Source organism: Streptomyces sp. cf386 (genome assembly GCF_900103585.1).
Lineage (GTDB): Bacteria > Actinomycetota > Actinomycetes > Streptomycetales > Streptomycetaceae > Streptomyces.
In genome coordinates, this window is the sequence record NZ_FNHV01000001.1 from 594,039 (window position 1) to 651,507 (window position 57,469).

A 57,469-nucleotide genomic window follows, 5' to 3' on the forward strand; every position below is an offset into this window, starting at 1 on the left:
CAGGGCCTTGGCGCTCATGATGGCGCCGTTGAAGGCCCCGGGATCCTCCTCGGTGCCCTTGCCGACCAGGAACTCGTTGATCATGTCGCGTATCGCCTGGGCGCCCGAGCCCTTCAGGCCCTGGAAGATGCCGTTCACTTCGTCCACGAACCGGGGCTGGAGCTTCTCCATCGCCTGGTAGGCCTGTTCATAGGCCTCGGCTCGGCGGAGCAGATCGATCTCACTCACATAGGGCCAGTCCTCACCCGCGATCATCGCGAGCATGTCGGCCAGTTCCCTGGGGGGATTGATGTCCCCTTGCATGATCGATCCGCTCCCTTCGGTTCAGGTCGTTCAGGTCAGTTCAGGTCGGCTCAGGTCGGCTCAGGTCTTGGTGGGCTTGGTGTTGGTGTTGCCGCCCTTGGGCTTCTCGGACGGCGGCGGCATCGGCGGCACGCTCACGGGCGCCACCTCGGGCAGATAACTGTCGAGCTTCACCATGTTTTCCTTGGCGTATTGCTCGGCCTTCTCACCGGAGGTCGCGACGTCGGCCATCGTTTCGGCGAACTTCCGAATGTATTGACCGATGGCCTGGAAGCCTTCGACGACCTTCGGACTCTTGCCATAGAACTCCATCATCGCCTGGTACGTCTCATTGCCCGAATCTCCTTCTACGGGCGTACCGTTGGCGGTCTCGAGCATCGAATGGAGCGATTCGATCTCGCCGCCGACACCTTCCATCCCGGGAATTCTGGACCGGATCTGAGAAGGCACAACGAGGATTTCCTCGTCGTCCTTGGTCTTCAGCAGGCCGGCCATGTCAGTCCTCGTCGTCCAGGGTCCGGGCCGCCGCCTGCCGCGCGGTACTCCGGAGCGCCGCGGTCTCCGGTGCGTCCTCGGCGCCGAAGCCAGTGCGCAGGACCTTGAAGAAGTCGGCGTTCTTCGGGTCCTTGGCGCCCGGCAGCAGGTCCCAGATGGTGTCGCCCTCGAACCGCGACGACTCCTCGGTCGCGGCGAGCACGGGCGCGGCGACGGCCGCGGCCTCGCGCTGCAGGCCAAGCTGGGCGGCGGTCACCGTCTCCAGGATGAGCGCGGCCAGCCCGGCCGGCGGCAGCGAACGGTAGGCCGTACCCCGGAACTTGACGTCGGTGATACGGCCCTGCGCGTTCACCGTGACGCTCATCGACCGGTCCTTCGACTCGGCCGTGTGCGACATCCTCCCGAGCGTCTGCTGCGCTTCCAGAAAGGCGTCCCGGGTCTTTTCGTACCCGGCCATGATTTCCTTCAGCAGGGCTTCGTTCGCTGGATTCACGGTGACCTCCGGGAGAGAAAGGGGGGAAACGGCGGAAAGCACACGGCAAGCGAAAGGCCCGTGCCCCTGGGTTCGTTGCTTCATGCGGGGGCACGGGCCGCCGGACGTCCTGGTTCAATCGCGCCGGGCGCTTACAGGTCGATGCCCGTGACGGACGAGAACGAGCGCGCGGTGAGAATGGTGCCGATCTCGAACCTCGCGAAGGCGATGTCCTCGCCGGCCTGTCGGATCGGGTCGGGCCACTTCTTGATGATCTCCACGAGCTCGCGCAGGAAGTCGCGCAGCCCCTCGATGACCACGCGGAACGCCCGTGCGCCCTCGCCGGTCCAGCCGTTCTCCGGGTCGAGAAGCTTCTGGGACTGGAGCTCCACGTCGTTGGCCATCGTGGCGATCAGGTCCCGCACCTGCCCCATCACATCACTGGCCTGGTAGTAGAGGTTCTCGTCCAGCTGGTTGAGCGCCTCGATGACCTGTGTGAGATAGGCCAGGTCCGCCTCGGTCGCCATGACCGCCATGGGGTCTCACCTCCTGGGTGTCGGTTCGTGCACTGCGTACGGTTGTGGCGGCGTCAGTCATGGCGACGTCAGTCATGGCGGCCCAACTGCCCGGTCTCGCCGGTGCCTTGGGCGCCCCAGACCTCCTCGTCCTCGGTGAGCCAGGTGTTGTTCTGCTGGCCCTCCTTCTGACCGGCGCCACCGGGCGGTGCCGCCCCGCCCATACCGCCGCCCATCGGCGCCATGGGAGCACCGGTACCGGCTCCGGTGGGTACGCCGGGGCCCCCGGCACCAGGGCCGCGGCCGGCGCCGACGGCGTTGCCGATCGGGTCGGCGGTCAGGCCGGTGCTGCCGGGGCCGCCGAGGCCACCGGCCTTGCCGCCGCCGAGCCCGCCACCGCCGATGCCTCCGCCGCCACCGCCGATCCCTCCGCCGGTGAGGCTGGGCAGCTTGCCGATGCCGCCGCCCGCGCCACCGCCGCCGATCCCGGCGCCGAGGCCCTTGCCGTCGAGGCCGGAGAGCTTGGCCCCACCGGGGGTGTCGAAGCCCGGGAGCTTCCCAGAGGGGCCGCCGGGGCCGCCTCGGAGACCGGGCAGCGGCTTGCCGTCGGGGCCGAGCAGGGAACCCCGCCCCCCGCTCCCGATACCACCGACGCCGCCGACACCGCCGGACCCGGGTCCGCCGCCGGTCAGATTCGGCAGCGGCGCACCCCCGCGGCCGAGACCGCCGCCCCCTACGCCCGAGCCGTCGAGGCCGGAGAGCTTGGCGCCGTTTCCGATGGCGCCGATGCCGTTCGGGTCGAGGTTCGGCAGGCCGGCGCCGCCACCGGGGGGTTTGCCCGAACCGGTCGTCAGGTTCGGCAGGCCCGCGCCACCTGCGGTGAGACCGCCGCCGGGAGCACCGGGAGCGTTCAGCCCGCTCAGCGCAGTCTTCGGATCCGGTGCCGTGAGCCCCTTCAAGTCGGCGCCGCCACCGGGCAGTCCACCACCGCCAGGTACTCCGCCACCGCCGCCGGGCGGTGTCAGTGCCGGGCCGCCGCCGGGTGCCGTGAGCGCCTTGCCGCCGGGCGGCGCTCCTCCGCCGCCTGGCGCCCCGGGGCCCCGAGGGGCTCGGCCGTCGCCGTCCTGCGTGCCCTTCCTCGGCTGCCTCAGTCGCGGATCGCCGGCCTGCCCGCCCGGGGCACCGTCACGACCGCGGAAGGTCGGCACGCCGTCACCACCGATGACGCTCTTGTGAAGTTGGTGCTGCTGGGACAGATTGGCGAGGACCCCTTGGACCTCCTGGGATGCGACGGCGGCCTGCGCCTGCGTCAAGAACATGGCCGACCGCCCCTCACTGCGCTCATGACTGCGTCCTCATGGTTCCGGGCGCGGGGTAGCCCTCGCCGTACTCGGCGTTCTCGTCGATCACGGCACGGCTCAGGTCGCCGTCATCGGTTGCGACCGGGTCGCTCTCCGGAAGCACCTCGGGCTGGAACGGCTCTACTTCCTCGCCGTCCACGATGGCGCCCGTGGACGGGGGCCCGTCAGCCGTACCGACGGGGCCGTCCGCGCCGTCCGGACCGGACGTCTGGTCCGGGTCGTATGTCTCCTCCGGTGTGTCCTCCGTGCCGCCAGTGCCGTCGCCCCTGTCGCCGGGGTCTTCACGCTGGGCGTTTTCCCGCTCGGCGTTCACCTCGTCCTCGACGGCGCGGGCATCGGCGTTGGCATCATCGATCTCGCGCTGCGCCTCGTCGCGGGCCGCTTCTTCCTTCCGCTCCGACTCGGCGTAAGCGGTTTCGGGGTCGCCACCGGCCGCGATCTTCTCCTCGGCTTCGGCGTACGCCTCGTCCACCTTGCGGTCCGCTGTCTCATTGGCTTCGTCGATACGCCGGTCGGCCTCGGCACGGGCGTCCGCCACGCGTTCTTCGGGCGTACCGTTCCCGTCCGTACTGGAGAGCTCGGTCTCGTCACCGGCGTCGCGCTCGTGCTCTTCTATCTCGCCGTCGCCATCGAGGTCACGACCTTCCGAACCGGCATCACGCTCGTGCTCCTCGATCTCACCATCGCCATCAAGGTCACGACCCTCCGAACCGGCATCACGCTCGTGCTCCTCGATCTCACCATCGCCATCAAGGTCACGACCCTCGCCGGTCTGAGGCTTCTCCCCCTCGGGGCCTTCGCCCGCCTCGGGTTCCTCGGCGCCGCTGCCCGGGGGTTCCTCGCCCGCACCGCCCGGCGGCTTCTCCTCGGGCTTCTCCTGCTCCGGCTTCTCCTGCTCGGGCTTCTCCTCTTCCTCGGGGCCTCCCCCGCCACCGGAGTCGGGGCCACCCCCACCGCCGGCCTCGGGGCCTCCCCCGCCACCGGCCTCCGGGCCGCCGCCTCCGCCGCCCGACGAGGAGCCTTCTTCCGATTCCTGCTTGTCCTCCTCCTCTTCTTCCGTGTCCTGCTCGTCGTCGTCCCGCTCGTCCTCGTCCTCCTCCTCCGACTCAGGAATGTCGTCCTTGTCGAAGTCCGAGTCGGGCACTTCCTTGTTGTCGATGTCCTGCAGCGACCCGTCGCGGCTGTCGATGAACTCCGCGGTCTCCTCCAGGGTCCGGCCGAGGTCGTCCATCTCGGCCTTGGACATCTCCTCGCCCGAGTCGTACTTCTCGGCCGCGTCGACCAGTTCCTCGCCGAGTTTCGTCAACGCGTCCGACATCAAACGGAGCTCGGACCCCAGACTGCGGCGTACCGAACCGAGCGTCGCCTCCAAGGCGTTGGTGCCGGGGAAGAGCGTCGGGTCGGCGACGGGGAGCGTGAACGAGTCGAGCAGCTCGGCCGTGGCCAGCATGCCTGAACCGCCCAGGCCGTCCCGTCCGTTGCCCGCCAGGACCTGCAGGTAGTTGCCGAACTTCTTCAGGTCGTTCGGCCTGACGCTGATCACGTCTTCATCGGGCATGTTCTCTCACCACCTTCCGGGGTCCGTCGCCGTCAGCCCTGGAAGGTCCGCTGGACCTGCAAGTCCTGCTGCTGATAGATCTCGGCCACGGAGCCGACGGCCTGCGCCGCCGTCGTCAGGAACGTCTGCAGGCGCTTGGCGGCGCCGTCCCAGATCGCCTGGGCGTCCAGGTAGGCCAGCTTCGAGCCGCCCTCCCACTCGCTGAGCGTGGGCTGGATCTCCTCCTCCAGCTTGTCGAGGCTCTGCCGGACCTTGTTGCTGGCGGCGATGATGGCGTCCATCGCGTCGATCATGCTCCGGGTATCACCGCGGAATCCGTCACCCATGGTCTTGTCTCCTCAAATGCGTTGCGGGAAAGGTCAGTTGTCGGGCAGGCCGGGCCGGCCTGTTGTGCGGGGCTGCCGTGAAGGGATCAGTTGCCGTCGAGGACCGAGCGCAGCTGGCCCATCACGAGATTGGTGTCGTCGTCGGCCTTCGTCTGCTCGCCCAGCGCCAGTTCGAGGCTGAGCTCGATCTGCTCCAGGGCCTGGAGCATGGTCTGGTGCTCGATGTCGTACTGGTCCATGATCGAGATGAAGGTGGTCTGTGACTCGGCGGACCAGCTGGTGGCCAGCCCGCCGACGATCGACTGCGCCTCGGTGTGGTGGGTGCGCAGGTCGTTGCCGCACTGGGTGATCTTGTCCCGTCCGGCTGTCATCTGAGCGAAGTTGGTACTCGTCAGGCCCTGGGGCGGAGTGCTCATGGTGTTCTCCTCGGTTGTGTTCCGTGGTGGTCCGCGGGCGTCAGTCGACCGCGGGGTTCTGGGAGGGGACGGGGGCCGCCGGGGCCTTGCCCGGGTCGGCGGCCAGGGGGCTCTTCGCGATCTCCGGGTCCAGCGCGGGACCCGTGGGGACGAGCGAGAGCACCGTGCTCGGTACGGGCACCGCCGAGGCGGGGTCGTAGCCGAGAGACGTGGCGACTTCGGGGTTCGCGAGGGGGAAACGTACGCCCGAGTCGGTGATGAGGAAGAGCGTGGGCGCGGCCCCGGCGCCGGTCGCGGTGGCGAGGGTGCCATGGCCGGGGGCGACCACGATCCGGTCGGCCGTGGGCCCGTCCGTCGCGGGCTGTTCGGGGCGGGGCAGGCCGGGCGGCGCCGCGTCGGCCGTGCCGCCCGCGGCTTCCCGTACCGCGACCGTGACCTTGGGCTTGTCACCCGCCCCGGTGCCGGGGGTGACCCGGACGCAGGGCACCTGGTTGCCGTTGCCGGGCGCCACGAACGGGGCCGGGGGTGTGGTGGGCAGGCCTTCGGTACGCAGTTCGCGGGCGGAGCGCGGCGCCGCGTTGAGGGCGGCGGTGGGCACCTTCACGGGGGTGACCTGGCCGCCAGGATAGGCCTCCGCGGTCGCGGGGTCGCCGAGCAGCAGGGCCGCCTCGGTGGCGGTGATCGGGGAGAGGCCGTCGGCGAGGAGCAGGAAGTTGATGTCGGGGTCCGCGTCGTCCTGGAAGATCTGGCCGACCACGCCGTTCTGTCCGCCGACCGGGGGCCCGGCCGAGCCCCGGCCCGGCACGTCCGGTGCGGTCAGGTCGGGCCCTGAGGCGAGGGAGTTGAGCCAGGCGTCGGGGACCTTGAAGGCCGGGGTGTTGGCGTAGCCGAGCGCGGTGAGGGTGGCTTCGCCGTCCACCTTGAGGCGTACGCCGCTCCAGGCCAGGTAATTGGTGCCGTCGGCGGCCTCGATCTGAAGGGCGCGGTCCGCGCCGAGCTCGGTGAACTTCTCGTTGCCGCCGCCGATGTACGCGGTGACGATCGCCTCGTCGCTGCCGTCGGCCTTGGTGCGGTTGGCGGTGCACACGGACCACTTGTCGCGGTCGAGGCTCTTCGCCTCGGGCAGCGAGTCGGGGGCGCCGGGGATTCCGAGGACGGGGCCCTTCGGCACGCTTCGGACGGCCTTGGCGGCGACGGTCTGCGGCTTCAGATTGCCCTGGCCGGTGATCATGATCGCCGAGGAGGTGTTGAGCACGGGGTGCAGCGCCCCGCTCAGATACAGATACCGTGCGCCGGTCTCCTTCTCGACGACCAGCGTGCCCTCCTTCTGGAAGGCCTTGCTGCTGCCGGGGAAGAGAAAGCCGTAGGCCGCCATGCCGCCCAGTGCCACCACACCGAGCGCGGTCCCGGCGATGGTGCCGAAGGTGAAGCGGCGCATCGGGACCTCGGGGGCGTCCGGCTCCCCTCGGGTGAGGCCGGCCGTGATCCTGCTCAGGGTGAAGGTGTACGCCTGCACCTGATCGCGGCGTGTCTGCATGGGGACTCGCTCCTCAGCTCAAGCAAGTGGTCGGTACGTAGCGGTCGTTGACGATGCGGGCAGCGCTCAGCCGAAGAGGGCCTGCGCCCACCCGTAGGCGTCGAGGATCGCGAGCAGCAGCGGCAGCACGGACAGGCCGACCAGCAGCTCGAGGATCTCGGCCGCCCGCCCCCAGTACGGCAGCAGCCGCCGGCCGGGCAGGATCCGCGCCCCGGCGAGCAGCATCCCGGCGGTGACCACGGTGCCGCTCACCGCGCCGAGCAGCCGCGACTCGAAGGGCAGCAGCCATGCCGCGCCGATGATCAGCACCAGGAGGCCGAGTACGGCGGGGGCCAGCAGGGCGATGCGCTGCCCGGCCCCGATGAGGATCCGGCTGCGCAGCAGCAGCGCGACACAGCACACGGCGAGCAGCGTCACGTACTCCCAACTCCCGCCGAGTGCCACCAGCGGCAGTGTGCCCGCGACGACCAGGCCGACCGCGGCGAACAGCCCGGTCATGAAGCGGTCGGCGACGGCCGCGCGCTCCAACAGCCACGTGGCGCGCATGGGTTCGATCTCCTGTTGCAGCTCCTCGCTGTTGCTGGGAAGCAGCGGCATCCGCAGATCGGCGAGGCGGAAGGAGGTGCCGGGCACCATCACGTTGAACACCAGCGCCACGACCAGGAGCACGGACGCCGACTGCGCCGAGTTCAACGTGGTCGCAGCGGCGAGCAGCCCGCCGAGCGATACGGCGGCGCTCACCGTGAGGAGCGCGGCGAAGCCCTGATGGAGGCCGCCGACGAGGACCATGGCGAGCACGGTCGCGGCCAGTGCCGCGAACCCGGCGGCAAGAACCTGGGCCGCCTCGACGCCGCCGGTCGCGCTGCCCACGACGAGGTATCCGGCGAGACCCGCGAACAGCACGCCGAACAGGGCGATCAGCCCGGCCGGGGCCGTGTCCTTCATGCCGCGGGCCACGACGGCCGCCCCGCCGTGCAGGGCGAGGGCGAGCCCGGCGGCCGTCGCGGCCCGGGTCAGGGGCGGTCCGGACATGAGCAGCATCGTCCAGGCGGAGGCCAGCGCGCCCGCCATCAACAGCAGGAACAGCCGGCGCGTCATCGCGTCGCGCCAGCGGTCGGGCCGGCCGCGTACGCCGTCGGCGACGCCGGTGATCAGGTCGTCGTAGTCGATGACGGGAAGCTCGGCCCTGCGGGGCGACAGATACAGGGACTCGCCGTCGCGTACGGCGAGCGCGGAGAGGGTGCGTTCCTCATCGAGGGCGGGCTCGCCGAGGCGCTGGAGCACCCAGCCGTCGTGCTCGACTCCGACATCCGCCAGGTCCTGGCCCGCATACGTCATGAGGGTCGGCAGCAGGTCGTACAGCGGGACGTCGGACGGCACGGCGACCTCGAGCGACGACGAGGGCGTCACGAGCATCATCCGGCACAGTTCGTTGGTCGCGTTGCTGGTCACGCCGGGGGGCACGCGGGAGTCGACGGCCGGGTTCAACCCGTATTCCCCTCAACTCGGTTTGAGCCGTGGGGGCTTGGCGTGCGTGCAGGTGCGCGAACCCCTTTGCCGAGTTCGGACGAGTTCCGTCGAGTCCGCCGAGCCCGTCGACTTCACCAGTACCGAGTCCCTGGAGGCCGCGTGTCCACCGTCGTCTTCCGCAGGCCCGCGCGGCGCGCGGCGCCCGCGCTGCCCACCGGCGAGATGCCGCTCCAATCGCCGCCGCCCCTGCCGGAGTTGGAGGCGCAGGGCTTCACGGCGGTGGTGGGTTTCCTGCCCATGGCGCTGTCCTCGCTGACCATGGGCATGATGTTCGTGGTACCGGGGATCGGTGCCACGTTCCGGTACGTGATGATGGCGATGATGGCCGTGTCCCTGGTCGTCATGCTGATCCTGAACCTGATGCGCGGCCCCATCGAGCGCAAGCGCAAACTGCGTGGCGAGCGCCGCGGCTATCTGCGTTACCTCGCACAGCAGCGCCGCAAGGTGCGCAGGGCCACCGATCAGCAGCGCCGGCACGGTCAGTGGCAGTTCCCGGAGCCGGACGGCCTGTGGTCGCTGGCCCTGAGCAAGCGACTGTGGGAGCGGCGCGTGTCGCATCCCGACTTCGGCGAGGTGCGCCTGGGCACCGGGCCGCAGCCGCTGTCGATGAAGCTGAGCCCGCCCGAGTCGGCGCCGGTGGAGGATCTGGAGCCGGTGAGCGCGCATGCGCTGCGGCGTTTCATCGAGGCGTACGGGAGTGTGCCGGGCGTCCCGGTCTCGCTCTATCTGCGCGGCTTCGCGCATGTGCTGATGGACGGGGACATGGACGCGGCGCGCGCCATGACCCGCTCGGTGCTGGCCTCGCTCGCCGTACTCCACTCCCCCGTCGACCTGCGGATCGGGGTACTGGCCTCGGGTGCGGCGCTGGAGGAGTGGGAGTGGACGAAGTGGCTGCCGCATGCGATGCACCCGGGCCGTACCGACGCGGCGGGCCCGGTGCGGCAGATCGCCGAGGACTTCGCCGAGTTGGAGGAGCTGCTCGGCCTCAGCGGCGAGGGCGCGCGGGAGCGGGCCCGGTTCGAGCCGGACACGGAGGTGTCGGCCGATGAGCCGTATCTGGTGATCGTGGTGGACGGGGCGCGACTGCCCGCCAATGTGCAGGCGGCGACGAGCGGTTACCGCAATGCCGTGATCATCGACCTCTCGGACTCGCTGCCGCGCCGGGCCAGCCGCTATGTGCTGCGGCTGCAGGTGTCACCGCAGCAGGTGGAGCAGGTCACCAAGGACGTGGCGGGCCAGGACGTGTTCACCGATGTCTGTGCGCCCGACGCACTGTCGGCGGGCCGGGCGGGCAAGCTGGCCCGGCTCGTCTCCCGCTACCGGCTCAGCGGCGGCGCCGACCAGTCGGAGCCGCTGACCACCGACTTCGAACTGACCACGCTGCTCGGGGTGGGCGATGCGATGGCGCTCGACCCGCAGGTGACCTGGCGGCCGCGCTCCACCTGGGACCAGCTGCGCATCCCGATCGGGATCGCGGAGAACGGCGCGCCGGTCGAGCTGGACATCAAGGAGGCGGCGCGCGGCGGCATGGGCCCGCACGGCATCCTCATCGGCGCCACCGGCTCCGGCAAGTCCGAGACCCTGCGCACCCTGGTCCTGGGGCTCGCGGTCACCCACTCCTCCGAGGCGCTGAACTTCGTCCTCGTCGACTTCAAGGGCGGCGCCACCTTCCTGGGCCTGGACCGGCTCCCGCACACCTCGGCGGTCATCACCAACCTGTCCGACGAACTCCCCCTCGTGGACCGTATGCAGGACGCCCTGCAGTCGGAGATGAACCGCCGCCAGGAGCTGCTGCGCGCCGCCGGGAACTACAGCTCGGTGCACGACTACGAGAAGGCCCGCCAGGCCGGGGCCCCGCTCGATCCGCTGCCCTCGCTGTTCATCGTCGTCGACGAGTTCAGTGAACTGCTCTCGCAGAAGCGGGAGTTCATCGACACCTTCGTGATGATCGGGCGGCTCGGCCGGTCGCTGGCGGTGCATCTGCTGCTCGCCTCGCAGCGCTTGGAGGAGGGAAAGATCCACGCGCTGCAGTCGCATCTGTCGTACCGCATCGGCCTGCGGACGTTCTCGGCGATGGAGAGCCGCGCCGTGCTCGGTGTCACCGACGCCCACAATCTGCCCTCCGCGCCCGGCCACGGCTATCTCAAGACCGACACCGATACCCTGCAGCGGTTCAAGGCCGCCTATGTGTCCGGCCCGTACGGCAGCCCAGTGAGCCGCGAGCGCCGCCAGGCGGTGATCGAACAACAGGTGGTGCCGTTCACCACCCGCTACATCGAGCCGCGCATCCTCCAGCCCGCCGAGCCGGTCGCCGACGAGGTGCCGCGCGAGGAGTCGGGCGCATCGCTGCTCGATGTGATCGTGGACCGGCTGGCGGGCCAGGGCCCGCCCGCGCACGAGGTGTGGCTGCCCCCGCTGGGCGATCCGCCCACCCTCGACATGCTGCTCCCTGCCCTCAGCCGGCATCCGGAGCTCGGTCTGTGCACCGCCGACTGGGAGGGGCGCGGGCGGCTGACGGTGCCGCTCGGAATCGTCGACAAGCCTCTGGAGCAGCGCCGTGACCCGCTGATCGCGGACCTGTCGGCGGCCGACGGCCATGTGGGCATCGTCGGTGCCACCCAGAGCGGCAAGTCCACCTTCGTCCGCACCCTCGTGACGGCCCTCGCGCTCACCCACACTCCGGCCGAAGTGCAGTTCTACTGCCTGGACTTCGGCGGCGGCGCGCTGTCCTCGCTCAAGGGCCTGCCGCATGTCGGCAGCGTCGCGGGCCGGCTCGACGTGGACCGCGTCCACCGGACCGTGAACGAGATCGTCGGGCTGATCGACCGGCGTGAGGAGATGTTCCGCGACGAAGGTATCGAGTCGATCGCCGAGTTCCGCCGGCTGCGCGCGGCCGGGCGGCTGCCGCGGGAGAGGTACGGGGACGTGTTCCTCGTCATCGACGGCTGGTTCACGCTGCGCCAGGACTTCGACAAGCTGGAGGCCTCCGTCCAGGAGGTCGCCTCGCGCGGCCTCGGCTACGGGGTGCACCTGATCGTCACGGGTACCCGGTGGATGGAGTTCCGGACCTGGCTGCGCGATGTGATGGGCACCCGCTTCGAGCTGAAGATCGGCGAGCCGATGGAGTCCGACATCAACTCCAAGGCCGCGGCGCTCGTCCCGAAGGTCCCCGGGCGCGGACTGACCCGCGACCAGCTGCAGTTCCTGGGCGCGGTGCCGCGTACCGACGGTGTGGAGAGCGGCGAGAACCTGGCGGAGGCGCACCGCGCCCTGGTGGAACAGGTGGCCAAGGCGTGGCACGGCCCGGCCGCACCCCAGGTGCGCCTGCTCCCGGCGAAGCTTCCGCTCGCCGAACTCCCTGCCGCCGACGGCGACTTGCGGATGCCGTACGGCCTGGAGGAGACGGGCCTGCGCACCGCCTGGCACGACTTCGAGCAGACACCGCACCTGATCGTGCTCGGAGAGACGGAGAGCGGCAAGACGAACCTGCTCAGGCTCGCCGCCAAGTCGATCATGTCCCGGTACACCCCGGCCGAGGCCCGCATCATCCTCGGCGACACCCGCCGCCACCTGTTCGACTCCGTCCCGCAGAACTACCAGCTCGGCTACGCCGTCTCGGGCGTGAACCTGGCGGGCCTCGTCAAGGAGGCCGCCGAGTCCCTCACCAAGCGGGTGCCGGGCCCGGACATCACCCCCGACCGGCTGCCGCTGCGCGACTGGTGGTCCGGGCCGCGTCTGTTCCTGCTGATCGACGACTACGACCTGCTCGCCGCCCCGATGAACCCGCCGCTGGCCCCGGTCGTCGAACTCCTCTCCCAGGGCACGGAGATCGGCCTGCACGTCATCATCGCCCGCTCCACGGCCGGCGCGAGCCGCGGCATGGGCGACGGCGCCCTGCGCCGGATGCAGGAGCTGGGCACCCCGATCCTGCTGCTTTCCTGCGGCCGCGAGGAGGGCACGTTCCTGCCCACGGCACCCCCGAAGAAGCTCCCGCAGGGCCGCGCACAGCTGGTGACGCGGCGGGCGGCGCCGGTGCTGGTCCAGACGGGGCTGGTGGAGGAGCCCGAGGCGTAGTTGGTGAGGGCGGCGCGCCGCAGCACCCGCGGGCTACGGCGCCTGCTGGCGCGCCGCCTCCCGTGCCACCTCGGTCCGTGACCGCACCCCCAACTTGCCCAGGATGTGCGACACATGGGTCTGTACGGTGCGCGGTGACAGAAACAGCTCGGCGGCGATCTGCGGATTGGAGCGTCCCTCGGCCACTCGGCGCGCCACCTTCAGCTCGGTGGGCGTCAGCGCCTCCCAGCCGGTGGCCGCCTTGCGGTGCGTGCCGCGCCGGCCGCGGCGTACGCCGAGGGGGCGCAGACGGGCGTCGGCACGGTCCACGTCCCAGTCGGCGCCGAGCGTGGTGTAGACGTCGACGGCCTGGTTGAGGTGGTCGCGGGCCGCCTCCAGGTCGCCGTGCCAGGCCTCGGCCACGGCCAGGTCCACCAGGGTCCGGCCCAGGTACTCCGGGCGGGCCCCGGTCTCGTAGTAGGCGAGGGCTTCCCGCAGCGTGCCGGGGTCCTGTGCGAACAGGCCGCGGCAGCGCAGGGCGGCCGCCCCGAGGCCGGGGTGTCCGCTGCCCTGCGCGGCCTCGGCGGCGGCGAGATCGACGGTGCGGCGCGCGGTGTCGGTGTCGCCGGTGTCCAGGGCGAGGCGCACGATGTCGGGGAACCAGTGAAATCGCTGGTCGAGGTCCTTGGCGTACTCCGGGGCGAGGGTGGGCAGCAGTTCGGCCAGCGCGGCCGCCGGGTCGCCGCGGCGTTCGGCCCGCAGGGCACGGGCGAGGACCACGTAGGTGGAGTGGTTGCGCAGGATGCCGGCCGCGATGTGCAGGCCGTCGAGGGCGGACAGATGACGTTCGGCGTCGTCGTGCCGGTCGCGGTGGCCGAGGATGAGGGCGGCCAGACCGTGGCGCTGCACAGGTGTGCTGGGGTCGGGCGCGAGGTCGCCGATCAGGTCGAGGACGGCGAGTGCGTCGTCCCATCGCCCGGCCCAGTAGTGCAGGGACGCGGCCGCGCCGGCGGCGACGGCGATACGGCGCGCGTTGCCGGTGGCCCGGGCCAGCTCCAGGGCCTCGGTGATGCTGGCGCGGGCCGGCTCGATGCGGTCCAGCTTGCCCAGGACCACAGCCTTGTTGGCGATGAGCCGGAAGCGCAGGTCCCGTTCCTGCGGCAGGGCCTCCAGGGCGGCGAGGCCTCGGTCGATGTGGTCGAGGGCCTCCTCGTGGCTGTGTCTGCGGATCGCGAGGAGGTGGGCGACATGCCGGGTGTATGCCCTGGTCAGGGGGTCGTCATGGCCTGCGGCGTCCAGGGCGCGTACGACCCCGGCGGCCTGCGCGTGGTCCCCGGCGCACCACAGGGCGAGGGCGTACACCCCGTCGAGTCGGGGCGGCCAGGGCGCGGGCAGACCGGCGTGGGCGCGGGCTCGCTGCGCGGTTTCGACGGCCTCGGTGAACTCGGTCCTGGTGAGCAGCGCCTCGATCAGCATCAGCAGCAGGGACGCCTTGCGTTCCAGGTCGGTGGCCACGTCGCTGAGGCGGCGCACCAGGCCGACCGATTCGGGGCGGCGCAGCAGATACGCGGCCGCGCCGAGCTTCTCCTCGAGGATCTGTCGGCGCCGGTCGTCGGGGCCGGTGCGCTCGACGGCGCGCTGGATCAGTTCGAAGGCCTGGGCGGGTGCGCGTTCCAGGAGCGGTTCGCCGTGGCGGGCCAGCCAGTCGAGCGTCCAGTCGTCCAGTTCGTCGTGCAGGTCGTGGAGTTGGTCCAGGACCCGCTCGGCGGGTGCGCCCGTCCGGTCCAGTGCTTCGGCCGCCTGTCTGTGCAGGGTGCGACGCAGCGAGAGGGGCAGGCTCGCGGTGAGGGCCTCGCGCACGAGGGGGTGGCGCAGGCGCAGGCGTTCGCCGGACTCCTCGATCAGGCGGTACGCCAGGGCCTCGTCCAGCACGGCGAGCAGTTGGCCGGCGGAGTGCCCGGCGAGGGCGGCGAGTTCGGCGGCGGCGAAGTCCTCGCCGAGCAGGGCCGCGAGGCGCAGGGCGTCGAAGGTCTCGGGGCGCAGGAACCGCAGCCGCCGGGTCACGCGCGCCGCGACCTCGGCCTCTCCTCCGAGTAACTCGGTGAGCAGCGCCGGATTCCCGGCGGCGTCCGGAAGGCGGGCGGCGAGCTCGGGCGGCAGCGGCTTGCCGTGCACGTCGGCGAGCAACTGCCGTGCGGTGTCCGGCTCCAGGCCATTCAGGCGTACGACATGGTCCGCGTCCGGCAGTCCCCGCGGATCGCCGGCCGTGGTGATGAGCAGGAGCTGCGACGTGCGGGCGAGCGTCCCGAGCCGCCGCCACACGGCGAGGCTCGCCGCGTCCGCCCGGTGCGCGTCGTCGAGGGCGAGGACCAGCGGGGCGTCCGCGCTGTGGCGTACGCACATCTCCCGAAGGTCCTGCGCGACGGCGGCGACCAGTTCCGCCGCCGGGCCGCCGGTCCTCAACCGGTCGACGATGTCCGCACGTCGGTCGGTGAGGGCCGAGACGCTCACACAGTCGAGCAGGGCCTCCAGCGGCTGTCCGTCCCCCACCCCCGAGCCGGCCCACACCCGGCAGCCCGCTTCGCGTGCCCTGTCGAGGGCCCAGTCGAGCAGCCAGGTCTTGCCGCCGCCGGGCTCACCCTCGATGCGTACGCTGCCCCCGCGCCCGGCGGTAACACCGCGGACCATCTCCCGCAGCCGAGCCCGCTCCGGTCCACGCACAGCGCCATCCGCACCACGGCCCACGCCCCACCGCCCCCACCTCGGCCCACGAGTTCCGCGCCCGCTGCCAGGCGTCGGCTGCCCGATCGGCAATGGCCACCATGGTGCCATCGGCGGGGGTCGAGCGGCAGGTCACGTGATCCTCGGATCTCCCCGGCCGGCGCGACGGATCTCCTCAGACGGACCGCCGTCGTCCGAGCCGCGCCGCAAGCACCCCCGCCCCCGCGAGGACCACGATGCCGCAGCCGCCCAGGACGACCGGCAGCACACCCGCCGGGACCCCCGGGACAGCCGCGGCGGCGTCCGGTCCCGGCGTGGCGGAGGGGACCGCCGGCCTCTCCCCCGCAGAGGCGCTGCCCTCCCGCCCCGATTTCTCGTCCGCGGCGTCCCCGCCCCGCTCCCCGGGCACCACCACTGTCACCGCGTTGAACGGATTGACCACGCCCCAGCCCACCTTGGGGTCGGGCACCCGGCTCGCGGGCCGGTCGGCGGTGGCCTCCAGACGGTGCTTGACCTGGGCCGCGGTGAGTTCGGGATGGCGGGCCCGGACGAGTGCCGCGGTGGCGGCGACGTACGGAGCGGCGAAGCTGGTGCCCGCGTCGAGCCGGTAGCCGGGGCCCTTCACACCGAGGCTGAGGATGTCCACGCCGGGCGCGGCGAGGTCGACGAAGTCGCCGGCGACGGAGAAGATGGCGGCCTGGTCCTCGCGGTCGGTGGCGGCGACGGCCAGGACCTCGTCGTAGACGGCGGGGTAGGTGATCCCGGCGCCGGGCTGCTGCGGGGTGCCCGGGTCGGCGTTGCCCGCGGATGCGACGATCAGCACGTCCTTCGCGGCGGCGTACTCGACGGCGGCGCGCAACGGATCGCTGGGGGCCGGGGCGTTGGCGGACACGTTGATGACGGTGGCGCCGCCGTCGACGGCCGCGCGGATGGCCCTGGCCATGCCGGCCGCGGTGCCGTCGCGTCCGTCGCTGGTCTGCACGATCGGCAGGATCTTCGCCGCGGGCGCGAGCCCGGTGAACTTCAGGCCGGTTGCGGGCCGCGCGGCGATGATCCCGGCGACGAAGGTGCCGTGCCCCACGCAGTCCGTGTCACCGCGCCCGGTTCCGCCGAGCACATCGCTGCCGCGCAGCACGGCGCCTTGGAGCTGCGGTACGGAACCGTCCACTCCGGTGTCGACGACGGCGACGGTCTGTCCGGCGCCCTGGGTCAGGTCCCACACCCGCTGGGCGTCGAGGCGGGCCTGCGACCAGGGCATGTCGGGCACGGTGTCGACGGACTTCTCGCGGCACTGTCCGGTGGGCGGCAGGGTCGAGGCGCCGGCGGGCGGGGCGGACAGCTGGGCCGCGGCGGCCAGGGCGAGCGCGCCGAGGAACGTACGGATGCGCATGCGGTCAGCCACCGTGGGCCTCCATCGCACCGCGGAACTCCCGCTCGGTATCGGTGGGTTCGATACGCAGCAGCTCCGCCCGGCCGGGCAGCACGAGCGCCGTGGCGGAGCCGGGGAGCATCGGCAGCAGCCGCAGCGCGCTGTCGGGGAGTTCGTACGCGGTGGCCAGCTGGCGGGCGGTCGTCGCCGAGACCCGGGGTACCAGGACGGCGTCGTGGCGGCGCAGTTCCTCGGTGGAGCCGGTGGGCGCCGCGGAGTGCAGTGTGATGCCGAGCTGCCAGGGGGCGAGGTCCGAGCGCGGGGTGCCCGGGGTGGTGCCCGTGTGCTCGTCGATGACGGCGACGGGATACTGCGGGCTGCCGCCGGGCGGGGCGAGGCCGCCGGGGAGCCGGATGACCAGATGCCGGTCGTCGGTGCCCGCGGCGCGCATCACGGCGGCCCAGTGCGCGGGGCGCGGTGAGCGGACGTGCACGGTGAACCCGGCCGCGAGGAGCCGCAGCACGAGCAGGTGGCTCTCGGCGGGGCGCAGGAACACGCCGAGCCGTACGGGTTCGGCCCTGACCAGGCGGAGCACGGCCTGGCTTCCGTCGGCGTACCGGCCGAGGGTGACGCCGTCGCGGTGCAGGGCGAGGCCGAACCGGCGGGCGTCCGGGTGGGGTTGGAGGCTCAGTCCGTCGTGCCGGCCGAGCGGGAGCGTGGCGGCGACGGCACGTCCCTGGTCGCCGTCGAGACGGACCAGCCGGATGCCGCGCGCGGCGGCCGCCTCCACCAGAGCGGTGTCGGGGGCGGCGCCGACGGTGCGCAGCAGTGCGAAGAAGCCGGTCTCGTGGACGGTCGGGGCGGTGCACGTGACCGACAGGGCGCAGGACCGGGCGGGCACGGTGGCGAGGAGTTCCTGCAGGGTGCGCAGGCTGGTGTCGGGGGTCTTGAGGTGGCGGATCCAGTACGAGGCGTGCACGGTGCCCGCGCCGTGCCAGGCGGTCCACTCCTCGGCGCCGGTGCCATGCGGCGTGTCGGGGGCGAGTCCGGCGGACGCGGCCAGGACGTCGGTGATCTCGGCCTCGTCGAGGACGCGGGCCGACCAGCCTTCCTGGCCGAGGAGTTCGACGGCTCGGTGGGCGCCGCGGCGCAGGGCGCGCCGGATGCCTGCCTCGCCGCCGCCGCGGGTGGCGACGGCCTCGGGGCAGGTGGCCTCCTCGAAGCGGACGGCGACGACGGCGGTGTGCAGCAGTGGTACGCGGTCCGGGTTGAGCTCCGCGTGCACGCGCGCAGCGAGCGAGCGGGCCGGGTCGGTGCCGTCGGGGGCGGCATGGTGCTGGACGAGCAGTTGCACGGACTCGAACGCGATGTCCTCCACATGCAGCAGCTCGGCCAGCCGGGCCACCGGCAGTTCGGCTCCCCCGGCTCCCCCAACTCCCTCGGTGCCCTCGGGTTCGAGCCCCTCGGTGAGTGAGGGGCCGCGTTCGACGGCGACCAGGGCGATCCAGGCGCGTCCGTCGTGCACGACGCCGAGCCGAGTGCGGCTGCGCCCGCCGGCCCGGGTCACGGCCAGCTCGGGGAGCAGCCCGCGCAGTGCGGCGAGCGGGCCGTCGGTGTCGGCGGCCGCCTTGCCCCTCGTCTGGAAGCGCACCGCGGTCAGCAGCCACTCGTACAGCCAACGCCGCTTCCAGCGCACCGCGGTGGCGACGAGCAGGAGCAGCGCGGCGGGAAGCGCGAAGAGCCTGCCGGGGCTGGTGGTGAAGGCGCCGACCGCCAGCAGGACGAGGACGAGCTGCCAGGCGACCAGCTGCCCGAGGCGCACCCCGAGTACGGGCCGGTTGGCCCGCTGCCGTACCCGGGTGTTCCGCCGCCCCGGTACGGCCGCCGGTTCCCCGGCTTCCCGTGTGGGGCCTTCCTGCGCCACCGCTGTCATGTCGTGTCCCGTCCCTTCCGGCCGGCCCCGCTGCGGGGCGATCAGCTCTGTCCGGAGGCACGGTCGACGGGGGCTCGCGGCTCAACGCATCCCGGTGTCAGGCGGCTTTCGGGGGAATCGGTCGGCGCTCGGCCCTCCGTGCCCGCGCGGGCACGCCGAGCCGGCGCACCGCCCGGGTGGCCCGGGCGTGCAGTTCGGCCAGGGGCATGCCGAGCTCCTCCGCGGCCTGCGCGGGCGGGCGGCGCAGCAGGTACAGCTCCCGCACGACGGCCCGGTCGAGCGGGGCGAGCGCGGTCAACGCCGCGTGCAGTCCGGCGCGTTGGGCGTGCGTGGGCCGGTCGATGAGTGCGGTCGTGTTGTCCATGGCGTCTCCCCCGCTCTGCGGCGACTGGTCTGTCGCGTGGTGACCAGGGGTACGGGCGTGGTTCGCGTACGACTCAAATGCACCGGAACCGGATGCGCCCGGTGCGCCGAACGGCTGCCCCGCCGCGTCGAGCGGTCGCCGCGGCGGGACGAGCGGTTCGGCGCACCGGTCGCCCGGACCGGTCGGTGGCCGCGGGATCCCCGGCCCAGGCTCCTGGCCGGGTCTGCCCCAGGGTCGGGCTGCTCAATCGCTGCGCACCCCCGGCTGATACTTCGGCAGCCGCACCGTGATCTTCATCCCGGCGCCCTCCGCCGTCTCGATCACCAGGCCGTGGTCATCGCCGTACACCTGCCGCAGCCGGTCGTCGACGTTGCTCAGGCCGATGCCGCCCGACGGGCTGCCCTCGCCCGCGAGGATGGCGCGGAGCCGGGACGGGTTCATGCCGGTGCCGTTGTCCTCGATGACGACGACGGCCTCGGCGCCCGCGTCCCGCGCGGTGATGTCGATGCGGCTGCGGTCGACCCGGCCCTCCAGGCCGTGCTTGACGGCGTTCTCCACGAGGGGCTGCAGGCACAGGAACGGCAGGGCGACGGGCAGGACTTCGGGGGCGATCTGCAGGGTGACCGAGAGGCGCTCGCCGAAGCGGGCGCGGACCAGGGCCAGATACTGGTCGATGGCGTGGAGTTCGTCGGCGAGGGTGGTGAAGTCGCCGTGCCTGCGGAACGAGTAGCGGGTGAAGTCGGCGAATTCCAGGAGGAGTTCGCGGGCCCGGTTGGGGTCGGTGCGCACGAACGACGCGATCACGGCAAGGGAGTTGAAGATGAAGTGCGGGGAGATCTGGGCCCGCAGCGCCTTGATCTCCGCCTCGATGAGCCGGGTGCGGGAGCGGTCGAACTCGGCGAGTTCCAGCTGCACCGACACCCAGCGGGCCACCTCGCCCGCGGCCCGGACGAGCACGGCGGACTCGCGCGGCGCACCGGCCACCAGGGAGCCCAGGACCCGCCCGTCGACGGTCAGCGGCGCGATCACCGCCCAGCGCAGCGGACAGTGCACGTCGCCGCAGTCGAGCGGCACGGCCTCGCCACGGCCGGTGCGCACCACCTGTGCGAGCTGCGCCACGAGCTGATCTCGATGGTGCTCACCGGCGCCGTCCCAGGTCAGCACCGTGTCCTGGTCGGTGAGGCACAGCCCGTCCGTGCCGAGCAGCGAGCGCAGCCCGCGGACCGCCTTGCGCGCCGCCTCCTCGGTGAGCCCGGCGCGCAGGGGCGGCGCCGCGAGGGAGGCGGTGTGCAGGGTCTCGAAGGTGGCCCGCTCCACGGGACTGCCCAGTTCGGGCCGGCCGCCGACGCGTGCGGTGCGCCGGCCGAGCCAGAAACCGAGGACGAGCAGCGGAAGGACGGCGGCGCCGGCGCCGGCCAGGAAGGTGGTCAACGCCGCACCTCTTTGCGGGCGGCGGGGGCGGCCGGGGCAGCGGAGGCGGCCGGGTGGACGGCACGGCGGGCGAGTTGCTCGGGCAGATGGAACCGGGCCAGGGTGGCCGCGGTCCCTGCGGGAATCCGCCGTGGCGTGGCCAGCGACACCACGATCATCGACAGGAAGCCGAGCGGCACGGACCACACCGCGGGCCAGGCGAGCAGCGCGTGCAGCACCCCGGACTCGGGCTGCCCCGCCATGGTCACCGCGACGGCGACGAGCGCCGAGCCGCCCCCGAGGAGCATCCCCACGACCGCGCCCGGCGGGGTGAGCCGCCGCCACCAGATCCCGAGGATCAGCAGCGGGCAGAACGACGACGCCGACACCGCGAACGCGAGGCCCACCGCGTCGGCCACCGGCACCCCGGCGACCACCACGCTTGCCGCGAGCGGCACCGCCATCGCGAGCAGCGCGGCAAGCCGGAAGAGAGACACCCCGCCCCGCCGCGAAGGCAGCATGTCCTGCGTGAGCACCCCTGCCACGGCCACGGCGAGCCCCGACGCCGTGGACAGGAACGCGGCGAACGCCCCGCCCGCGAGCAGCGCACCCAGGAGGTCCCCGCCGAGCCCGCCGATGATCCGCTCGGGCAGCAGCAGCACGGCTGCGTCGGCGTCCCCGGTGAGGGTGAGTTCGGGGGCGTAGATCCGCCCGAGCGCACCGTAGACGGGCGGCAGCAGATAGAACGCGCCGATCAGAGCGAGCACGACGACGGTGGTGCGGCGCGCGGCCCGCCCGTTGGGGCTGGTGTAGAAGCGGACGACGACGTGCGGCAGACCCATGGTGCCGAGGAAGGTGGCGAGGATCAGCCCGTACGTCGCGTACAGCGGGTACTCCTCACGGCTGCCGGCCAGCGGCGTGGACATGCCCCGGCCTGCCCCGGGGTCGGTCCACGGCACGCGCTCGCCCTTGGCGAAGTCCAGGCGGGTGCCGCCGCCGATGCGGTGGGTGCCCTTGGCCAGCCGGAGCTCCTCGCCCTGGTGGCGGCGACCGTCGACCAGGCCGTCCGCCTTCACGGTCAGCGGTGCGGTGAGCCGCATGTCGATGGTGTCGTCGATGCGTACGCTGCGCTGCTCACGGAAGCGCGCCGGTTCGTCGAAGGCCACGGCGGGCGCCCCGTCGCCACGCCAGGCCAGGACCAGGAAGAAGGCGGGCACGAGCAGTGCGGTGAGCTTCAGCCAGTACTGGAAGGCCTGTACGAAGGTGATCGAGCGCATGCCGCCGGCGGCGACGACGGCGATGACCACGACGGCCACCAGGACCCCGCCGAGCCAGCCCGGCGCCCCGGTGAGGACCTCCAACGTGAGCCCCGCACCTTGCAGTTGGGGCAGCAGATACAGCCAGCCCACCCCGACCACGAAGGCCGCGGCGAAGCGCCGCACCGACCTCGACTCCAGGCGCGCCTCGGCGAAGTCGGGCAGCGTGTACGCCCCGGAACGGCGCAGTGGCGCGGCCACGAACACCAGCAGCGCGAGATATCCGGCCGTGTATCCCACCGGGTACCAGAGCATCTCTGGCCCCTGCACCAGGACGAGCCCCGCGATGCCGAGGAACGACGCGGCGGAGAGGTACTCGCCGCTGATGGCGGCCGCGTTCAGCCGTGGGCCGACCGTGCGCGAGGCGACGTAGAAGTCGGACGTCGTACGCGAGATGCGCAGGCCGAGCGAGCCGACCAGGACGGTGGCGACGACGACGAGTGCGACGGCGAGGACGGAGTAGTTCTCGTTCACTGAGTTCCCCGAGTCACCTGAGATCCCCGAACTCCCCATGGATGACGGTGCATGTCAGCTGTCCTCCACCAGGCGGGCGAAGTCCTCCTCGTTGCGCTCGGCGCGTCTGACGTACCAGCGCGCGAGCAGCACCAGCGGCGGATAGATCGCGAAGCCGAGCACCGCCCAGACGACCCCGCCGTGTCCGGGCATGGCCGCGAAGATCAGCGGGAGCGGTACGACAAGCACGCACAGGCCGGCGAACGTGACCACTCCGGCCCGCAGTTGGCTGCGCATCAGGGAGCGCACGTAAGCGGCACCGAGGCTGGTCTGCTCCTCGATCTCGGTGGTCGGCCGGTAGGGGGCGGGGCGCCGGGAGTGCCGGGGCGGGCCGGTGACGACCTCGCGGCGCGGCACGGACTCAGCGGTCATGGCCGTCAGCCTCTGGCTCTGCGGGTGAGCAGGTCGCGCAGTTCACGGGCGTGGCGCCGGCTGACCTGCAGCTCGTCGGTGCCGACCAGGACGCTCACGGCGCCCGCGTTCATCCTTAGTTCGCCGATGTGGGCGAGGGAGACGAGATGGCGGCGGTGGATACGGACGAAGCCGCGGTCGCGCCAGCGTTCCTCGAGCGTGGACAGCGGCATCCGCACGAGGTGGCTGCCGCGCCCGGTGTGCAGACGTGCGTAGTCGCCCTGGGCCTCGACATGCGTGATGTCGTCGACGGCGACGAAGCTGGTGACACCGCCGAGTTCAACGGGTATCTGCTCGGGCTCGGTCTGTGGTACGGGGGCGGAGGCCCGCACCTGCGACGGATCGGCCGGATCGGCAAGGCGGTGCGGGTCGGCGACGGAGGCCCGGCCCGTCTCGGCGAGCTCGGCGACTCGGCGTATCGCCTCCGCCAGGCGCTCACGGCGTACCGGCTTGAGTATGTAGTCAACGGCCTTGAGGTCGAATGCCTGCACCGCGAACCCTTCGTGGGCGGTGACGAACACGATGTGCGGAGGCCGGGCGAATCCTGCCAACAGGCGTGCCATGTCGAGGCCGTCGAGACCGGCCATGTGGATGTCGAGGAACACCACGTCGATGGCCTCGTCCCCGTCGGGCCCGCATTCGAGAGCCCGGGTCACCCGCCGCAGTGCCTGGGTGGCATCGCTCGCACCCTCCGCGCTGCGCACCCGGGGGTCGGCGTTCAGGAGGTAGAGCAGTTCCTCAAGGGAGGGTTGCTCGTCGTCGACGGCGAGGACACGCAGCATGAGCATGGAGTGTAAGAGTCCATCGTAGGAAAGCACATACGTCCGCCGGCCGGTGATCCGGCGGCGGGTCAGCCGGTTCGCCCCCCGGGCCCCGGCAGGTCGCCGTCCGGTCCGGGGAGTCCCGTACCGAGGCCTTCGGCGAGGTCGGTCTCGCTGAACAGGGCGAGGAAATCAGGGACGTCGGCGACTCCCAGATAGGCCGCGCCGCACTGGTCGCACTCGGCGAGGTGGGCGGCCACGCGACGGTCCTCCACTGCGGAGAGCGCGCCGAGGACATAGGCCCCGAGCAGCAGCTCGACATGGGCGTCGTCGTCGGGCGGCACAGTCATCGAGGTTCCGTTCCCTGAGTGTCTTGCTGTCTCGCAGGTCGCGGCGCCCATTGTCCGGGCCCACGCCGACCGCCCGCAAGCGCCCCGGGGGGGCCGCCGGCGGGCAGCTTCAGCCATGGTTCGCGCGGCCCCGGCGAGGACTCACTTGACGAGCTTGCCTTCGGGCGAGACGGCGTACCAAGTGCCGCCCACGCCCTGGCCCTTGGTGTCGCCGGGCTGGGTGTCGCCGTAGAAGGTGTAGAGCGGCCAGCAGTCGATGGTCTGCTGCTTGATGCCGTCGGGCCGGCTGAAGGTGACGAAGCCCTTCTTCAGGATGCCCTGGGTGTCGTTCTTGTCGACGGGGGCGACGACGGGCCACTTCTTCAGGCAGTCGCCGGTGCAGGCGGTCTTCATCGGCCAGGCCGAGTCCTTGACGAAGCGGTAGACGGTCATGCCGTTCTGGTCGACGACGATCTCGCCGAGCTTGGGGTCCTTGCGGGTGGACAGGCCCGGCAGGTCCGCGGCTCCCGCGCCCGCGTCCGCGCCCGTCCCGGTGCCGCTCGGCTTGGAGGCGGCGTCGCCCCTGGCGGCCTTCTTGCCGTCGGGGGCGGCGGCGAACCAGACCCCGCCCACGCCCTGGCCCTTGGCCTGGCGGGGCGCGGTGTCCTTGGCGAAGCGGTACATCGGCCAGCCGGCGACGGTGAGCTGCTGGGAGCCGTCGGAGCGATTCACCGAGCCGAGGAGCCCCGCGTCGATGCCGGTGGCGGCACCCGCCCCGTCGGCCGGGACGATGGGCCAGGCCTTGGCGCAGTCACCGTCACAGTTGGACTTCGGCGGCTCGGCGGTGTCCTTGTCGAAGCGATAGAGGGTGAAGCCCGCGCTGTCGGTGAGCACAGGGCCCAGGTCCTTGCTGTTCCACACGGTCAGCTGCCCGGCCGCGCGCGCCTGGCCGGCAACGGCCGGCTGTGCACCGGCCGGTGCGGCCGCGGTCGCAGGCGCCTTGCCCTTGTCGTCCTTGCCACCGTCCTCGGCACCGGCGCAGGCCGCCGTCGCAAGGAGGACCGCCGTCGTCGCCGCGATCGACGCACCACGCCACTTGCCCATGTCCCACTCCTGAGTTCGCTTGCCGCTCACGGCGCTTGATGCGCCCTGTCGCCCGGAGGCACGCAGGGATGGGGAGCATGGTTCGAGACCTGAGCCCAAACGCCGCTCAGAGGCTGCCCGGACGGACCAGGCCGGTCCTTTTGACCCCGGTCAGGATGGGGGGTGACCTCAAGGGTGGAGGTCCTGGACGACGCGGTTCCCGGCGGCGCCGGGCTGCCGCTCTTCGACACCCCGGTGCCGGACGACCCAGCCCTGGCCGGAGCCGTGGCCCGCCCCCACACCGCGGTCGTCGAGGACGCACCCCGATTGGCCGTCGAGGAGCGCCTCACCGCCGCGGTCCTGTACCTGAGCCGCCGTGCCGCCACCCGCCCCGCGCGTCTGCCGGAGGGGTATGGCCTGGCGGAGCCTGCCGCCATGGCACGGGCCCGCGGTCTGCTGCGTCAGCGATACGCCGAGAACATCGCCGCCGACGAGCTGGCCCGGGTGGCCGGCTGCAGTCGCTTCGCGCTGTACCGAGGCTTTCGCGCGGCCTACGGGTTCGCACCCAGCGACTACCAACGCGATCTGCGGTTGCGCCGCGCCCGTGCGCTCCTGGCCGAGGGACTGGCGCCGTCGACGGCGGCCGCCGACGTCGGCTTCGCGGACCAGGCCCATCTCACCCGCTGGTTCACCCGCACCTACGGAGTCACGCCGGCCGCGTACCGCACGGCACCGCGTTGAGGACGGCACCGCGTTGAGGACGGCGCTCGTCCGCCGCGCGTGTGCCACATCCCGGCACGGCGACTGGGCCGATCACAGCTCGGCGTCTTCTCCTGTGCCCATGGAGCGACACGACGGCCTGCCGACCACTGAGGCGCCTCCCACCGGGGGGAAGGAGAGCAATCCGTCCGTGTGGGGACCCACCCTCCACGCGGTACCCGGACCCCCTGAACCCGTCCTCGACAGCTCTTGGACGCTCCGCCCTGCCGCCGACGCCGCCATGCCCGCACGGCGGCCCGCCGGGCGTACATGGACCGTCACCCATTGCGGTGGCGGCCCCCCGTTGCTGTTGCACCTGAGCCGCGTGTCGCATCATCCCGTGCGTGCCTGCTACCCGTTCGGCGCGCACGATCTGGCCGTCGCGCTCGTCCTCCCGGGCTCGGCCCCATCCGGTGAGGACCTGGCCTCCCGGCTGCTGCGTCAGCTCGCCCCGGCCCTGTTCGCCGCCGACGCCCGGTGCCGCCGTATCGTCGCCGCACCGGACGAGCACGATGCCGTCGGCCGACGGGTCCTGGCAGCCGGCGGCTTCGGCGAGATCACCGAGGCTGAGTTGCCCGACGGCGGCGTGGTGCTGTTCGCGACCGAGCGTCCGGAGATCGCGGACCTGTCCACCGCGCTGGACGACATGCCCCACTGACCCTGCGTGCGCCGGACGGCTACGAGCACATTACGTACGCGAAGAACGCCCTGACGGACTGCTGCGCCGCCGAGGCGCCGGCGCGCCTCCTGCGCCAACTCCCCGAATCCGCATCGGCCTTGGGCAGTTCCTGCTCAGCTCGGCCCGGCACCGCGTCCGCAGCTCCCCGCTCTTCCTGAGGCGCCCGCCGGGGTGCGATCCTGGGCAGCAGCGCAGCCCGGACACCCGGACGTCCACGTCTCGTCTGCGACAGGAGGTGTTCATCCCCTGTGTCGGTATGGATGGCGTGCGTGTGGGGTCTTCTCGGGGCCAGTGCCATCGAGGCCCATCACCTGCACAGCGCCATCGGCCGGGTGAAGAACCTCCCGTGGAGAGTGCAGGGCGAGCTGCCGCTCAAGCCCTACCTGGTCGCCCTTGCGCTCAGACTCGCCCTGGGTGTGGGCATGGCCGCGGCGTTCGGGGCCTCCGGGCAGGCAGGTGGTCCGGTGGGCGTCATGGCGGTCGGAATTGCCGCACCAAAGGTCCTGGAGCAGTTGGCCGGCGGGAAGTTGGCGGGGCTCGAGATGTCGCACGCAGGCCGAGGCGTCGAGGGTACGGGGCGACCGGGCCCCGAGTCCGAACCAGGGCAGGGTGTTCCAGCGGACTCTGTGCAGTCTCCGCGGTCCGGCTCCGACTCGGCCCGCGCTCCCGAGCCTGTCCCCGATCAGCGTTCCGGGCCGGGTCCCGCCTCGGCGGAAGGAGTAGCAGGTGATGGCTGAGTCATTCATGCAACAACTCATCGCCTCGCTCGCGCGCCGCACTCCCGTCCTCGACGAGGCCGGGCCGTACGGGCTCGGCGCGTCGGAAACCGAGGAGCGGTCGCGTCGCCCGGCCAAGCCTCATCTGCTCGCCGAGGACCGGGAGGACTTCGAACGCACCCTGGACGAGGTGCTCGCCGCGGAATCCCATGGCAGGCCGGCACGCCTCGATGCCGAGCAGTTGCGCAGGATGGCGCTCGCAGCCTCCGAACTCATCGCGGCGACGGCGGCGACCGAGTATGCGCAGTACGTTGAGGTGCGCGAACGGGTCAGGAACCCGCGCGGGTCCGACGGACTTCTCACGGACGGTCCCTCGGCTGAGCAGCCGGGAGCGTCGCTGACCGCGGTCATCGCCGTCCTCGCCCCTGTGCTCTTCGGTTCCGCCGCAGTGATCTTCCTGCTTGTCGGCTTCGTGCTGGGCATGGCCAACCCGAAACCGTCCATCGCCTCCACGATGCTCACCACTGGTTGGGTCTTCGGCGCGGCCACGGCGGCAAGCCTGCTCCTCGGCATGATCGGTCTCCTGGTGGCAGCCCTGCGCAACCGCCCTTCCTACGAGGAATGGGCAACCAGGAACGAGGAGGTCGCCACCGCGAGAGACATCTGGCGGCAGGCCCTGCGCAGGCGGGGCATCGAGCCCTTCCTGCGTGAAGTGGGCCATGCGGTGAGCAGAAGCCTCGATCACGACCAGGCGCCGTAGCGTCCTCAGCCGGTCAGTCCCGAGTCAGCGACTCGGGGTGAAACTGCTCGACGCGGTCCCGCTTGGCGCACATGTCCCAGTAGTGCTCGGCGAGTTCGTCCGGGTCGGCGATCGGGAACCGCGGGCCGTCGGCCGACTCGGCCTCGATCCGGGCGGCCGCCGCCTCGCCCATCTCGCTGCGGGCGATCGCGGCCCCGATGGTCAGGGTGCCGGCGTAGACCCCGGTGCCGGCCAGCTCGGCGTTGAGGGAGTACAGGTAGTTGCGGGTGGCGGACATCACCGGACCCACGCCGCTGAGGTGGGGCAGCGGCTGGGCCGCCGAGTAGCCCTGCGTCAGCAGGAAGGCGCCGTCACCGCGCTCGGTCCACTCCGGCAGCACGGCCCGGACCACCTCGACCGGGGTGAGCAGCAGCAGCGGGAGCAGGTTCTCCAGGGTGGCCGCGTCCAGCTCCGTGGCCGCGGTGAAGCCCTGCTCGCCGCTGATCGGCCCGTACTCGACCACGTCGATACGGCCGAAGCGGTCACGGATGGCCGCGACGAGGGCGGGCACCTCGGCGGGCGCGGAGAGGTCGGCGGGGAAGGCGGCAGCCTCGATGCCCTCTCCGGCGAGCTGCTCGACGAGGGCCTCCAACCGTTCCCTGCGGCGGGCCACCAGGGCGACCCGGAATCCCTCGCGCCCGAAGCGACGGGCCACGGACACACCGAGACCGGTACCGGCACCGAAGACGGCGATCACCGGGGACATGGACGTACTCACGGACGTACTCATGGGCGTACTCCTTGCAACGGAAGTAATCTTGACCCGATGGTCAAGTTGCCCTCTCGACCGTAACACGTAACTTGACCCTTCGGTCAAGTTATTCCTGCACGGGAGTGCTCGGGAGTGCCACCATGGAGGCCGCAACGCCTGGGCCAGGAGGGACGACCGGATGCGTGCCGACGCACGACGAAACGCGGAGAAACTGCGGGCAGCCGCTGCCGAGCTCTTCCAGGAGCGCGGCCTCCAGGTGTCCCTGAAGGAGATCGCCCGCCACGCCGGCGTGAGCCACGGCACCCTCTACAACCTCTTCGGCACCCGCGAGGCGCTCATCGACGAGGTGGTGACCGACCTGGCCGCGGGGCGCCTCGCCGAGGTCGCCGAGCACGCCCTCGCCTTCGAGGACGCCTGGGAGGGATTCGCGTACTACATCGCGAAGCTCTGCGAACTGCAGGCCGCCGATCCCGCGGTCGCCGACGTGGTCAGCGGACGCTATCCCGGCGCCGAACGCCTGATGTCCCTCTGCGGCCGGGCACAGGAGACCGCCGAACGGATCATCGAGCGCGCCCACCGAGCCGGCACCCTGCGCCCGGACTTCACCGGCCAGGACCTCCTGCTCGTCCTCGGCGCCAACGCCCTGCTCGCCCGCGCCGCCGCGGACGTCGCGCCCGACGCCTGGCGCCGCGGTGTCGCCTTCCTGCTCGACGGACTGCGGACCCAGGCCGCACAGGGATCGCTGGCGGCCCAGCCGCTGACCCAGCAACAGATGCACGACGTGATGGGCAGGCTCGCCGGCACGTCGTAGCAGATGCGAGGGACCGAGCGGTTCGGTCCGGCCCTCCGTCCGGTCTCTTGACCAGGTCGGTTAATGTGCATGGCTAAGTGGCACGAAGGGGGGCAGAGCAGGCGGAGGTCAGGGCTGTGTCGGACGAAGGACGGCTGGTCGCCGGGCGCTACCGGCTCGTCGAGTGCATCGGCAGCGGTGGCATGGGCACGGTATGGCGGGCCGAGGACGAGGTGCTCGCTCGCCAGGTCGCACTCAAGCAGCTCCACGCGCAGCCGCATCTGTCCGACGGCGAGGTCGCCACGCTGTACGAGCGGACCCGCCGCGAGGCACGCAGCGCCGCCCGGGTCGTCCATCCCAACGTCATCGTCGTGCACGACGTCGTCGAGGACGACGGACGGCCCTGCGTCGTCATGGAGTACGTGCCCGCGCCCACCCTGGGCGACGTCCTCAAGAGCGGCCACACCCTGCCGCCCGAGGAGACCGCCCGCATCGGCCTCGGCATGATCGCCGCCGTCCGGGCCGCGCACGCCGCCGGTGTCCTGCACCGCGACATCAAGCCCGGCAACGTCCTGCTCGGCGAGGGAGGCCGGGTCGTCCTCACCGACTTCGGCATCGCGCTGACCGTCGGCTCCTCGACACTCACGCAGACCGGCGAGATGGTCGGCTCGATCGACTTCATGGCCCCCGAGCGGGTCCGCGGCCAGACACCCGGGCCCTCCTCCGACCTGTGGTCGCTGGGCGCGACGCTGTACCAGGCGGTCGAGGGTCGCCCGCCGTACCGCCGCGACACCGCCATGGAGACGGCGTACGCCATCGCCGTGGAGCCGCTGGATCCGATGCGGCAGGCCGGTCCGCTCGAACCGCTCATCGAGACCCTGCTGTCGAAGAACCCCGGGGACCGGCCCACGGCGGAGCAGACGGAGCGCGCTCTGCGAGCCACCTGGTCCGGTGGCCCGTCGGTCACCTCACCGGCCGCCGTTTCCGCCGTCGCCCATGCCGGGCCCGACGGCAACGCGGACGCGTCCCGGACGTCCCGGACGTCCCGGACGCGACATGCCCTGCCCGTGCCGCCGTCGGAAAGGGGCGACGGTGATCGCCGCCAGGGCGGGAAGCGGGGGCGGCGCGTCTTCGTCTCCGTGGTGTCCGTGGTGACCGTCCTGGCCGCGGCCGCCACCGCGATCGCCCTCTACACCTCCTCGCACGACGACCGGGCGACGCCGGACACCCGGGCGACCGGCAACACCGCCACCCCGTCGGCCACTCCCTCCCCCGTCCCCGACGGCTACCACCTGGTCCGCAACCGGCAGCTCGGCGTCTCCTTCCCCGTGCCGGACGGCTGGAAGCCGAAGAAGGGCCAGAGCGACGAGGTCACCTACACCGATCCGACCGGCCTGGCCGGCCTCACCATCGGCATGGTGGACCCGGCCGGCTCGCACCCCGTCGACCACTTCAAGGACATCGAGGCGAACACCAAGGCCAACTACCCGACGTACCGCAGGCTGCGCATGCAGAAGACCACCTTCAAGGAAAAGCCGGCAGCGGTGTGGGAGTTCACCTTCCAGGGCCGCGCCCGCGCCTTCCGCGCCATCGACCTCGGATACGGCACGCCGGGCGGCCGGGAGTACGACATCTACCTGTCGGCGCCGGACGCCCAGTGGGACACGTACCGTCCCGTCTTCGACGTCGTACGCGCCGGGTTCGCCGACTGACACCCTTACCGACGCCGCTCAGTGGGCCGTCAACTGCCCGGAGGGAGGCCCACCCTGCGAGCGCGCGCCCGTCAGCGACTCCCGGCATTGAGGCGGGCGTTGAGCCGCGCGGCCTGCCGGGTCAGGTGGCCGACTTCGGCGAGGTTGGGCGCCTTGCCGGCCGCCTCGGCGTACAGCCGTGCCGCTGTCGCCAAGTCGCCGTCGCGTTCATGGAGATACGCCGCCACCGCGGTGTGGCGGGGCACTGAGTCGTCCACTTCCGCGAGCGCCGCGAGCCCTGCCCGTGGTCCGTCGGCCTCGCCGACCGCGACCGCGCGGTTGAGCCGGACGACCGGGCTGTCGGTGAGGCCCGCGAGTTCGTCGTACCACTCGACGATCTGCACCCAGTCGGTCTCCTCGGCGGTGGGCGCGTCGGCGTGGAGGGCGGCGATGGCGGCCTGGGCCTGGAACTCGCCCAGCCGGTCGCGGGCGAGGGCCGCCTGCAGGATCTCGACGCCCTCGGCGATCGACGTGGTGTCCCACCGGCCCCGGTCCTGCTCGGCGAGCGGCACCAGGCTGCCGTCGGGCGCGGTCCGGGCGGCGCGCCGGGCGTGGTGGAGCAGCATGAGGGCGAGCAGCCCGGACACCTCGGGGTGGTCGATCGCGGCCGCGAGCTGCCGGGTGAGCCGGATGGCCTCGGCGGCGAGGTCGACGTCGCCGGAGTAGCCCTCGTTGAAGACCAGGTAGAGGACGCGCAGCACGGTGGCGACGTCGCCGGGCTGGTCGAACCGCACGCCGGAGACGGTGCGCTTGGCCCGGCTGATGCGCTGCGCCATGGTCGCCTCGGGCACCAGGTAGGCCTGGGCGATCTGACGGGTGGTCAGTCCGCCGACGGCGCGCAGCGTGAGGGCGACGGCGGACGACGGCGTCAACGACGGGTGGGCGCACAGGAAGTAGAGCTGGAGGGTGTCGTCCACCGCGGGGGCGGGCCCGGGTGCCGGCTCGTCGTCCACGAGGTCCTCACGCCGGCGGCGGGCGGTGTCCGCCCTGGTCGCGTCGAGGAACTTGCGCCAGGCCACGGTGACCAGCCAGCCCTTCGCATCCCGCGGAGGGTCGGCCGGCCAGACGCGGACCGCCTCGACGAGCGCGTCCTGCACGGCGTCCTCGGCCGCCGCGAAGTCGGCTCCGCGGCGGACGAGGACGGTGAGCACACCGGGCGTGAGGCTCCTCAGCAGGGCCTCGTCCATCTGAAACTCCTAAGACACCTGGGACACCCGGGACACCCGGACACCTGAGAGGTCACTCCGTGATGGTGGGCGGAGCGGTCAGGAACGGGCGCACCTCCAGCCACTCGTGGATCGGCTTCCCGCCCGCCCCGGGGGCGGCCGACAGTTCCCCGGCCAGCTCGACGGCGCGCTCGTAGCTGTCGACGTCGATCACCATCCAGCCGGCGATGAGGTCCTTGGTCTCGGCGAACGGCCCGTCGGTGACCGGCGGACGCCCCTCACCGTCGTACCGGACCCACTTCCCCTCGGGGGCGAGCGCCTGGCCGTCGACGAATTCGCCGGTCTTCTCCAGGCGGGCCGCGAAGTCGTTCATGTACTGCACGTGTGCCGAGATCTCCTCCGGGCTCCACTGGTCCATCGGCACGTCGTTGACCGCGGCCGGGGCGCCGCGGTAGTGCTTCAGCAGCAGGTACTTGGCCATCGTGATCTCTCCTCGATGCTGGTGCGACCCATTCTGGTCGCCTTCACCACGGGGACGGAGCCGGTCACGGGTTCTCGACATCGCCGTCCGAACTTTTTTTGCCCTGGACGAGGCGAGGGCGCGCGGGCGGACGGGCAAGCGCTCCATGTTCACCCATGCGCACTTCATCGTCACGCGTGTGCCTCAAGCGCCCGCAGGTGCGCTTGCATGGGCCACGTAGTTCCGGGGATGGTCGCGGGAAACGGCCCGCCACGGCACTGCGAGGTCCTCGGCAATGAAGACCGGCACCGCGCCCGCCGCTCCTGGAGCGCTCCCCCTCATCGGCCACGCGGGCCGACTGGCCCGCGACCGGTTGGGCTTCCTCGAAGACCTGCGTGCGCTGGGGCCGGTGGTGCGCATCCGGCTGGGGCGTACCCCGGTGTACGTGGTCAACTCCCCCGAACTCGTCCAGCGGATGCTGGTGGCGGGCAACGGAGGGGAGTTCGACAAGGGCGGCCCCTTCTTCGACCAGGCCGCCCAGCTCGTGGGCAACGGTCTGTCCACCGCTCCGGCCGGGCCGCACCGCCCGATGCGTGCCCTGCTGCGGCCCGTGTTCGCCCGTCACCGACTGCCCCACCACACCGAGCGGTTCCGCGACTGCGCGCTGGAGGTGTCCTCGGCCTGGCGGCCCGGGCAGGTCGTCGACGCGTATACGGAGATGAAGCGTTTCGCGGTCACCGTCCTGGCCCGGACCCTCTTCCTGGCGCCCGAGGACCGGCAGGCCGTCGAGGCCGTCCAGCGCAATGTGCCGCTCCTGCTCTCCGCCCTGGCGACCCACATGATGGTGCCCGGCAGCAACCGGCTGCCGACCCTGGAGAACCTCCGTTACGCACGGGCCGCCCGCGAGACCCGCCAGGCGGTCGGCGCGATGGTGCGGCGCCGGATGAGCGACCGCACCGACCACGGTGACCTGATGTCGGCACTGGTACCCCCCGACCACCCGGCGGCCCACACCGAGCAGGAGGTGTACGACCAGGTCATCACGTTCTTCATCGGCGGCACCGAGACCATGGCGGGCCTGCTGTCCTGGACCCTGCACCTGCTGACCGGCCACCCCCGCGAGTACGAGCGGCTGGAGGCCGAACTGTCCGCCGTGCTCGGCGACGGCCCCGTCACCCACCAGGATCTGCGCCGCCTGGAACACATGAAGCGCGTACTCAACGAGTCGCTGCGGCTGCACCCTCCCGTATGGCTGCTCAGCCGCGTCACCCTCGTCGACACCGAACTGGGCGGTCATCGGCTGCCCGCCGGCGCGGGGGTACTGTTCAGCCCCTACTCCCTCCACCGCGACCCGGCAGTGTTCGCCGAGCCGGAGCGGTTCGATCCCGACCGTTGGCTCGACGCACGAGTCGAGCGCCGCCAGCGGGAGGCGTTCCTGCCCTTCGGCGCGGGCGCTCGCCGCTGCATCGGCGACGCGTTCGGGCTCGCCGAGGCGCAGGTGGCGCTCGCGGTGCTGCTGCGCCGGTGGCGGGTACGGCCGCTGCCGGGCAGCAAGCCCGAGCCGCTGCTGCGGATGACGATGCGGCCGCAGGGCGTACGTCTGGTGCTCGACCGGCGGGCGCACAGAGCCGGGGGTTAGCCCCACCCTCGATCCGGATGGTCACCCCATCGCGTCGACCCGCACTCCGCGGACATCGTGGGTGGTACGTCGAGACAGGTTCTGTCGTCGGTCGGATCGCGGTCGTTCGGATCGCGGCAAGGGGGCACATGTGATCAAGCGCAAGCGTGCGATGGGTGTGGGTGGCTTACTGGCGTTGTCCGTGGCGGTCGGTGCCGATGTCGCGGTGGGCGCGCCGACGGCTGACGCCGCCGTCCGAACCACCCACTCCACCGACCACCCTCGGCTGCACAAGCTCCTGCACCGGCTGACCACGGTCGACGGCGGACCGGGAGCGCTCGCCGAAGTGCGGGACCGGACCGGCAGCACGGTGCTGACCAGCGGTGTCGCCGATGTGAGGAGCGGCGCGCCGGTGCGCCGGGACAGCAGGTTCCGGATCGGCAGCATGACCAAGCCGTTCGTGGCGACGGTCATGCTCCAGTTGGTGGGCGAGCGTCGCGTCGCCCTCGACGCACCGGTGGAGCGCTATCTGCCCGGCGTCGTCCGCGCGAACGGCAACGACGGGCGCGTGATCACCGTCCGTCAGCTGCTCCAGCACACCAGCGGCGTGCCCGACGTCCTCGACCATCTCAGCCCGCAGGAGATCCTCAAGGACCCGCTGGCCCACCGCGACACCCGTGACCTCGTGAACATCGCGCTCGCCCACCCTCCGACCTTCGAGCCGGGCACTGGCTGGCGCTACTCCAACACGGGATACCTGCTGGCCGGCATGATCATCGAGAAGGTGACCGGCCACTCGTACGCCGAGGAGATCCGCCGCCGCATCATCACGCCGCTCGGCCTGCGGGACACCTACCTGCCAGGGGACGACCCTGCGATACCGGGACCGCACCCGCGCGGGTACGCACGGCCTGGCGAGGACGCACCGCTCCTCGACATCACCGCCATCAACCCGTCGGTCGGCGGCGCGAGCGGCGAGATGATCTCCAGCGGCACCGACCTCAACCGGTTCCTGGACGCGCTCGTACGCGGCAAGCTGCTGCGCCCGGCCCAGCTCCGGGAGATGACGAGGACCCGGCCGACGGGCAACGCGGACGGCCGGGCGTACGGCCTCGGCCTGGAGAGCAGGCCGCTGCCCTGCGGCGGCCTCTACTGGGGGCACACCGGGGACTTCCCCGGGTACGAGACGGCGGGCGGTGCCACGATCGACGGCATGCAGGCGACGGTCATGGTGAACCTCGGCCCGGGCGGCTCGGACGCGCAGAGCGACGACATGAAGGCCGCCGTCCAAGCGGCGCTGTGCGAGAGCCACCCCTCGGCCTCCCAGTAGCGCCTGCCCCTACGGCCTGACCGCCGGGACAGGCGCCCGCGCCGCGCGCACGCGATGCTTGATGAGGGGCGACCGACGAGGACGGCCGGGAGGTGATGGCGGTGATCACCAGCCCGATGATCACCACCGGCCCGGCGAGCACCGTCAACCCGGTGATCGCCGTCAACCCGATGGACGGCGCCTCGGTGCTCGCGACCTTCGGTGCCCTCGGTGTCCTCGTGGTGATCTTCGCCGAGTCGGGTCTGCTCGTGTTCGGCTTCTTCCTGCCCGGCGACACCCTGCTCTTCCCGGCCGGTGTGCTGTGCGCGGGGACCGCCGAGCAGGCGCCACGGCTGGTGCTGTGGCAGGTGCTGCTGTGCGCCGCCGTCGGCGCCGTGGCAGGGGGCCAGGTCGGATTCCTGCTCGGGCGGCACGGCGGGCGGGCCCTGCTGGCCCGCACCGACAGACGTCGCATACGGGAGACGGCGGCCCGGTCGGAGAAACTCCTGGCCCGGTACGGCTACGGCAAGGCCCTGGTGATCGGCCGCTTCATCCCGATGGTGCGGACGGTCCTGCACCCGGCCGCCGGTGCGCTCGGCGTGCCCACGCGGACCTTCACGATCTGGCAGATCGTCGGCGGCCTGCTCTGGTCGCAGAGTCTCGTCCTGGCCGGATACGCCCTCGGGGCCTCCGTCCCCGACATCGACGACTACCTGTTGGCCCTGGTCGCCGCCGTCGTCGCGGTTTCGCTGCTGCCCCTGCTTCCTGTGCTGACCGAGTCACGCCGCGCGCGGCGCGATCGCTGACCGGTCACGATCGCTGAACCGTCGCGATCACTGAACCGTCGCGATCACTGACCCCTCAGGAGAACAGCGCCTCGACATCCGGTTCCTTCCCACCGAAGATCCCGTCCTTCTCCCCCAGCGAGGCCAGCTTCTCCAGCGATGCCATGTCGACCTGAGCCGGCCAGCTGGGGAGCGTCAGGTCGTCGATGACGTCGTCGCTGATCTTGGTGTAGGTGGTGAGGATCCGGCGTGCCTCGTCGGGGTGTTCGGAGGCGTACCGCAGCGATTCCGTCATCGCCTCGGTGAACTTCTTCACCAGTGAGGGGTTCTCCTGCGCGAGCTTCGTGGAGGTGAAGTACGTCGCCACGGTGAGCTTCGGGTCGGTCTCGGCGAACGGCGACGCGACCACACGGGCGCCCTGCCCCTCGGCGATCGTCATCGCCGGCTCACCCATCCACGCGGCGTCCACGCGCCCGCCGTCGAGGGCGGCCGGCATCTGGTCGAACGGTATCTCCACGAACTCGACCTCGGACGGGTCGCCCCCGTCCCTGCGCACCGACTCACGGACGACCGTGTCGCCGATGTTCTGCAGGGTGTTCACCGCGACGGTCCGCCCGGCGAGGTCCTTGGCCGACTTGACCGGGCTGTCCTTCCTGACCGCCACGCCCGTCACATCGCCGCCCACCTTGCCGTTGGAGGCAGCCCCGTTGACCACGGACTTCACGGGAACGCCCTTGGTCCGGGCGATCATCAGCGAGGTCGTGTTGCTGAAGCCGAACTGGTACTGCCCGCTCACCACCCCGGGAATGATCGCCGCGCCTCCCTGGGCGGCGACCATCTCCAGATCGAGGCCCCGGCTGCTGAAGAACCCCTGTTTCTCCCCCAGATAGAGCGGCGCCACATCGACGATCGGGACGACGCCGACCGTGACCCGGGTCGCCCCGTTGCCGTTCGCGGGCGAGGCGGCACCGCTCCCGGAGTCCGACGATCCGCAGCCCGCGACGCCGGCGATGGTCACGGCCGCGAGGGCAAGCCCGAGTGTGCGCCGTCGCATGGGCTCCTCCAGAAGCACTTGGAGAACTCGAACAAGACGTTGTGCAGATTGCTGACGCCAGAAACGTACTGGCCCAGCTAAGCGCTGTCAGTCCTCCGGACCGAAGTAACCAATTTCACGTCCGTTCGACCAGTCGGACATTGTTCGAAACCTCTTGACGCTGTGCCACACCCCGATTGACACTCTCGCAACACGACGTCACACAGCCGAAACGGCAGGGTGCCCATGGCCGAGGCCCCGCCATGCCTCAGCAGGGAACTCGACATGCCGTACATCGCACACGTCCGTGTCCGCGCGAGACGTCTGGCGAGCCAACTCGCCGGGCTGACCGCCGCGTCGCTGTTGCTGGGACTCGCCGCACCCGCGCTCCCCGCACAGGCCGCCGATCAGGCCGGAGCAGCCGAGGTCACCGACGGTCTCGCCCTCTGGTACAAGCTCGACGCCGCTTCCGGCAGCACCGTCGCCGACGCCTCGGGCAACGGCCGCGACGCCACGGTGAACGGCACCGCCGACTGGTCCGGCACCGGTCAAGGGCTCGCCTTCAACGGCTCGGACACCTACATCAAGGTGCCGAACGACGTCATGAAGGGCATGGACGCGATCACCGTATCGATGGACGTGCAGATCGACTCCGCGCAGAGCACGCCGTACTTCGTCTACGGCTTCGGCAACACCAGCGGCGGCAACGGGAACGGCTACCTCTTCACGACCGGCAACTCCTTCCGGACGTCCATCGCGACCGGCAACTGGTCGACGGAGCAGACCACCAGGCCCGCCGACTCCCACAACCTCACCCGCTCGGTCTGGAAGCACCTCACCTACACCCAGACCGGCACAACGGGCGTGCTGTACGAGGACGGCGTCGAGGTCGGCCGCAACACCTCGGTCACCACCACCCCCGGCGCCATCGGCTCCGGCACCACCACCGCCAACTACATAGGCAAGTCGGTCTACTCCGGCGACAAGCTCTTCAAGGGCCGCATCCGCGACTTCCGGGTCTACGACCGTGCCCTCGCCGACTCCGAGGTCGAGCAGCTCTCCCTCCCCGTCGCCACGCAGGGCGTCACCGACGACAAGGCAGCGCTGAGCCTCGGTGACACCGGCGCCGTCACGGCCGACCTCGACCTGCCGAAGACCGGCACGGCCGGCGGCTCCTCGATCAGCTGGGCGAGCGACGCCCCGTCGGTCGTCTCGGACACCGGCGAGGTCACGCGCCCCGCCGCCGGTGAGCCCGACGCGCACGCCACGCTCACGGCGACCCTGAGGAAGGGCACCGTGACCGACACCAAGACCTTCGAGGTCACGGTGCTCCCCGACTTCGACGACCGGACCGCCACCGAACAGGCCGCCGAGGCCCTCACGGTCCGCAACCTCGACGACGTACGCGGCAACCTGACCCTCCCGGCGGCCGGTACCTACGGCACGAAGGTCACCTGGTCCTCCGCGAACTCGGACGTCATCTCCTCCGACGGCCTGGTCCACCGCCCCGCACACGGCAGCGGCGCCACCACCGTCGAGCTGACCGCCACCGTCACCAAGGGCGAGGCGAGCCAGACCCGCGCCTTCACCGCGAAGGTGCCCGAACTGCCGAAGCACGAGGCCCTCAAGGGCTATATGTTCAGCTACTTCACCGGCGAGGGCACGGCCGACGGCGAGCAGCTCTACGCCGCCCTCAGCAAGGGCAACGACCCGTTGAAGTGGCGGGAGTTGAACGACGGCAAGCCCGTCCTGACGTCCACGCTCGGTGAGAAGGGCCTGCGCGACCCGTTCATCATCCGCTCCCCGGAGGGCGACAAGTTCTACCAGATCGCCACCGACCTGAGGATCTACGGCAACGGCGACTGGGACGCCTCCCAGCGCACCGGCAGCAAGTCCATCATGGTCTGGGAGTCCACCGACCTCGTCCACTGGACCAACCAGCGGCTGGTCAAGGTCTCCCCGGACAGCGCGGGCAACACCTGGGCGCCGGAGGCGTTCTACGACGCCCAGCGCGGTGAGTACGTCGTCTTCTGGGCGTCGAAGCTGTACGACAACGAGGCGCACTCGGGCGACACCTACAACCGCATGATGTACGCGACGACCCGCGACTTCTACACGTTCAGCGAGCCCAAGGTCTGGATCGACCGCGGCTACTCGGTCATCGACTCCACGGTGATCCAGCACGACGGAACGTACTTCCGCCTCTCCAAGGACGAGCGGAACAACTCCTCCTCCACGCCCAACAGCAAGTTCATCTTCGAGGAGAAGAGCGACTCCCTCCTCGACCTGTCCTGGGACGCGGTGGCCGAGGGCATCGGCAAGGGCGCGATGAACGCGGCCGAGGGTCCGCTGGTGTTCAAGTCGAACACCGAGGACAAGTGGTACGCGTTCCTCGACGAGTTCGGTGGCCGCGGCTACATCCCGTTCGAGACGACCGACCTCGCCTCCGGCACCTGGACCCCGTCCACCGGCTACGACCTCCCGGCCAAGCCCCGCCACGGCACCGTGCTCCCGGTCACCCAGGCCGAGTACGACCGGCTGCTGCGCGCCTACCAGCCGGACCAGCTGGTGGAGGGCGTCGAGGACATCTCCGTGAAGACCGGCATCGGACAGGCCCCCGTCCTGCCGGCCACCGTGATCGCCACCTACGGCGACGGCGTCAAGCGGCCGGTCGCGGTGACCTGGGAGGACATCCCCGAGTCGAAGTACGCGCAGGCCGGCACCTTCACGGTGACGGGCAGCCTGCCGGACGGCGCCGCGCTCCCGGTCCGCGCCGAGGTCACCGTCTCGGAGGACGGCGCCGACGTCCCCGCCGACCTGCTCGTGCACTACGACTTCGACGAGACGGGCGGCAACATCGCCCGTGACTCCAGCGGGCACGGCTACCACGGCACCTACGTCCGTACGCCCGAATTCGGCACCGGGGTCGACGGCGGCTCGTTCAAGATGTCCGGCGGGTCGAGCTCCTCGACCACCTCGCCGTACGTCCGTATCCCGAACGGTATCCTGAAGAACGCCGACAGCGTCACCATCTCGACGTACGCCAAGTGGAAGGGCGGCGACAGCTTCCAGTGGCTGTTCGGGCTCGGCCCCGACAGTGACAAGTACCTCTTCGCCACTCCCTCCAACGGCGGCTCCAGCCTGTACTCGGCGATCACGAAGGCGAGTTGGTCGGCGGAGTCGAAGCTGACGGCCGGCTCGCAGCTCACGCCGGGCGAGTGGCGGCACGTCACCGTCACCCTCGACGGCCCGACGGGCGCGATGGTCCTCTACGTGGACGGCATCGAGGCGGCCCGTACGACGACCACCATCAAGCCGTCCGAGCTGTACGACGCGAACAAGGACTACAGCGGCTACATCGGCCGGTCCCTGTACGCGGCCGACCCGTACTTCGGCGGCGAGGTCGACGACTTCCGCGTCTACGACCGGGCCCTCACGGCCGCCGAGGTCATGGAGCTCAGCGGCAACACCGCGGGCATCGCGAAGGCGACGCATCCCTCGCTGAAGGTGGACGCGCTCATCGACAACGCGGACAGCAGGATCACGCTGCCGATGAAGGAGGGCACCGATCTCACCGCCCTCGCTCCGGAGTTCACGCTCGCCCACGGCGCGGCGATCAGCCCGGCCTCCGGCAGCGTGCAGGACTTCAGAGAGCCGGTGACGTACGAGGTGACCGGCTCCGACGGCACGAAGCGCAACTGGACAGTCTCGGCGCTCGTGATGAGGAGCCCGGTGCTGCCGGGCCTCAACGCCGACCCGAACATCGTCCGCTTCGGCGACACCTACTACCTGTACCCGACGACCGACGGCTTCGAGGGCTGGAGCGGCACGCAGTTCAAGGCTTACTCCTCCACCGACCTGGTCCACTGGAAGGACCACGGCGTCATCCTCGACCTGGGTCCGGACGTCTCCTGGGCGGACAGCAGGGCCTGGGCGCCGACGATCGCCGAGAAGGACGGGAAGTACTACTTCTACTTCTGCGCCGACGCCAACATCGGTGTCGCGGTGTCCGACTCGCCCACGGGCCCGTTCAAGGACGCGCTCGACCAACCACTACTGAGGGCGGGCCAGTTCAGCGGCCAGATGATCGACCCGGCGGTGTTCACGGACGACGACGGCACGTCGTACCTCTACTGGGGCAACGGCCGCGCGTACGTCGCCCCGCTGAACTCCGACATGACGTCCATCGACACCTCGAAGGTCAAGGACATCACCCCGAGCGGCTACAACGAGGGCACCTTCGTCATCAAGCGCAAGGGCACCTACTACTTCATGTGGTCGGAGAACGACACCCGGGACGAGAACTACCGGGTCGCCTACGCCACCGGCCCCTCGCCCACCGGCCCGTGGACCAAGCACGGCGTGATCCTGGAGAAGGACCTCCCCCTCGGTATCAAGGGCCCCGGCCACCACTCGGTGGTCCACGTCCCGAAGACCGACGAGTGGTACATCGCCTACCACCGGTTCGCGATCCCCGGCGGTGACGGCACCCACCGTGAAACGACCCTCGACAAGCTGGAGTTCGACGCGGACGGGCTGCTCAAGAAGGTCGTCCCGACCCTGACGGGCATCGACCCGATCGTCAACCGAACCCCGGCGATCACCTCCGCCACGGGTCCGGAGTCCCCGGTGCCGGCCGGCCACCGCACCACCGTCACGGCCGAGTTCCGGGACGCCGACGTCGGCGACACCCACACCTGCCGAATCGACTGGAAGGACGGCACCGACCCGACGGCGGGCACGGTCGACGGCACCACCTGCCGAGCCGAGCACACCTACACCAGGCCCGGCATCCTCCGCCCGGTCCTCACGGTCACCGACAACGACGACGCCTCGGACCGCACGACACTCCCCGAGCTGATCGTCTACGACCGGGCAGCCGGACCCGCCCTCGGTACGGGCCTGTTCACCTCCCCGGCCGGGGCCTACCCGGCCAGGCCCGCCCTGACCGGCAAGGCCGCCTTCGCCTTCGCCGCCGCCTACGGCAAGGGAGCCACGGCCCCCACGGGCAAGGCCTCCCTGGACTTCGGGCCGGCCAAGCTGAAGTTCCGCTCCACCGGCTCCGACTGGCTCGTGGTCACCGGCACCAAGGCCGTGTACCAGGGCTCCGGCACGGTGAACGGCAGCGGCGGCTTCGGCTTCCGGATCACCGCGACCGACGGACCGGACAGCTTCCGTATCAAGATCTGGAAGAAGTCCACCGGTGATGTCGTCTACGACAACGTCAGTGGCGCGAAGACCACGGGCGTCGTCGAGATCGGCGGCATCCGGCGCTGACCCCCACCGTGCCCCGGCCCGGCCCCGCGACCTGCGGACCGGCCCGGGGCACACGTGCGTGCCCGGCCCTGAAACCGCTCTGAAACCGCGCCAAAGCCGGCCCCCCGCAGGCTCTGAAGCACGAACTCCGACGCTTCACCGCCAGAAGGGCACACGGCATGACGGCCACCCCCCTGCACCTCACCCCCGAGCTCGTCGAGGACCCCGTCCGCGGCTACGCCGACCTGCGCTCCCGCCCCGACCTCGGCCACGCGGTCCTGCCCGGCCTGGACACCCCCGTACGGCTGATCACCCGCTACGAGGACGTACGCGCCGCACTCACCGAGCCGCGCCTGATCCGGGACCGTACCTCCGTCCCCGGCGGCTCCGACATGCCGGACCCGCAGGCCGAGTTGCTGGCCCAGGGCTTCGAGGGCCTCCCGGAGGAGTACCTCCCCTATCTCTCCGGTCATCTGTCCCTGTTCGACGGCGACGAGCACACCCGGCGCCGCAACCCGCTCACCCGCGCCTTCACCGCCCGCCGTGTGTCCGCGCTGCGGCCCTTCGTGGAGAAGACCGCCCGGGACTTGATCTCCGGTCTCGGCGAGCGCGAACAGGCCGATCTGCTGGGCGAGTTCGCCTACCCGCTGAGCACGGCCGTGATCTGCGAGCTGGTCGGGGTCGACGCCGGGGACCAGGAGCGGGTCTGCGGGTGGATCCGGGACTTCGCGTACGGCGACGGCAGCGGGATCGTCGAGGGGCTGGCCGGAATCGTGGAGTACACAAAGGACCTGGTGGCCCGGCGCCGCGCCGAACCGGCCGACGACCTGGTGTCCGCGCTGCTGGCGGACGGCGGAATGAGCGACGACGAGATCGTCACCATGTTCTTCCTGCTCATCAACACCGGCATCACTCCGCCCGCCCTGTTCCTCGCCCACGGCGCGCTCGCTCTCCTCGACCACCCCGAGCAGGTCGAGCTGCTGCGCGCCGAGCCGGAGCTGCTGGCCCGCGCGGTTCCCGAACTCCTGCGGTTCGTCACGCTGGTGCGCATCGGCGCCACCCTGTACGCCACCGAGGACTTCGAGTTCGCCGGTACGCCGCTGAAGAAGGGCGAGGCCGTGGCGGTCGCGCTGTTCGGCGCCGACCACGATCCCGAGGCGTACGAAACGCCCGAACGGCTCGACATCACCCGGGAGTTCGGGCGCGGTGACGGCCATCTCGCCTTCGGGCACGGTCCGCACTACTGCATCGGGGCGGCGCTGGGCCGTGTGGTGACGGGCGTGGTGTTGGAGGAGCTCTTCGTCCGGCGGACGGCGCCCCTCCTGGCCGTGGACCGGGCCGACGTCCGGTTCGGACACTGGCCCGGCGACGGCTTCCACCTGCTGAGCCTGCCGGTGCGGCTCTGACCGAGCAGGCTCAGCCGGTCCGCTCCCGCAGCAGTCCGAGCGCGGCCTCGCGCAGACCGTCCGGGTCCAGGGCGGCGTACTCGGACACCGCGTCCGCGTAGGCCGCCCGGTCAGCATGCTCGGCGCTCTGGCGGGCGCGGGCCGAGGACATCGTCGGCTGGAAGTTGCGCAGATAGCGGAAGCCCTCGGCCAGCGCGATCAGCCGTACGCCACGAGCCGAGGCGTCCTGCGCCAGGTCGGCCGTGCCGAGCGCGAGCAGCAGCGCGCCCAGGACGGGGAGGTCCGCCGTCGTGCGGGGCGCGGCCGGGGACCGGGTGAGCAGGGTCGTCAGGCGCTCGGGGAGCGCGGTGGCGAGGGGCGCGACGAGGTCGGTGCGGCCGTGCCGGGCGTGGGCCGTCACGGCCACGGCCTGGAGCTCCAACCGCCAGCCCTCCAGGAGGTGTTCACCGCCGATGACGGGGCTCGTCCCCCTCCTCATCCGTTCGATGGCCCGGCGCCACAGGCCGAGGCCCGTCTCGACGTCGCCACGGGCGAGCGCGATCTCGGCGCGGGCACCTAGGTCGGGGGCGAAGGCGTCGGGGGCCATGCCCTCGGGTCTGCGCCGCAGGGTGTGTTCCAGCCGGTGCTCGGCCTCGTCGAGGTCCCCGGTCTGGAGGTGGGCGAGCATCAGTCCCCAGCCCAGTCCGAGCGAGTCGGTCCGCTCGCCGTACTCCTCCAGGGCCGCCAGCGCGTCCTCCATCGGGCCGATCGCCTCGGCGCCGCGCTCCGTGCGCAGGCACAGCTCGCCGAGCCGCGACTGCGGCCAGAACCGCAGCATGGGGATGTCCCGGTCACCGAGGGCGTCGAAGGCATCGAGCGTCCGGCGGGCGGCGTCGAGCGCCCGCTCCGGGTCGTGCGCGCTCTCCCACACATAGCCCGCCGCGCCGTTGGCGAAGCCCGCGAGCAGCGGCTCGTCACTGGCGCACAGCGCTTGAAGCTTCTTGTGGTCGGCGGTCGCGAGGATCTCCGGCAGGGTGCACAGCACCGTCGACAGGGCCCGGACCAGGGTGTCGGGCGGAGTGGACGGCAGTCGCCGCAGGGTCGCGAGGGGGCGTACGGCGCAGGTGCCGAGGGCGAGGACGAGGGTGCACGTCACCATGGCGAGGGCGGTGCGGGTCGGCTCGACGTACGCCGGGCCGGGCCGGTGGTGCGAGAGCAGCCGGGCGGTGTCCTCGGCGAGGGCCATCAGCCGGGTGTAGTTGGCCTCGGTGGCCCACAGGGAGCCCAGAACGGCGGCCACCGCGGCGACGGTGTCGGCGTCGTCGCGGGCGAGGGCGAGCCGCAGCGCCTGGACCAGGTTGTCCTGCTCGGCGCGGATCAGCCGCCAGGAGGGAATCGGGTCGGGCCCGAAGGGCGCGTCGTGATGCGTGGCCCCGAACTCCCGCGCCCAGCCCAGGAACCGGTCGGCGACCAGGTCCTCCTCCCCTGCCCGTTCCCGGTGGGCGGCGGCGAACTCCCGTACGGTCTCCAGCATCCGGAAGCGCGTGCCGTGCGCGGTGTCGGTCACCTTCAGCAGGGACTGATCGACGAGGTCCTCCAGCACGTCCAGGACGTCGTGACCGCCGACGATGTGCTCGGCGGCGGCCCCGGTGAAGCCGCCGGGGAGGACCGACAGGGCGCGCAGAGCCGCCTGGCCCTGCGGTGCGAGGAGGTTCCAGCTCCAGTCGACGACGGCGTGCAGGGTGCGGTGCCGCTGCGGTGCGTCCCGCGGTCCGCCGCGCAGCAGGGCGAAGCGGTCCTCCAGGCGGCGGGCGATCTCGGCCACCGACATCACCCGTACCCGGGCGGCGGCCAGCTCGGTGGCGAGCGGCAGCCCGTCGAGGCGGCGGCACAGGTGGGCCACGGCGTCGGCGGGCAGCTCGGCGTCGGGGCGGGCGGCGCGGGCCCGCTGTTCGAACAGCTCGACGGTGGTGGCCGGGTCCAGCTCGGGCAGCGGGTGGACGACCTCCGAGGACAGGCCGAGCGGGGCGCGGCTGGTGGTGAGGACGCTGACGTGCCGGGTCATCGACACCAGCGCCTGGACGAGGTCGGCGACGCCGGAGACGACCTGCTCGCAGTTGTCGAGGACGAGCAGCGCCGGCCCGGGGCCGAGGGCGCCCACGATGCCGGCGAGCGCTTCGGCCGGGGCTCCGGGCCCGCCGGACGACGCGCGCAGGCTCTCGCCGACGCCCAGAGCGGAGGCGACCTCGCCCGCGACATCGGCGTCCCGGCCGACCCCGGCGAGCGGCACCAGCTGCACGACCCGGTGCTCGGCGTCGCGCGCCACGGCACTCGCGAGCCGCGTCTTGCCGAGGCCGCCCGGCCCGACGATCGAGGTGACCCGCGAGCTGTGGATCAACCGGGTGACGGCGATGACGTCGGCCTCCCGCCCGAGCAGCGGGTTCGGCTCGTGCGGCACCCCGCGCCGCACCACCGGCGCCTGACCGCGCAGCAGCTCCTGGTGCAGCTCCTGCAGGGCGGGGCCCGGATCGGTACCGAGTTCGTCGCGCAGCCGGCGCCGGTAGCCGTCGTACGTCGCCAGCGCGGTCGCCGCACCGGCGGTGGCCGCCTGACAGTGCATCAGCTCCAGCAGCGACTCCTCGTCGAGGGGATGGGCTGCCATCAGCTCGCCGAGCGGCCCCATCGCCTCCTCCCGCCGCCCGGAACGCGCCAGCGAGAGCGCCCGCAGGCGCGCCAACGCCCGGTGTGCGGCGCCGAGTTCGAGGCGCAGTGCCGCCAGCGGATCGTCGAGGGGGCCGCCTTCCGCCGGGCCGCCGTCCCACAGCGTGAGCCCCGCCTCGGCCTCGGCGACCGCGCCGTGGTGGTCCCCGGCCCGAGCCTTCTCGGTGCTCGCGGCGGCGTGCAGCTGGACGGCCCAGGCGTCCACCTGGTCCTCGCGCAGGGCGATGCGGTAGCCGGTGGGTGTGCTCGCGATGGCGTCGCCGCCGAGCAGCGACCGGGCCCGCGAGACCAGGATCTGCAGGGCCTTGGTCGGGTTCTCGGGCTGCTCGTCCGGCCACAGCCCGGCCACGAGCCGCCCTGTGCCGCATCCCGCCCGCGGCTCCCCGGCCAGCAGCGCGAGCAGGGCGCGCAGGCGGGGCGCGGTGATCTCCTTGCCCCGGTGGGAGACGGTGGTCAGCAGCGTCAACTCGATGGTCACCTCAGCAGATTAGTCAGAACGGGTGGTCACAGCGGGTGCAACCCTGTCGCAACGTTTCCCGTGCTGTGCTTGCCGCCATGGACGAGGAGACCCCGCTGTTCGAGGAGACCCCACGCGTCGAGCTCACTCCCGCGGCCGAGGACCTGCTGCGCCGTCTGCACGCGACGCACGGCCCGCTGATGTTCCATCAGTCCGGTGGCTGCTGCGACGGCAGCGCGCCGATGTGCTACCCGGAGGGTGAATTCCGCACGGGCGGATCGGACGTGCTGCTCGCGGAGCTGGTCGTCGAGGGGGTGACGGAGCCGGTGACGTTCTGGATGTCGCGCAGCCAGTACGAGGCGTGGAGCCACACCCGGCTGATCGTCGACGTCGTCGAGGGCCGGGGCAGCGGCTTCTCGCTGGAGGCGCCCGAGGGGGTGCGTTTCCTCACCCGTTCGCGGGTCGTCGGCGCCTAGAAGCCCCGCAGGTCATCGCGGTCTGGTGCACTTCCCCTGAGTCCTGGGACATTTGACGCGACATCAGGGGGGAAATGTGACACGTCATCGGAAACGGTTCGGAACGACCAGAGCGGCTCTCGCTCTGCTCACCGCACTCAGCGCGCTGGCCGGTGCGACCCTGGTGGGGGCCGCACCGGCCGGCGCCGTGCAGCGGGGCTCCGAGATCGCGCCGGGCGTCCGGTACGAGGAGTTCGACATCGCGGCCCTGAAGGGCCCGGCACACGCCCATGTGCTCACCGTCGACCTGCGCGATCCACGGGTACGGCTCGACCTGCTGCACCCGGGAGCGGTGGCGGCGCGGGCCACGGTCTCGCAGCAGGCGACCGGGCTGGGTGCCGTCGCGGGGGTGAACGGCGACTTCTTCAACATCAGCGAGACCCAGCACCCGGGCGTCGAGGCGACCGGCGCGAGCGTGGGACCGGCGATCGCGCGCGGGCGGGCACTCAAGGCGGCGGTGCCGAACGGCCAGCGGTTCGGCCCGGCCCTGCCGCCCGGCACGAGCACCGAGGACGTGTTCGGCGTGGGCGTCGACCGCCGGGCCCGGCTCGACGACCTGAGCCTCGACGGCTCGATCCGTACGCCCGAGGGCCGGCTGCCGCTGCGCGGGCTCAACCAGTACGCGCTGCCGGTGAACTCCATCGGGGCGTTCACGTCCAAGTGGGGCGGCGTCTCCCGGGTGCGCGCGACCTGCGGCACCGACACGGACCGGGCGGCTCCGTGCAGCACCGACACCTACGAGGTGACGGTGCGCCGAGGCCGGGTCGTCTCGACCGCCGACACCCCGGGCAGCGGGGCGATCGCCCCGGACACGACCGTCCTCGTGGGCCGGGAGGCGGGGGCGCAGCAATTGCGGAAGTTGTCCGCGGGCGAGCGGGTGAAGGTACGGCACCGGCTGGTGGCGTCGGCGTCCCGATTCCCGTACCGCTTCGCCCTCGGCGGCTACCCCGTGCTCGACGACGGACGGCCGCTGCCCGGCCTGGACGACAGGGCCTCGGCCGTGCGCACCGCGGTGGGCATCGCGGACCGCGGACGGCGCGTCGTCCTGCTCGCGCTGGACGGCGCACCCGAGTACCGCACCGGTCTGACGATCGCGGAGGTGGCGTCCTTCATGCGGGAGCTGGGCTTGGTGGACGCCTTCAGCCTGGACGGCGGCGGTTCGTCGACGCTGGTCGTCCGAGAGCCGGGAGAGGCGACGGTGTCCGTACGGAACCGCCCGTCCGACGGGCGGGAACGCCCCGTCCCCAACGGCATCGGGGTCTTCTCGACCCGGTGACGGTCATGTTCACGGTCATGGTCTGAGGCTGCTGACGATGTCCGCCGTGGCCGTCAGACCGCTGTTGATGGTGGGCGCCATGCTGGTGCTGGCCAGGTAGAAGCCGAGCAGCAGGCACACGATGGCATGGGTGATCTTCAGTCCGCCGTTGCGGACGAAGATCACCGCCAGGACGAACAGCAGCAACACCACAGAGATGGAAATGGCCATCGACAACCTCCTCCGCCACGCCATGTCCCGGTTCACGGCGTTCGGCCGTAAGTGTGGCGTAGCGGAGGGTTCGTCCGGGCGGCTGACCTGTCCTCCGAACGTGTGGTGTCCCTCAGGGTGGCGCTAGACCGCCCGGTGGGCGTCGAGGAAGGCCTCCAGACCGGCGAGGTCGTCGGTGTTGAGGAAGTCGACGTCGGCGGCGAGCAGCTCGCCCCACAGGGCGTCCCGGGCGGGTCCGGCCACGTCCGGCGTCGCCCAGAAGCGCACCTTCTGGCCACGGGAGTGGGCCGACCGGACGATGCCGCGCAGCTTCTGCCGTTCGGCGTCCGGGAAGGCCCCGACGCCGAGCCAGGTGAAGTTGAGCGTCCAGTTGTCGCTGATGAGCGGGACGAAGGAGGCGGGGGCGGAGCTGCCGAGGTCGGCCAGGCGGCCGTCGTAGAAGGCCCGGCGGACGGTCTGGGCCTCCATCGGCACACGGGCGGCGCGGTCACCGGAGATCACGGCGGTGACCGGGCCCGGGAACACCCGGCCGTGGGCGTAGGTCGTGAACAGGTGCCTGTACCGCTTGAGGTGCTTGTCGAGTTCGAGATACGTCGACGAGCCCTCGGTCTTGATGTCGATGAGCAGCTGGATCGGCCGGCGGTAACCCCGGTGGACAGAGCCGTGGTTGGCCCGGACGCGGGCGGCCAGCGGGTCGAGGTAGAGGGACTCCAGGGTGCGGCCGGGGTCGAGGTCCTCGGGGTCGTGGGCGACGAGGAGCTGGTCGCCGACCAGGTAGATGTCGGCTTCGAGGCTGCCGAAGCGGTGGTCGAGGGCGTCGAGGAGCGGACGCGGGTGCTCGTAGTCGTTGTGGGCGTGCGCCCGCCACAACGGACGTGGGCGGTGCTTCTGTTCGCCGGCCAGCGCGCTGGTGGCGGGCAGGGCGACGGCGCCCGCGAGGGCGGCACCGAGGGTCGTGAGGGCTCTGCGACGAGTGGTGAGGGCCATGCTCTGCCTCCCTGACAGGGCGTTTTCGGACGTGGGGAACCGCTGCGAGTATGCGATTCCGCGGGCCCAAACAGCAGAGCTGAGCGGCGAGTTGGCCTGACTGCCGCCCTGTGTTCACTTCATCGGTGCAGAGCACACGAAAAAGCCCGCCCCAGGTCGGGCGGGCTTTTCGCGGGGTTCGCTCAGGTGTCCGTCAGGGGGCGCCGAGGTCGACGAGTTCGGCCAGTGCCTCGCGGTGGGCGCCCGCGGTGCCGTAGGCGATCGAATCGGCCTTCGCCCGCTTCAGGTACAGGTGCACCGGGTGCTCCCAGGTCATCCCGAGACCGCCGTGCAACTGCAGGGCCTCCTCGGCGGCGTGCACGGCGACGGGCGCCGCGTAGGCCTGGGCGACGGCGACCGCCACGTCGACGTCCTCGCCGGTCGCGAGCGCGTCGGCGGCGTTACGGGCCGCCGCGCGCAGGTTGACGACCTCCAGCCACAACTGGGCGAGGCGGTGCTTGAGGGCCTGGAAGCCGCCGACGGGACGGTTGAACTGCTTGCGGTCCTTCAGATACCGGACCGTCTCGGTCAACGTCCAGTCGGCAAGCCCGAGTTGCTCGGAGGCGAGCAGTCCGGCACCGGCGCGCAGGGCGCGGCGTACGGCGGACTCGGCGTCCCCCAGCAGACGGCCGGGCGCCCCGTCGAGGCGCACCGTGGCCACCGGCCGGGTCAGGTCCAGGGACGGCTGCGGGGTGACGGTCACGGCGTCGGCGTCCACCGCGTACAGACCGCCGTCGTCGGCGGGCACGAGCAGCACATCGGCGGCGGACGCGTCCGCGATGCCGGTCAACTCCCCGTGCAGGGCACCGCCTTCATGCCGTACGGCCTTGTAGGCGCCGCCGGGAGCGACGTTCAGGGCGACGGCGAGGGCGCCGATCTTCCGCCCCGACGCCAGCTCGGCGAGCAGACCCGCGTCGCTCTCGCAGCCGAGCAGTGCCTCGGTGGCCACGACAGCGCTGGTCAGATACGGCACGGGAGCGACCGCGCGCCCCAACTCCTCCAGCACGACGGCGACTTCGCGGTGCGTGGCACCCTGGCCGCCCTGCGCCTCCGGCACCAGGAGCCCGGCGAGGCCCATGCCGTCGGCGAGCGCCTTCCAGGCCGCGAGGTCGTGCGGGGCGTCCGACTCGGTGCGGGCGATGACGCCGGGCGCGTCGCAGTGGTCGGCGAGCAGGTCCCGTACGGCGGCGCGGAGCGCCTCTTCCTCCTCCGAGTACAGCAGGTCGGGCTGTGTGCTCATCGGGCCAGGTCCTTCCAGGCGACGTCCTTGTCGGTGCGCGGCTCGGACGGCAGGCCCAGGACGCGCTCGGCGACGATGTTCAGCAGGACCTCGGTGGTCCCGCCCTCGATGCTGTTGCCCTTGGAGCGGAGGTAGCGGTAGCCGGCGTCGCGGCCGACGAAGTCCACCAGCTCGGGGCGGCGCATGGTCCAGTCGTCGTACAACAGGCCTTCTTCGCCCCGGAGTTCGACCTCCAGGCCGCTGATCTCCTGGTTGAGGCGGGCGAAGGCGAGCTTCATGCCGGCGCCCTCGGGGCCGGGCTGGCCTGCGACGAGCTGCTGGCGCAGCCGCTCCGCGGTGAGGCGGGAGACCTCGGACTCCACCCACAGCTTCAGCAGCCGCTGGTGCAGGTCGTGGGTGCGCAGCTCGGGCCGCTCGCGCCAGGTCTTGGTGATCGGGCCGATCATGCCGCCCTCGCGGGGCAGTCGCATGCCGCCGATGGCGACACGCTCGTTGTTCAGCGTGGTCTGCGCGACCTTCCAGCCGTCGCCGATCTCGCCGAGGCGACGGGAGTCCGGGATGCGGACGTGGGTCAGGAACACCTCATTGAACTCGGCCTCGCCGGTGATCTGGCGCAGCGGCCGGACCTCGACGCCGGGGTCGGTCATGTCGCAGAGGAAGTACGTGATGCCCGCGTGCTTGGGCACGCCCGGGTCGGTGCGGGCGATGAGGATGGCCCAGCGGGCGACGTGGGCGCTGGACGTCCAGACCTTCTGCCCGTTGACGACCCAGTCGTCACCTTCCTTGACCGCCCGCGTCCCGAGCGCTGCCAGGTCCGATCCGGCGCCGGGCTCACTGAAGAGCTGGCACCAGACCTCCTCGCCGGTCCACAGGGGCCGCAGGAACCGCTGCTTCTGCTCCTCGGTGCCGTACTTGAGGATCGTCGGCGCGGCCATGCCCAGCCCGATACCGATGCGCCGGGGATCGTTGTCCGGGGCGCCCGCGGCCTCCCACTCGGCGTCCACGACGACCTGGAGGGAGCGGGGCGCACCGAGCCCGCCGAGGCCCTCGGGGTAGTGCACCCATGCCAGACCCGCATCGAAGCGGGCGCGCAGGAAGTCAAGGCGCTCGGTGGTGGCCGGCGGGTGGGCGGCCAGCAACTCCGCTGTGCGGCGGCGCAGTTCGGCGGCGTCGGTCATGCCGCTCCTCCTTCGGTCAGTCCGGGGATCACGGCGACGCGCCCCGTGGTGACGCCGTCGGCGACCCGCTGCACGGCGGCAGCGGCCCCGGCCAGCGGCACCCGCTCGCTCACCAGCGGCTTGATGGCGCCCCGGGCCGCCAGTTCGGTGAGCTGCTCGTGGCAGTGCTGGATCAGCTTGGGGTTCTTGGTGTTGTACAGACCCCAGTGCAGGCCGAGGATCGAGTAGTTCTTCACCAGGGCGTGGTTGAGGGCCGGGCTGGGGATCGACCCGCTGGCGAATCCGACCACGACGATCCGGCCCTCGAAGGCGACGACCTTGGTGGACTGGGTGTAGGCCTCGCCGCCGACGGGGTCGTAGATGACGTCGGCGCCCCGGCCGCCGGTGGCCTCCTTCACGGCGCCGATGACGTCCTCGGAGCGCCGGTCGAGGACGACGTCACAGCCCAGCTCCCGGGCGACGGCCGCCTTGTCCGCGCCGCCCACGACACCGATGACCCTCGCCCCGGCCGCCTTCCCGAGCTGCACGGCCGCGCTGCCGACCCCTCCTGCGGCAGCGTGGACCAGCAGCGTCTCGCCGGCTTCCAGCCCGGCCCGCCGGTGCAGGCCGAACCAGCCGGTCTGGTAGCCGATGTGCAGGGCGGCGGCCTCGGCGTCGTCCAGCGCCTCGGGGGCGGGCAGGACGGCGGAGGCGTCCGCGACGGTGTACTCGGCGAAGCCGCCGTGGGGCAGCGCCGGGTTGGCGAGCACGCGGCGCCCGTCCTCGGTCTCGCCACAGATCTCCACGCCCGGCGTGAACGGCAGCGGCGGCCGGACCTGGTAGTGCCCCCGGCACAGCAGCGCGTCCGGGAAGTTGATGTTCGCGGCACGCACCTTCAGCAGGATCTGGCCGTCACCGGGCGTGGGCGTCTCGACGTCGTCGAGGCGCATCACCTCGCTCGGCTCGCCGTTCTCGTGCACTTGCCATGCCTGCATGCGGGGCCTCCACGGGGGACTGCTTCGTCTGACCGGGGTCGGTTCGCATACTAAGCGGTCGCTTGCCGATCAGGGAACAGTCCGCCGGGGAACAGTCGCGTCCATCACGCTTTCCGGGGACGCGCCCGTACGTGCATGCGCTCCCCCTGCGGCCCGAACAGGCTCAGGAACTCCGCCGACCCCTCCCCCGTCGACCCGAACCAGTGCGGCACCCGCGTGTCGAACTCGGCCGCCTCTCCTGCCGTCAGCACCACGTCGTGCTCGCCCAGCACGACCCGCAGCCGCCCGGACAGCACGTACAACCACTCGTAGCCCTCATGGGTGCGCGGCTCGGGCTCCTCCTTGCGCTGCGGCACCAGCACCTTGAAGGCCTGAAGGCCACCGGGCTGCCGGGTGAGCGGCCAGTAGGTGCGTCCGTGTCGCTCAAGAGGCTCGGCCTTCACCCGCGGGTCCCCCACCGGCGGAGTCCCGACCAGCTCGTCCAGCGGCACCTGGTGGGCCTGGGCGATCGGCAGCAGCAGTTCCAGGCTGGGCTTGCGCAGTCCGGACTCCAGCCGGGACAGGGTGCTGACGGAGATCCCGGTCTTCTCGGACAGCGCCGCGAGCGTCACCTCCCGGTCCTTCCGGATCCGTCGCAGTCTCGGTCCGACCTCCGCGAGAACGTCATCGGTAGTCATGGGCGTAATTGCAGAATCGGCAAAGACGTTTGTCAATCCCACGCCCTCGGAGTGACCGTGTCAGCATGACCCAGACATCCGAAATGACCGAGACATACGAAGTGATCGTGATCGGCGGCGGTGCGGGCGGCCTGTCCGCCGCCCTCGTCCTGGGCCGCGCCCGACGCCGCACCCTGGTCGTCGACGCGGGAGAGCCACGCAACGCGCCCGCCGCCCATATGCAGGGCTATCTGTCCCGGGACGGCATGTCGCCCACCGAGTTCCTGGCCGTGGGACGCGAGGAGATCGCACGGTACGGCGTCGAGCTGGTCCGGGATCGGGCCGTGGACGTCACGCGCGGCGAGCACTTCGCGGTCGCCCTGGCGAGCGGCCGTACCGTCCACGCCCGGCGACTCGTCGTCGCCACCGGCCTCAAGGACGACCTCCCGAAGGTCCCCGGCGTCGCCGAGCGCTTCGGCAAGGACGTGCTGCACTGCCCGTACTGCCACGGCTGGGAGGTCCGCGACCGGGCCTTCGGCGTGCTGGCGACCACACCGATGAGCGTGCACCAGGCGCTCATGGTGTCGCAGTGGTCGAAGGACGTGGCCTTCTTCCTGCACGAGATCACCGAGTCGGACCTCTCGGCCGACGACCTGCGCAGGCTCGCGGCGGCCGGGGTGAAGGTGGTGCCCGGTGCGGTGGCAGAGCTGGTGACCGAGGAGGCCCGACTCACGGGCGTGCGCCTGGCCGACGGTACGGTGCACGCGCGCGAGGTGCTCTTCGTCGCGCCCCGCGCGATACCGCAGACCGGCCTGCTGGAGCGGTTGGGCGCCGAGTTCCAGGAGACCCCCTTCGGCTCGTACCCGGTGGTCGACCCGACGGGGCTCACCTCCGTGCCCGGCGTCTGGGCGGCAGGCAACGCGATGGGCTTCTCCGAACAGGTCATCAACGCTGCGGCGGGCGGCTACCGGGCCGGAGCCTTCATCAACGGGGAGCTGCTCTTGGCAGACCTCGATGCAACCCCCTAGGGGCGCGGGGCTGTATCGATATGCGGCTCCGCCGCGTGGGCGCGACCAGCCACAACGCACCCGCAGACAAAAACGACCCATCCCCCACGTGAAAACCAGCGGAGCGCGTCGCACCATGGCTGCATGCTGCTGACCCGGCTGGCCCGCGTGTCCCAGGAGGTCGCCGCGACCTCGGCGCGATCCCGGAAGATCGCTCTGCTGGCAGAGCTGTTCCGGGACGCCGAGGCGGACGACGTGCCGATCGTCATCCCGTATCTGGCGGGCCGCCTGCCCCAGGGGCGGCTCGGCATCGGCTGGAAGGTGCTGAGCCGCCCGGTGCCGCCCGCCGCCGAGCCGACCCTGACCGTCCTCGACGTGGACGCCCGGCTCACCGAACTCGGCAAGATCTCCGGCACCGGCTCGCAGGCCGAACGCGCCCGTCTGGTCGGCGAGTTGATGAGCACGACCACGGAGGACGAGCAACGGTTCCTGTTCGGGCTGATCACCGGCGAGGTGCGGCAGGGGGCGTTGGACGCGGTCGCGGTGGAGGGCCTGGCCCAGGCGACCGAGGCACCGCCGGCCGAGGTACGGCGGGCGGTGATGCTCGCCGGATCCCTCCAGAGCGTCGCCCAGGCGCTGCTCGCGGACGGACCGCGATCGCTGGCCCGCTTCCGGCTCACCGTCGGCCGCCCGGTCCTGCCGATGCTGGCGCACACCGCCTCCTCGGTGGCCGAGGCGGTCGACAAGCTGGGCGGCTGCGCGGTCGAGGAGAAGCTGGACGGCATCCGGGTCCAGGTCCACCGCGAGGGCGACACCGTTCGGCTCTACACCCGCACCCTCGACGACATCACCGACCGGCTGCCCGAACTGACCGCCGCCGCACTGGAGTTGAGAGGAGACCGCTTCATCCTGGACGGCGAGGTGATCGCCTTCGACGCCGGGGGCCGCCCCCGCTCCTTCCAGGAGACCGCAGGCCGCGTCGGCTCCCGGGCGGACGTGCCGACGGCGGCCAAGCAAGTCCCGGTCTCCCCCGTCTTCTTCGACGCCCTGTCCGTGGACGACCGCGACCTGCTCGACCTGCCGCTCACCGAGCGGCACGCGGAGCTCGCCCGGCTGGTCCCCGAGCCGATGCGGGTACGCCGCGCACTCGTGTCCGGCCCCGAGGACCTGCCCCGGGCCGAGGACTTCCTCGCCGAGACCCTGGAACGCGGCCACGAGGGCGTGGTCGTCAAGGCCCTCGACGCCCCCTACAGCGCGGGCCGGCGCGGCGCCTCCTGGCTGAAGGTGAAGCCCGTCCACACCCTCGACCTGGTGGTGCTGGCCGCCGAATGGGGCCACGGCCGCAGGACCGGCAAGCTGTCCAACCTCCACCTGGGGGCACGCACGGCGGACGGCGGTTTCGCCATGCTCGGCAAGACCTTCAAGGGCATGACCGACGCGATGCTGACGTGGCAGACCGAGCGGCTCCAGCAGCTCGCCGTGGAGAGCGGCGACTGGGTGGTGACCGTACGCCCCGAGCTGGTCGTCGAGATCGCCTACGACGGCCTGCAGCGCTCCACCCGCTACCCGGCCGGCGTCACCCTCCGCTTCGCCCGCGTGGTCCGCTACCGCGAGGACAAGCGGCCGGAGGAGGCCGACACGGTCGAGACGCTGCTCGCCGCGCACCCGGAGGTGCGGCCGTGACGTCGGCCGGCGAGAGGCGCGAGAAGCGCAGCGCGGGCCTGCTGCTCTTCCGCCGCACCGATGACGGCCTGGAGGTGTTGCTCGGCCATATGGGCGGCCCGTTCTTCGCCAAGCGGGACGCCGGGGCGTGGACGGTCCCGAAGGGGGAGTACGAAGCCGACGAGCCCGCCTGGGACGCGGCCCGCCGGGAGTTCCGGGAGGAGCTGGGGCTGCCGCCGCCCGACGGGGCGGCCGTACCGCTCGGCGAGGTCAGGCAGTCAGGCGGCAAGATCGTCACGGTGTGGGCGATCGAGGCCGACCTCGACCCGGCGACGGTCGTCCCCGGCACCTTCGTCATGGAGTGGCCGCCACGCTCGGGCCGGACCCAGGAGTTCCCGGAGCTGGACCGGGTGGAGTGGCTGGGCCTCGACCGGGCGCGCGAGGTCGTCGTCAAGGCGCAGGCCACGTTTCTCGACCGGCTGGCGGAGCACTCGGCCTGAGAGCCTGGGCGGCCGTGCACGCGTTGCGGTACCCCCCGCCGCGCGGGAAGGTC

At 71.8% G+C, this 57,469-nt stretch carries 47 protein-coding genes (1 of these 47 running past the window's edge); 16 read left to right on the forward strand and 31 right to left on the reverse strand.

Annotated elements, in window-relative coordinates:
• The 10 genes from BLU79_RS02545 to eccD form a co-directional block, all read right to left on the reverse strand.
• A protein-coding gene (locus BLU79_RS02545) for a WXG100-like domain-containing protein (RefSeq protein ID WP_093903886.1) crosses the window boundary here: on the reverse strand, window positions 1-303 show its beginning. Its footprint begins 13,572 nt before the window's first position; the window shows 303 of its 13,875 coding nt (coding positions 1-303); it begins with the start codon at window positions 301-303; its stop codon lies off the left edge, out of view.
• Window positions 304-363: 60 nt separating this feature from the next.
• Window positions 364-798, reverse strand: coding sequence for a hypothetical protein (locus BLU79_RS02550; RefSeq protein WP_093903887.1), 435 nt, complete (start codon window positions 796-798; stop codon window positions 364-366).
• Window position 799: 1 nt separating this feature from the next.
• Window positions 800-1,255, reverse strand: coding sequence for a YbaB/EbfC family nucleoid-associated protein (locus BLU79_RS02555; protein ID WP_177000831.1), 456 nt, complete (start codon window positions 1,253-1,255; stop codon window positions 800-802).
• A gap of 167 nt (window positions 1,256-1,422) precedes the next feature.
• On the reverse strand, window positions 1,423-1,806 hold the full coding sequence (locus BLU79_RS02560; RefSeq protein WP_093903889.1) for a hypothetical protein: 384 nt from the start codon (window positions 1,804-1,806) through the stop codon (window positions 1,423-1,425).
• A 68-nt stretch (window positions 1,807-1,874) separates the two neighbouring features.
• Complete coding sequence (locus BLU79_RS48035) at window positions 1,875-3,104, reverse strand: hypothetical protein (RefSeq protein ID WP_093903890.1); 1,230 nt, start codon at window positions 3,102-3,104, stop codon at window positions 1,875-1,877.
• Between the two features lie 22 nt (window positions 3,105-3,126).
• Window positions 3,127-4,704 carry an ATP synthase F0 subunit B gene (locus tag BLU79_RS02570; protein ID WP_093903891.1) on the reverse strand — a complete coding sequence of 526 codons (1,578 nt, stop codon included), beginning with the start codon at window positions 4,702-4,704 and terminating at the stop codon, window positions 3,127-3,129.
• Window positions 4,705-4,736: 32 nt separating this feature from the next.
• Window positions 4,737-5,030, reverse strand: coding sequence for a WXG100 family type VII secretion target (locus BLU79_RS02575; RefSeq protein ID WP_093903892.1), 294 nt, complete (start codon window positions 5,028-5,030; stop codon window positions 4,737-4,739).
• Between the two features lie 86 nt (window positions 5,031-5,116).
• Window positions 5,117-5,446, reverse strand: coding sequence for a WXG100 family type VII secretion target (locus tag BLU79_RS02580; RefSeq protein WP_093903893.1), 330 nt, complete (start codon window positions 5,444-5,446; stop codon window positions 5,117-5,119).
• A 40-nt stretch (window positions 5,447-5,486) separates the two neighbouring features.
• Window positions 5,487-6,983: a type VII secretion protein EccB gene (gene eccB / locus BLU79_RS02585; RefSeq protein ID WP_093903894.1), complete on the reverse strand. Its 1,497-nt coding sequence runs from the start codon at window positions 6,981-6,983 to the stop codon at window positions 5,487-5,489.
• Window positions 6,984-7,049: 66 nt separating this feature from the next.
• Window positions 7,050-8,435, reverse strand: a complete 1,386-nt coding sequence (gene eccD / locus BLU79_RS02590) for a type VII secretion integral membrane protein EccD (RefSeq protein ID WP_143052443.1) — start codon at window positions 8,433-8,435, stop codon at window positions 7,050-7,052.
• Between the two features lie 177 nt (window positions 8,436-8,612).
• Between eccD and eccCa the strand changes: the two genes are divergently transcribed.
• Window positions 8,613-12,587 (forward strand): type VII secretion protein EccCa, encoded by a 3,975-nt coding sequence (gene eccCa / locus BLU79_RS02595; protein ID WP_093903896.1) that lies wholly within the window; start codon window positions 8,613-8,615, stop codon window positions 12,585-12,587.
• Between the two features lie 33 nt (window positions 12,588-12,620).
• Here eccCa and BLU79_RS02600 read toward each other — a convergent pair whose 3' ends face one another.
• From BLU79_RS02600 to BLU79_RS02645, 10 genes are all read right to left on the reverse strand, one after another.
• Window positions 12,621-15,398 (reverse strand): LuxR C-terminal-related transcriptional regulator, encoded by a 2,778-nt coding sequence (locus tag BLU79_RS02600; RefSeq protein ID WP_093903897.1) that lies wholly within the window; start codon window positions 15,396-15,398, stop codon window positions 12,621-12,623.
• Window positions 15,399-15,462: 64 nt separating this feature from the next.
• The gene (gene mycP / locus BLU79_RS02605) at window positions 15,463-16,689 is read right to left on the reverse strand and encodes a type VII secretion-associated serine protease mycosin (RefSeq protein WP_093903898.1); all 1,227 of its coding nucleotides are present in this window, start codon (window positions 16,687-16,689) and stop codon (window positions 15,463-15,465) included.
• Complete coding sequence (gene eccE, locus BLU79_RS02610; protein WP_093903899.1) at window positions 16,682-18,589, reverse strand: type VII secretion protein EccE; 1,908 nt, start codon at window positions 18,587-18,589, stop codon at window positions 16,682-16,684. Before eccE ends, mycP begins: the two co-directional genes overlap by 8 nt.
• 97 nt (window positions 18,590-18,686) lie before the next feature.
• Window positions 18,687-18,953: a hypothetical protein gene (locus tag BLU79_RS02615; protein WP_093903900.1), complete on the reverse strand. Its 267-nt coding sequence runs from the start codon at window positions 18,951-18,953 to the stop codon at window positions 18,687-18,689.
• Window positions 18,954-19,196: 243 nt separating this feature from the next.
• Entirely contained in the window at window positions 19,197-20,384 is a 1,188-nt protein-coding gene (locus tag BLU79_RS02620) for a sensor histidine kinase (RefSeq protein ID WP_093903901.1), read from the reverse strand.
• The gene (locus tag BLU79_RS02625; protein ID WP_093903902.1) at window positions 20,381-22,153 is read right to left on the reverse strand and encodes a sodium/solute symporter; all 1,773 of its coding nucleotides are present in this window, start codon (window positions 22,151-22,153) and stop codon (window positions 20,381-20,383) included. The genes BLU79_RS02620 and BLU79_RS02625 overlap by 4 nt, the downstream gene beginning before the upstream one ends.
• A gap of 54 nt (window positions 22,154-22,207) precedes the next feature.
• Entirely contained in the window at window positions 22,208-22,564 is a 357-nt protein-coding gene (locus tag BLU79_RS02630) for a hypothetical protein (RefSeq protein ID WP_093903903.1), read from the reverse strand.
• A gap of 5 nt (window positions 22,565-22,569) precedes the next feature.
• Complete coding sequence (locus tag BLU79_RS02635) at window positions 22,570-23,385, reverse strand: LytR/AlgR family response regulator transcription factor (RefSeq protein ID WP_093904202.1); 816 nt, start codon at window positions 23,383-23,385, stop codon at window positions 22,570-22,572.
• Window positions 23,386-23,453: 68 nt separating this feature from the next.
• On the reverse strand, window positions 23,454-23,714 hold the full coding sequence (locus BLU79_RS49840) for a zf-HC2 domain-containing protein (protein ID WP_093903904.1): 261 nt from the start codon (window positions 23,712-23,714) through the stop codon (window positions 23,454-23,456).
• Between the two features lie 141 nt (window positions 23,715-23,855).
• Window positions 23,856-24,797: an SCO0930 family lipoprotein gene (locus tag BLU79_RS02645; protein ID WP_093903905.1), complete on the reverse strand. Its 942-nt coding sequence runs from the start codon at window positions 24,795-24,797 to the stop codon at window positions 23,856-23,858.
• A gap of 162 nt (window positions 24,798-24,959) precedes the next feature.
• Between BLU79_RS02645 and BLU79_RS02650 the strand changes: the two genes are divergently transcribed.
• The 3 genes from BLU79_RS02650 (at window position 24,960) to BLU79_RS02665 (ending at window position 27,690) form a co-directional block, all read left to right on the forward strand.
• Window positions 24,960-25,517 (forward strand): helix-turn-helix transcriptional regulator, encoded by a 558-nt coding sequence (locus tag BLU79_RS02650; protein WP_093903906.1) that lies wholly within the window; start codon window positions 24,960-24,962, stop codon window positions 25,515-25,517.
• Between the two features lie 259 nt (window positions 25,518-25,776).
• On the forward strand, window positions 25,777-26,193 hold the full coding sequence (locus tag BLU79_RS02655; protein WP_256333133.1) for a GNAT family N-acetyltransferase: 417 nt from the start codon (window positions 25,777-25,779) through the stop codon (window positions 26,191-26,193).
• 750 nt (window positions 26,194-26,943) lie between these two features.
• Entirely contained in the window at window positions 26,944-27,690 is a 747-nt protein-coding gene (locus BLU79_RS02665) for a hypothetical protein (protein WP_093903909.1), read from the forward strand.
• 13 nt (window positions 27,691-27,703) lie between these two features.
• Here the strand turns inward: BLU79_RS02665 and BLU79_RS02670 are convergent, their stop codons facing one another.
• Window positions 27,704-28,459, reverse strand: coding sequence for an SDR family NAD(P)-dependent oxidoreductase (locus BLU79_RS02670; protein ID WP_371131796.1), 756 nt, complete (start codon window positions 28,457-28,459; stop codon window positions 27,704-27,706).
• 160 nt (window positions 28,460-28,619) lie between these two features.
• Between BLU79_RS02670 and BLU79_RS02675 the strand changes: the two genes are divergently transcribed.
• Both BLU79_RS02675 and BLU79_RS02680 read left to right on the forward strand, forming a co-directional pair.
• Window positions 28,620-29,252 (forward strand): TetR/AcrR family transcriptional regulator, encoded by a 633-nt coding sequence (locus tag BLU79_RS02675; RefSeq protein ID WP_093903911.1) that lies wholly within the window; start codon window positions 28,620-28,622, stop codon window positions 29,250-29,252.
• A gap of 116 nt (window positions 29,253-29,368) precedes the next feature.
• Window positions 29,369-30,943 carry a serine/threonine-protein kinase gene (locus tag BLU79_RS02680; RefSeq protein WP_093903912.1) on the forward strand — a complete coding sequence of 525 codons (1,575 nt, stop codon included), beginning with the start codon at window positions 29,369-29,371 and terminating at the stop codon, window positions 30,941-30,943.
• Window positions 30,944-31,014: 71 nt separating this feature from the next.
• Here the strand turns inward: BLU79_RS02680 and BLU79_RS02685 are convergent, their stop codons facing one another.
• The gene (locus BLU79_RS02685; protein WP_093903913.1) at window positions 31,015-32,169 is read right to left on the reverse strand and encodes an RNA polymerase sigma factor; all 1,155 of its coding nucleotides are present in this window, start codon (window positions 32,167-32,169) and stop codon (window positions 31,015-31,017) included.
• A gap of 52 nt (window positions 32,170-32,221) precedes the next feature.
• Entirely contained in the window at window positions 32,222-32,629 is a 408-nt protein-coding gene (locus BLU79_RS02690; RefSeq protein WP_093903914.1) for a YciI family protein, read from the reverse strand.
• Between the two features lie 274 nt (window positions 32,630-32,903).
• On the opposite strand from BLU79_RS02690, the gene BLU79_RS02695 reads away from it, so the two are divergent.
• The 3 genes from BLU79_RS02695 (at window position 32,904) to BLU79_RS02705 (ending at window position 36,341) form a co-directional block, all read left to right on the forward strand.
• Complete coding sequence (locus tag BLU79_RS02695) at window positions 32,904-34,247, forward strand: cytochrome P450 (protein WP_093903915.1); 1,344 nt, start codon at window positions 32,904-32,906, stop codon at window positions 34,245-34,247.
• A 130-nt stretch (window positions 34,248-34,377) separates the two neighbouring features.
• Complete coding sequence (locus BLU79_RS02700) at window positions 34,378-35,556, forward strand: serine hydrolase domain-containing protein (protein WP_093903916.1); 1,179 nt, start codon at window positions 34,378-34,380, stop codon at window positions 35,554-35,556.
• 152 nt (window positions 35,557-35,708) lie between these two features.
• Entirely contained in the window at window positions 35,709-36,341 is a 633-nt protein-coding gene (locus BLU79_RS02705) for a DedA family protein (RefSeq protein ID WP_093904203.1), read from the forward strand.
• Window positions 36,342-36,396: 55 nt separating this feature from the next.
• Here the strand turns inward: BLU79_RS02705 and BLU79_RS02710 are convergent, their stop codons facing one another.
• A complete protein-coding gene (locus BLU79_RS02710; RefSeq protein WP_093903917.1) occupies window positions 36,397-37,374 on the reverse strand; it encodes an ABC transporter substrate-binding protein in 978 nt (325 codons plus the stop codon).
• A gap of 264 nt (window positions 37,375-37,638) precedes the next feature.
• Here BLU79_RS02710 and BLU79_RS02715 point away from each other — a divergent pair, with 264 nt between their 5' ends.
• Together BLU79_RS02715 and BLU79_RS02720 are read left to right on the forward strand one after the other, a co-directional pair.
• Window positions 37,639-42,630 (forward strand): family 43 glycosylhydrolase, encoded by a 4,992-nt coding sequence (locus BLU79_RS02715; RefSeq protein ID WP_093903918.1) that lies wholly within the window; start codon window positions 37,639-37,641, stop codon window positions 42,628-42,630.
• A gap of 158 nt (window positions 42,631-42,788) precedes the next feature.
• Complete coding sequence (locus BLU79_RS02720) at window positions 42,789-44,015, forward strand: cytochrome P450 (protein WP_093903919.1); 1,227 nt, start codon at window positions 42,789-42,791, stop codon at window positions 44,013-44,015.
• Window positions 44,016-44,025: 10 nt separating this feature from the next.
• On the opposite strand, the gene BLU79_RS02725 is transcribed toward BLU79_RS02720, so the two are convergent.
• Window positions 44,026-47,193, reverse strand: a complete 3,168-nt coding sequence (locus BLU79_RS02725; protein WP_093903920.1) for an ATP-binding protein — start codon at window positions 47,191-47,193, stop codon at window positions 44,026-44,028.
• Window positions 47,194-47,270: 77 nt separating this feature from the next.
• On the opposite strand from BLU79_RS02725, the gene BLU79_RS02730 reads away from it, so the two are divergent.
• Entirely contained in the window at window positions 47,271-47,648 is a 378-nt protein-coding gene (locus BLU79_RS02730) for a DUF779 domain-containing protein (RefSeq protein WP_256333112.1), read from the forward strand.
• 76 nt (window positions 47,649-47,724) lie between these two features.
• The gene (locus BLU79_RS02735; protein WP_093903921.1) at window positions 47,725-48,963 is read left to right on the forward strand and encodes a phosphodiester glycosidase family protein; all 1,239 of its coding nucleotides are present in this window, start codon (window positions 47,725-47,727) and stop codon (window positions 48,961-48,963) included.
• A gap of 15 nt (window positions 48,964-48,978) precedes the next feature.
• Here BLU79_RS02735 and BLU79_RS02740 read toward each other — a convergent pair whose 3' ends face one another.
• From BLU79_RS02740 to BLU79_RS02765, 6 genes are all read right to left on the reverse strand, one after another.
• Window positions 48,979-49,173, reverse strand: coding sequence for a hypothetical protein (locus BLU79_RS02740; RefSeq protein WP_093903922.1), 195 nt, complete (start codon window positions 49,171-49,173; stop codon window positions 48,979-48,981).
• Window positions 49,174-49,296: 123 nt separating this feature from the next.
• Window positions 49,297-50,160 carry a phosphatidylinositol-specific phospholipase C/glycerophosphodiester phosphodiesterase family protein gene (locus BLU79_RS02745; RefSeq protein WP_093903923.1) on the reverse strand — a complete coding sequence of 288 codons (864 nt, stop codon included), beginning with the start codon at window positions 50,158-50,160 and terminating at the stop codon, window positions 49,297-49,299.
• Between the two features lie 193 nt (window positions 50,161-50,353).
• On the reverse strand, window positions 50,354-51,439 hold the full coding sequence (locus BLU79_RS02750; protein WP_093903924.1) for an acyl-CoA dehydrogenase family protein: 1,086 nt from the start codon (window positions 51,437-51,439) through the stop codon (window positions 50,354-50,356).
• Window positions 51,436-52,617 (reverse strand): acyl-CoA dehydrogenase family protein, encoded by a 1,182-nt coding sequence (locus BLU79_RS02755; protein WP_093903925.1) that lies wholly within the window; start codon window positions 52,615-52,617, stop codon window positions 51,436-51,438. The genes BLU79_RS02750 and BLU79_RS02755 overlap by 4 nt, the downstream gene beginning before the upstream one ends.
• Window positions 52,614-53,591 carry an NADPH:quinone oxidoreductase family protein gene (locus BLU79_RS02760; protein WP_093903926.1) on the reverse strand — a complete coding sequence of 326 codons (978 nt, stop codon included), beginning with the start codon at window positions 53,589-53,591 and terminating at the stop codon, window positions 52,614-52,616. Before BLU79_RS02760 ends, BLU79_RS02755 begins: the two co-directional genes overlap by 4 nt.
• A gap of 104 nt (window positions 53,592-53,695) precedes the next feature.
• Window positions 53,696-54,268 carry a helix-turn-helix domain-containing protein gene (locus tag BLU79_RS02765; protein ID WP_093903927.1) on the reverse strand — a complete coding sequence of 191 codons (573 nt, stop codon included), beginning with the start codon at window positions 54,266-54,268 and terminating at the stop codon, window positions 53,696-53,698.
• Window positions 54,269-54,351: 83 nt separating this feature from the next.
• On the opposite strand from BLU79_RS02765, the gene BLU79_RS02770 reads away from it, so the two are divergent.
• From BLU79_RS02770 to BLU79_RS02780, 3 genes are all read left to right on the forward strand, one after another.
• Entirely contained in the window at window positions 54,352-55,275 is a 924-nt protein-coding gene (locus tag BLU79_RS02770) for an NAD(P)/FAD-dependent oxidoreductase (RefSeq protein WP_093903928.1), read from the forward strand.
• Window positions 55,276-55,398: 123 nt separating this feature from the next.
• Entirely contained in the window at window positions 55,399-56,937 is a 1,539-nt protein-coding gene (locus tag BLU79_RS02775) for an ATP-dependent DNA ligase (protein ID WP_093903929.1), read from the forward strand.
• Window positions 56,934-57,416, forward strand: coding sequence for an NUDIX hydrolase (locus BLU79_RS02780; RefSeq protein WP_093903930.1), 483 nt, complete (start codon window positions 56,934-56,936; stop codon window positions 57,414-57,416). Before BLU79_RS02775 ends, BLU79_RS02780 begins: the two co-directional genes overlap by 4 nt.
• The last annotated feature ends 53 nt before the right edge of the window (window positions 57,417-57,469 follow it).

What these genes read in the sequence shown, in the direction of transcription:
- BLU79_RS02615 (WP_093903900.1), bottom strand. Translation starts at nt 18,953, where the DNA reads ATGGACAACACGACCGCACTCATCGACCGGCCCACGCACGCCCAACGC.
- BLU79_RS02740 (WP_093903922.1), bottom strand. Translation starts at nt 49,173, where the DNA reads ATGGCCATTTCCATCTCTGTGGTGTTGCTGCTGTTCGTCCTGGCGGTG.
- BLU79_RS02675 (WP_093903911.1), top strand. Translation starts at nt 28,620, where the DNA reads ATGCGTGCCGACGCACGACGAAACGCGGAGAAACTGCGGGCAGCCGCT.
- BLU79_RS02580 (WP_093903893.1), bottom strand. Translation starts at nt 5,446, where the DNA reads ATGAGCACTCCGCCCCAGGGCCTGACGAGTACCAACTTCGCTCAGATG.
- BLU79_RS02550 (WP_093903887.1), bottom strand. Translation starts at nt 798, where the DNA reads ATGGCCGGCCTGCTGAAGACCAAGGACGACGAGGAAATCCTCGTTGTG.
- BLU79_RS02770 (WP_093903928.1), top strand. Translation starts at nt 54,352, where the DNA reads ATGACCGAGACATACGAAGTGATCGTGATCGGCGGCGGTGCGGGCGGC.
- BLU79_RS02645 (WP_093903905.1), bottom strand. Translation starts at nt 24,797, where the DNA reads ATGGGCAAGTGGCGTGGTGCGTCGATCGCGGCGACGACGGCGGTCCTC.
- BLU79_RS49840 (WP_093903904.1), bottom strand. Translation starts at nt 23,714, where the DNA reads ATGACTGTGCCGCCCGACGACGACGCCCATGTCGAGCTGCTGCTCGGG.
- eccE (WP_093903899.1), bottom strand. Translation starts at nt 18,589, where the DNA reads ATGACAGCGGTGGCGCAGGAAGGCCCCACACGGGAAGCCGGGGAACCG.
- BLU79_RS02575 (WP_093903892.1), bottom strand. Translation starts at nt 5,030, where the DNA reads ATGGGTGACGGATTCCGCGGTGATACCCGGAGCATGATCGACGCGATG.
- BLU79_RS02695 (WP_093903915.1), top strand. Translation starts at nt 32,904, where the DNA reads ATGAAGACCGGCACCGCGCCCGCCGCTCCTGGAGCGCTCCCCCTCATC.
- BLU79_RS02755 (WP_093903925.1), bottom strand. Translation starts at nt 52,617, where the DNA reads ATGACCGACGCCGCCGAACTGCGCCGCCGCACAGCGGAGTTGCTGGCC.
- BLU79_RS02655 (WP_256333133.1), top strand. Translation starts at nt 25,777, where the DNA reads ATGCCCGCACGGCGGCCCGCCGGGCGTACATGGACCGTCACCCATTGC.
- BLU79_RS02715 (WP_093903918.1), top strand. Translation starts at nt 37,639, where the DNA reads ATGCCGTACATCGCACACGTCCGTGTCCGCGCGAGACGTCTGGCGAGC.
- BLU79_RS02630 (WP_093903903.1), bottom strand. Translation starts at nt 22,564, where the DNA reads ATGACCGCTGAGTCCGTGCCGCGCCGCGAGGTCGTCACCGGCCCGCCC.
- BLU79_RS02730 (WP_256333112.1), top strand. Translation starts at nt 47,271, where the DNA reads ATGGACGAGGAGACCCCGCTGTTCGAGGAGACCCCACGCGTCGAGCTC.
- BLU79_RS02760 (WP_093903926.1), bottom strand. Translation starts at nt 53,591, where the DNA reads ATGCAGGCATGGCAAGTGCACGAGAACGGCGAGCCGAGCGAGGTGATG.
- BLU79_RS02765 (WP_093903927.1), bottom strand. Translation starts at nt 54,268, where the DNA reads ATGACTACCGATGACGTTCTCGCGGAGGTCGGACCGAGACTGCGACGG.
- BLU79_RS02560 (WP_093903889.1), bottom strand. Translation starts at nt 1,806, where the DNA reads ATGGCGGTCATGGCGACCGAGGCGGACCTGGCCTATCTCACACAGGTC.
- BLU79_RS02600 (WP_093903897.1), bottom strand. Translation starts at nt 15,398, where the DNA reads ATGGCACCATGGTGGCCATTGCCGATCGGGCAGCCGACGCCTGGCAGC.
- BLU79_RS02670 (WP_371131796.1), bottom strand. Translation starts at nt 28,459, where the DNA reads ATGAGTACGTCCGTGAGTACGTCCATGTCCCCGGTGATCGCCGTCTTC.
- BLU79_RS02720 (WP_093903919.1), top strand. Translation starts at nt 42,789, where the DNA reads ATGACGGCCACCCCCCTGCACCTCACCCCCGAGCTCGTCGAGGACCCC.
- BLU79_RS02635 (WP_093904202.1), bottom strand. Translation starts at nt 23,385, where the DNA reads ATGCTGCGTGTCCTCGCCGTCGACGACGAGCAACCCTCCCTTGAGGAA.
- BLU79_RS02665 (WP_093903909.1), top strand. Translation starts at nt 26,944, where the DNA reads ATGGCTGAGTCATTCATGCAACAACTCATCGCCTCGCTCGCGCGCCGC.
- BLU79_RS02775 (WP_093903929.1), top strand. Translation starts at nt 55,399, where the DNA reads ATGCTGCTGACCCGGCTGGCCCGCGTGTCCCAGGAGGTCGCCGCGACC.
- BLU79_RS02685 (WP_093903913.1), bottom strand. Translation starts at nt 32,169, where the DNA reads ATGGACGAGGCCCTGCTGAGGAGCCTCACGCCCGGTGTGCTCACCGTC.
- BLU79_RS02690 (WP_093903914.1), bottom strand. Translation starts at nt 32,629, where the DNA reads ATGGCCAAGTACCTGCTGCTGAAGCACTACCGCGGCGCCCCGGCCGCG.
- eccB (WP_093903894.1), bottom strand. Translation starts at nt 6,983, where the DNA reads ATGCAGACACGCCGCGATCAGGTGCAGGCGTACACCTTCACCCTGAGC.
- BLU79_RS48035 (WP_093903890.1), bottom strand. Translation starts at nt 3,104, where the DNA reads ATGTTCTTGACGCAGGCGCAGGCCGCCGTCGCATCCCAGGAGGTCCAA.
- BLU79_RS02570 (WP_093903891.1), bottom strand. Translation starts at nt 4,704, where the DNA reads ATGCCCGATGAAGACGTGATCAGCGTCAGGCCGAACGACCTGAAGAAG.
- BLU79_RS02750 (WP_093903924.1), bottom strand. Translation starts at nt 51,439, where the DNA reads ATGAGCACACAGCCCGACCTGCTGTACTCGGAGGAGGAAGAGGCGCTC.
- BLU79_RS02745 (WP_093903923.1), bottom strand. Translation starts at nt 50,160, where the DNA reads ATGGCCCTCACCACTCGTCGCAGAGCCCTCACGACCCTCGGTGCCGCC.
- BLU79_RS02710 (WP_093903917.1), bottom strand. Translation starts at nt 37,374, where the DNA reads ATGCGACGGCGCACACTCGGGCTTGCCCTCGCGGCCGTGACCATCGCC.
- BLU79_RS02555 (WP_177000831.1), bottom strand. Translation starts at nt 1,255, where the DNA reads ATGGCCGGGTACGAAAAGACCCGGGACGCCTTTCTGGAAGCGCAGCAG.